The organism is Frigidibacter oleivorans, from assembly GCF_003993775.1.
Lineage (GTDB): Bacteria > Pseudomonadota > Alphaproteobacteria > Rhodobacterales > Rhodobacteraceae > Frigidibacter > Frigidibacter oleivorans.
In genome coordinates, this window is sequence record NZ_RJRZ01000001.1 from 108,423 (window position 1) to 161,940 (window position 53,518).

Sequence of the window (53,518 nt, forward strand, 5' to 3'; positions counted from 1 at the left end):
CGCGCTGCTGGACCGGCTGCTGGCCGAGGTCCCGCTGGAGATGCTGCAACTGCACGGCCAGGAAAGCCCCGACCGCGTGGCCGAGATCCGCCACCGCTGGAACCTGCCGGTGATGAAGGCGGTGGGCGTGGCCGATGCGGCCGACCTGCCCCGCATCGCCGAATACGAGGCGGTGGCCGACATGATCCTGCTCGATGCCAAGCCGCCCAAGGGCGCGGATCTGCCCGGGGGCAACGGGCTGGCCTTCGACTGGCGGCTGATCGCCGGACGCGGCTGGCAGCGGCCCTGGATGCTGGCGGGGGGTCTGACCCCGCAGACGGTGGCCGAGGCGATCCGCCTGACCGGGGCGCCGGCCGTCGATGTGTCGAGCGGAGTGGAAAGCGCGCCGGGCGTCAAGGATGTCGCCCGGATCGCAGCCTTCGTCGCGGCGGCGCGGGGCTGAACCGGCACCGCAGCGCAGGGACAGGGAAACATGCGGCGGCGGGACGGCACCCCGCCGCCGCGTCACCGTTTACTTACATCGCCGGCAGGACGGTCAGGTCGCGCAGCTCGCCTTCCAGACCCTCGATCTGCCAGGACCCCGTGGTCGCCCCGGTGGCCAGGTCGACCGTGTGCAGCATGCCGCCGCTCGCCAACCAGGCGGTATTGGTGCCGTCCTCGGTCGTCGCCACATCCATCGCCACCGCGCCTTCCAGCGGCTTGTCGAACATGCCGATGGTGGCCAGCGTGCCGTCATTCGGCGCGGTCTGCTGCAGCAGCGCGCCCAGCCCGGTGTCGATGTCGTACATCGCCGTCTTCTCGGGCTTGCCGAAGCTGTTGATATAGGCGACCGCCACGACCATCGGCGTCGCCGAGGCATTTGCATCGGCGGCGTCGAAATGCAGCGCGCCGTCCACCGTCACCTCGCCCGTGTCCATGTTCACGCGGTGATTGGTGGTGCCGGACATGAAGCGCAGCCGGTCGGCCGCCGGGTTCACGTCCACGATCACCGGCATGTCGGCCACGGGCAGCATGGTGTTCATCTGCGACAGTTCGGTGGTGGCGCCGGTCTTCGGGTCGATGGTCACGATCGCCTGACCCTCGGTCACGCCGATCACGGTATTGTTCGACGGGCGCAGGTCGACCCCCAGCAGCCGGTCGACGCCCTCGGCCTCGACCATGCCGGTGACCTGGGCCGTGGCGGTGTCGATCCAGACCAGGGTCTTGTCGCCCACGAGGCCGAGCGCGGTGTCGGCTTGTGCGGCGCCGCCGGCGGCGGCAAGGGTCAGAAGGGCGGTGGCAAGGGTTTTCATGTCGATCTCCTGTCACGTTGGCATGGCCGGCTGCCGTGTTTCGGCCCGATCCGGATGAAGCTACGAAGCCTGCCGGGGAAAGTTGCGGCGCGGCGTCGGAAAGTTGCGGCACGGCGCCGGAAGGCTGCGGCGCGCGCGGCTTTACGCCCCTGCGCGAAGGCGATACATGCGGTCAGACCAGCCCCGGAGGATCGACATGGACGACGGCATCAACAGCTTCATGACCGGACCCGACGAAAACGGCCGCTTCGGCATCTTTGGCGGGCGGTTCGTGTCGGAAACGCTGATGCCGCTGATCCTCGACCTGCAGGCGGAATACGAGCGCGCCAAGACCGACGACAGTTTCTGGGCCGAGATGGACTGGCTGTGGCAGCACTACGTCGGCCGGCCTTCGCCTCTCTATTTCGCGGAACGGCTGACGACCCATCTGGGCGGCGCGAAGATCTATCTGAAGCGCGACGAGCTGAACCACACCGGCGCCCACAAGATCAACAACGTGCTGGGCCAGATCATCCTCGCCCGCCGCATGGGGAAAAGCCGGATCATCGCGGAAACCGGCGCGGGCCAGCATGGCGTGGCCACCGCCACCGTCTGCGCCCGGTTCGGGCTGAAATGCGTGGTCTACATGGGCGCGCATGACGTGGAACGGCAGGCGCCCAACGTCTTCCGGATGCGGCTGCTGGGGGCGGAGGTGATCCCGGTGACCTCGGGCCGCGGCACGCTGAAGGATGCGATGAACGATGCGCTGCGCGACTGGGTTACCAATGTGCGCGACACCTTCTACTGCATCGGCACGGTGGCGGGGCCGCATCCCTATCCGGCGATGGTGCGCGACTTCCAGTCGATCATCGGCAAGGAGGTGCGCTGGCAGCTGGCCGAGCAGGAGGGCGAAGGCCGCCTGCCCGACACGGTGATCGCCGCCATCGGCGGCGGGTCGAACGCGATGGGGCTGTTCTTCCCCTTCCTCGACGATCCTTCCGTGCGGATCATCGGGGTGGAGGCCGGCGGCAAGGGCGTGGACGAGTCGATGCAGCACTGCGCCAGCCTGACCGGCGGCCGGCCGGGCGTGCTGCACGGCAACCGCACCTATCTGCTGCAGGACGAGGACGGGCAGATCCTCGAAGGCCATTCGATCTCGGCCGGGCTCGACTATCCCGGCATCGGGCCGGAACACGCCTGGCTGCACGACACCGGCCGCGCCGAATATGTCAGCATCACCGATGCCGAGGCGCTGGAGGCGTTCCAGCTGTGCTGCGCGCTGGAGGGCATCATCCCGGCGCTGGAACCCAGCCATGCGCTGGCCCATGTGATGAAGATCGCCCCCACCCTGCCTGCCGACCACATCATCGTGTCGAACATGTGCGGGCGCGGCGACAAGGACATCTTCACGGTGGCCAAGCACCTCGGCTTCGACATGAAGATCTGAGCCCGCCGGGCCGGCGCAGGTTGGCGCGCCGGCGGCAGGCACATCCCCCGCAGAGATCGCGGCAGGACGGCCCCCGGGCCGCCCGTCTGCCTGCGCGGCGGTGCGCCGGCGGCGGAAAAGCGGCGTTCCGGACGCATAAACCCTGGTTTATGCGCATCCGCCGCCCGGCCGAACCGGCGGCATCTAGTCTTCGCGGCCAATGGCCGGCGCGGACCGGTCGCGCCAGCCTTGGTGCACCGGAGGCACGCCGCCTCCGCAGCACACAGGAGACGACCATGCACAAGACGCTGCTTCTCGCCCCCGCGCTGGCCCTGATTGCCATGCCCCTGTCCGCCCAGTCCCTGACCCGCGACCTGATCGAGCGGCTGCGGTCCGAGGGCTTCACCCGCATCGAGATCGACCGCAACGCCAGCACCACCGAGGTCGAGGCGATCCGCGGCAGCCAGAAGGTCGAGCTGCTGGTCGACAACGCAACGCGCGAGATCCTGCGCCGCGAAACGGGTCCCGTCGATGACGATGACGACACCCGCCCCGGCGTAGAGATCGACGACCGGAACGATGACCGGAATGACGACCGGGACGATGACCGCGGGGATGATCGGGATGACGACCGGGACGATGACCGCGGGGATCGGGACGATGACGACCGGAACGATGACGACCGGGACAATGACCGCGGGGATCGCGGCGACGATGACGATGACGGCGACGATGACGGCGACGACTGATCGCGGCGCGCGCATCTTCGGCCGGGCGGATGTCCGGCCGGCCCCGGCACCCGGCCCCGCGCGCAGGTTCGCGCGGGGTTCGCGCATGGGCCACCGACCCTTGCGGGCCGCCGTCGATCCGGCAGATAGTCGGATCCACGTAATCCTGCCGCCGTCATGGAACCGCCTTTGACCCGCCGCACCCTCGCCGCCGCGCTGACCGCCCTGTCGCTGGCCGTCCTGCCCCTGACCGGCACGGCGGCCTCGGCCCAGTCCCTGTCCGACCGTTTCGTCCGGCAGCTGCGCAGCGAAGGCTTCACCGAGGTCAGCACCGAACGCACCCTGCTGGGCCGGATGCGCATCTATGCGCGCGGCCCCGAAGGCTCGCGCGAGATCATCCTCGACCCCCGCACCGGCGAGGTCCTGCGCGACCTGTGGCGCGCGCCGAGCGGCCGGCCGACCCTGCCCTTCGCGCTCGACGACGATGACGAACCGGCGCGGGCCGGCGGCGGATCGGGCGGTGGCGGCTCGTCGGGCGGAGGGTCGTCGGGCGAAGGGTCGTCGGGCGGAGGGTCGTCGGGGGGCGGATCCTCCGGCGGTGGATCGGTCGACGACGATGATGATGATGACGACGACGATGATGACGACGACGATGACGACGACGACGATGACGACTGAGGCGCCGGGGGGATGAACAGGCATCCGCAGCGGCGGGATCGGCGGCGATGAAGGGGCTGGTCGCGGCCCTGGTCATCATGGCGGTGCAGGCGGTCTGCGCCGTCTTCTTCGTGTCCGACATCGTGCTGTCCGTGCTGGGGCTCTATGCAGCGCCGATCAGCTGGCAGACCCGCGAACTGCTCGAGATCGGCGCGGCGGTGGGACTGATCCTGGGGCTGGTGCTCGGGGCGCTGACGCTGACCCGCAGCATCCGCGGCCGCCGGCAGGCCGAAGAAAAGCTGCGCCGCGCCTCGGGCGCGTTCATGGACCTGCTGGAGGAACGCTTCACCGGCTGGGGGCTGACCCCGGCGGAACGCGATGTGGCGCTGTTCGCGGTCAAGGGCCTGTCGACCGCCGAAATCGCCGCGCTGCGCCAGACCTCGGAAGGGACGGTCAAGGCGCAGACCGCCGCGATCTATCGCAAGGCCGGGGTCAGCGGCCGGCCGCAATTGCTGTCGCTGTTCATCGAGGATCTGATCGACGGGGACCTGCCCGCCCGGCTGGCCCTGCCGACCCCGACGCAACCGGCCGAGATCCCCTCGCCGCCCGCCAGCATCCCGCCGCCGCGCCCGCAGGCCGGTCCGGAGCGGGGCTAGTCAGGCATACTGCCGCAGCACCCCGAGCGGCACGATCTCCAGCGCGCGGGCATGGGTGGCGGCAAGGTTGACGCGCGGCGCGCAGCCTTCGTCATGCGCCTGCAGGAACCGCCCGGCGCAAAGGCACCAGCGGTCGCCGGGCTTGAGCCCCGGAAAGCGGTATTCCGGCCGCGGCGTGGACAGGTCGTTGCCCACATATTTCGAGAAGGCGAGGAACTCCGCCGTCAGCGTCACGCAGACGGTATGGCTGCCCGCATCCTCGGCGCAGGTGTTGCAATGGCCGTCGCGGAAGAAGCCGGTCATCGGCGCGGTCGAACAGGGTTCGAGCGTCCCGCCCAGCACATTGACGGGGGTATCGGGGATCATGCCGCCTCCTCGGGTTGCCAGTCGATCCAGCGGCCGTGGAAATCGGCCCGGCCCATGCGCAGGTCGCGCCCGGTCCCGTCGCCCGGCCACAGCGTCAGCCGCAGCGCCGCGCCCGGCCCCTGCCCGTCCGCCTCCATCGAAAAGCGCGCCAGCGGCGCATCGGGCCGGGCGGCGCCTCCGGCGGCCTGCAGCGCCGCCAGCGCCTGCTGCTGCGCGGCGGCGGGGAAATACTGCCACGCCACCGTGTGGTAGATCAGGTGCAGCCGCCCCGGCATCGGGGCGGCGAGCCGCCCGGCCAGCCAGCCCGCCGCATCGCCGCGTTCGACCGCCGGCGGATGGCGGGCCGCCTCGTCCAGCGCCGCCGCGATCCGCGACAGCCGCGCCGCCTGATCCGCCCAGACGAAGGACAGCAGCCGCAGCCTGTCGCGCGCCGGGTCGATGGGGGCGAGGTCCACGCCCGCCCGCGCCGCGATCTGCAGGGGGCCGGCGACCGGCGCCTGCCCCCGCCAGTCCGGCGCCAGCGTCAGCACCGGATCGCCGGGCCCCAGCGTCGCCCCACCCGCCTGCAGCGCATAGCGGTCGAAGTTCAGGTTCAGCCCCGCACTCGCGCCCAGTTCCGACAGCACCAGCGGCAGCCGGAACCGGCGCGCCAGCCAATGCGCGGCCGGGATCACCGCCGCCGACCGCGCCACCTCGTTCGTCTGCGGGGCCGAGTCGAGCCGGGCCATCACCCGGTCCTCATGCGCCGTCAGCGCCGCGTCCACGGCCCCGGCCAGCACCGCACCGGCAGGCGCCGCCGGCGGATAGACGGCGGCAAGATCCGGGGCGCGCCCCTCCAGCACCAGCCCGTGCAACGCGCCGGCCAGCCGCAGCGGCACCGAGGCGCCCGAGGGACCGATATCGCCCTGCCATCCCGCGATCCGCGCCGCGATCGCCCCCTCGGGCAGGCCACGCTCCGCGATCCCGGCCAGCAGCCGGGCGGTGAAGGGCGAACCCAGATCCTCGCAAGAGCGGGCCTGCTGCAGGAAGGCCGCGCGCCAGGTCACCGGAACCGCTCCACCAGCCGCTGCAGCGGCGATTTCGGCTCGGCTGCCGGTTCGGGTGCAGGAGCGGAGGCCGGCGCGGCCTCGGCGGCGGGTGCGGTCTTTCGCGGCGGGGCCTCGCCCGCCGTCCCCGTGCCGGACCGCGGCGGGGCAGTACGCAGCGCCACCGCGTTCTGGAACCGCGCGCCATCGCCTTCGGCCAGCGCCGCCGCCCCGTCGGAAATGCCGCGCAACAGGTCGTCCAGCCAGTCGGCATCGGCCTTGGCGAAATCCGCCAACACATAACCCGCCACCCGGTCCTTGTGCCCCGGATGCCCGATGCCGAGCCGCACCCGGCCGTAAGCCTCGCCGATATGCTGGTGGATCGACCGCAGGCCGTTGTGCCCCGCATGGCCGCCGCCCTGCTTCACCCGGCACTTGCCGGGCGCGAGGTCCAGCTCGTCATGGAAGACCGTGACATCGGCGGGGTCGAGCTTGTGAAAGCGCATCGCCTCGCCCACCGCCTGTCCCGACAGGTTCATGAATGTCTGCGGCTTCAGCAGCAGCACCTTTTCCGGCCCCAGCCGGCCTTCGGCGATCTCGGCCTGGAACTTCGCCCGCCACGGGCCGAAGCCGTGGTCGGCGGCGATGCGGTCCACGGCCATGAAGCCGATATTGTGGCGGTTGCCCGCATATTTCGCGCCCGGATTGCCCAAGCCCACGAACAGCCGCATCGCCTGCCTCCGCCGTTCCGCCTGCACGGGCCCGCCTTGACCCGCGCCGCGCTTTGCCCTGTTCTGCTCCCGTCCGCGAGCCGGCCCGGCATCCGCCGGCCGCCCGCATCTGCCGCGCCGCCGCTTCTGGGGCCGCCGAGAGGGATCACGCCATGTATCTGACCATGAACCGTTTCCGCATCAAGCCCGGATCGGAGCAAACCTTCGAACAGGTCTGGGCCAGCCGCGACAGCCGGCTGGGCGAGGTGCCGGGCTTCCTCGGCTTTCACCTGATGAAGGGACCGGAGAAAGAGGGATACCGGCTCTATGCCTCGCACACGATGTGGGACAGCGAGCAATCCTTCCTGAACTGGACAAAGTCCGAGGCCTTTCGCGCCGCCCCTGCCGGGGCGGGCGGCCACCGGGACATCTACATGGGCCATCCGGAACTGGAGGTCTTCGAAAGCGTGCAGCAGCTGCAGCCCTGACGGATGCGCCCCACTTGACCCGGCCGGATGGCGGGCCGATGGTCCGGCCAGCAATCCGGAAGGGGAAGCGCCATGACAGAGGCACCGGCCAGCGGCCACCCGCAACAGACGTCCGACCGCAGCGCCGCGCGCATCCTCGTGGACCAGCTGCTGGTGCAGGGGGTGGAGCGGGTGTTCTGCGTGCCGGGCGAGAGCTTCCTCGCCGTGCTCGACGCGCTGCACGACTCGCCCCGGATCGAGGTCGTCACCTGCCGGCATGAGGGCGGGGCCGCGATGATGGCCGAGGCCTGGGGCAAGCTGACCGGGCGGCCCGGCGTGCTGTTCTGTTCGCGCGGTCCGGGGGCGACGAATGCCTCCGCGGGCCTGCATGTGGCCTGCCAGGATTCCACGCCGCTGATCATGTTCATCGGCCAGAACCCCCGCGACGTGCTGACCCGCGAGGCCTTTCAGGAGGTGGAGTATCGCCGGGTCTTCGCCAGCCAGGCGAAGGCGGTGATCCAGATCGAGGACGCGGCCCGCATGGCCGAACATGTCACCCGCGCCTTCCAGCTGGCGCAGTCGGGCCGGCCCGGGCCGGTGGTGATCCCCCTGCCCGAGGACATGCTGCACGACCGGGCCGCGGTGGCGGATGGCCGGCCGGCGGTGCCGCAGGCCAATGGCGTGGCGCCCGCCACGGTGGCCGCGGTGCGCGCGGCCCTGGCGGGGGCGGCGCGGCCCCTGGTGCTGCTCGGCGGGTCGACCTGGACCGGTGCGGCGGTGGACCGGTTCCGCACCTTCGCCGAGGATAGCGGCCTGCCCGTCGCGGCCTCGTTCCGGCGGCAGCATCTGCTGGACAACGAGAGCCCCTGCTACATGGGCGAAATCGGGCTGGGGGCCAATCCCGCCCTGCTGAAGCGGGTGGACGAGGCGGACGTGCTCTTGGTCATCGGCGCCCGGCTGGGCGAGATCGGCACCAACGGCTACACGATCATGTCCGCCCCCGTGCCCCGGCAGCGGCTGATCCATGTCTTCACCTCGGGCGACGCCATCGGGCAGGTCTGGCAGCCCGAGATGGGCATCGTCGCCACGGCGGCGGAATTCGTGGCGGCGCTGGTGGCAGAGGGGCCGCTGGCCGGCCCGTGGGAGGAGGAACGCCGCGCCGGCCGCGCCGCCTTCGAGGCCTGGACCGCCCCGCGCACCAGCCCCGGCGCGATCCAGATGTGCGATATCGTGGCATGGCTCGACGCCAATCTGCCCGAGGACACGATCTACACCAACGGCGCGGGCAACTTCGCGACCTGGCTGCACCGGTTCCACCGCTATCGCCGCTTCGGGACGCAGGTGGCACCGGTCTGCGGCTCGATGGGCTATGGCCTGCCTGCGGCGCTGGCGGCGGCCTTCGCCCGGCCGGGGGCGACGGTGGTCTGCGTGGCGGGGGACGGCGATTTCCAGATGACGGGGATGGAACTGGCGACGGCGGCGGCGCATGGGCTGCGCATCCGGGTGCTGATCCTGAACAACGGGATGCTGGGCACGATCCGCATGCATCAGGAACGGCACTATCCCGGCCGCGTCTCGGCCACCGGCCTTGCCGGCAATCCCGATTTCACCGCGCTGGCCCGGGCCTTCGGCGCCCATGCCGAACGGGTGGAGCGGACCGAGGACTTCGCCGCGGCCTTCACCCGCGCCGATGCGCATGACGGGCCGGCGGTGCTGGAGATCATGATCGACCCCGAGGCGCTGACCCCCGCGATGACGCTGAGCCAGATCCGCGACGCCGCACGGGGCTAGGGCCTATCCCGCCGCCATCAGCCCCGGTTGCGGGCAGGCGGCCGCCGTCTTCGGCACCCGGACCAGCACGATGGCCGGGTTGCCGATGCCCGATGCCTCGACATCCGCCAGAAGCCGGCCCAGCGTCGTCTCCAGCCGCCGTTCGGCCGGGGTGGAGATGCGCGAGACGATCTCGATCCCCGTGTCCGGCCCCAGACCCGCCGCCGCCATGTCGGCCGCGACCGCCGCCAGCCGGTGCATCGCCATGTAGAGCGCGAGCGTGGTGCCGGGGCGCAGGTCGCAGTCCTGCCACGGCTCGCCGGGGCGGCAGGTGGCGGTGGCCAGCACCAGCCGGTCGGTCTGCCCGCGTTCGGTCAGGGGCCGCGTGGTGCTGGCGGCCAGGGCGCTGGCGGCGGTGATGCCCGGCACGATCTCGACCTCGATCCCGTGGGCGCGGACCGCGGCGATTTCCTCGGCGGCGCGGCCAAAGATCGAGGGGTCGCCGGATTTCAGCCGCACCACCCGCTGCCCCGCCAGCGCGAAGGCGACGATGGCGGCGTCGATCCGCTCCTGCGGCCAGGCACAGGCGCCGACCTCCTTGCCGACGAACAACCGGGCGGCGCGGTCGGGGATCAGCGCCAGCACCTCGGGCTCCACCAGCCGGTCGAACAGCACCACATCGGCGCGGCGGATGCGGTCCAGCGCGCGCAGCGTCAGCAGGTCGGCAGCGCCCGGCCCCGCGCCCACCAGCGCGACATGGCCGCGGGCCGGCGGGGCGGGGGTCAGCGTCTCGGGCAGGGGCAGGAAACTCATTCGGCGGCCTCCTTCGGGCGATGGCGGTCGATCAGGGCGCGGATCTCGGGGCGGCAGGACCCGCAATTGGTGCCGGCGCGCAGGGCGGCGCCGATGGCCTCGACCGTCATCAGCCGGCGGCCGGCGATGGCGCGGGCAAGGTCCGCCGCCCCGACCGAGAAGCAGGCGCAGACGGTCGGGCCGGGATCGGGCCGGTCCGCCCCCGCCCGCCCGGCCAGCGCCGCCGCCCCCGGCTGGCCGAGCGCTCCGGCCACCAGCGCGCGGGACAGCGCGACGGGCGTGCGCGCCACGAACAGCGCCGCCACCAGCCGCCCGTCCGCCAGGAAGGCCAGCCGGTGCAGGCCCCGGGCCGGGTCGGACAGGCTGACATCGGCGGCGGGCAGGCCGAACAGGCGCGCGGCCCATGCCCCCCAGTCGGCGGGATGGTCCTCGCCCGCCAGTTCCATCTGCGCGCCCCCGGGCAGCACGGCGCCCGCCCAATAGGCGCAATCGGGCCGCATCGGCCCGGCCGAGACGGCATAGCCGTACCAGGCCGCGCGGAAGGGCCGGATCGCGACGGGCGCGGATTTCAGTGCCGGCTGGCCCGAGACGGGATCGACCTGCCCCGGCACCAGCGTGCCGATCCGCGCGGCCGAGGCGTGGCCGTCGGTCCAGTGGATCGGCGCGAAGGGATGGCCGGGGGCGACCGCGTCCGACACCAGCACCCGCAGGATGCGCCGCCCCTCGCCGTCGCCCAGTTCGGCCAGCATGTCGGGCTCCAGCCCCAGCCGCGCCGCATCGGCGGGGTGAACCTCCAGGAACGGCTCGCCCCGGTGCAGCGCCAGACGGGGCGCCAGCCCGGTGCGGGTCATCGTGTGCCACTGGTCGCGCACCCGGCCGGTGTTCAGCCGGAAGGGCCGGTCCTGCGGCAGCGGGGCGGGCAGCCGGGGCGCGACCGCAACCGCCCGGGCCCGGCCGTCCGGCGTGTGATAGCGCCCGTCGCCGAAGAAGCGTTCGGGCGCCGTCGCTTCGCCGGCCGGGGCGGGCCACAGGAACGGTTGCAGCGCGTCATAGCCCGCGCGGTCGATCCCGGCATGGCGCGAAATGTCGAAATCCGATCCCAGGCCCGCCGCCATCCCCGACAGCGCCGCATGTTCGCGGAAGATCGCCGCCGGGCCGTCGAAGGCAAAGCCCTCGGCCCAGCCCATGCGCCGCCCCACCTGCGCCAGCGCCCACCAGTCGGGTCGCGCCTCGCCCGGTGCGGGCAGGAAGGCGCGTTGCCGGCTGATCCGGCGTTCGGAATTGGTGACGGTGCCGTCCTTCTCGCCCCAGCCGAGCGCGGGCAGCACCACATCCGCCAGAAGGGTCGTGTCCGTCTCCACGACGTCGCTGACCACCGTGAACTCGCAACCGGCGATGGCACGCGCCACCCGGTCGGCCTCGGGCATCGAGGCCACGGGGTTGGTGCACAGGATCCAGAGCGCGCGGATCCGGCCCGCCCCGACCGCGTCGAACAGGTCCACCGCCTTCAGCCCCGGTCCGGCCGCCATGCGCGGCGCCTGCCAGAAGGTCTGCACGGCGGCGCGGTGCGCGGGGTCCTCGATCTGCAGATGGCAGGCGAGCATGTTGGCAAGCCCCCCGACCTCGCGCCCGCCCATGGCGTTGGGCTGACCGGTGACGCTGAACGGCCCCATGCCGGGGCGGCCGATGCGGCCGGTGGCGATGTGGCAGTTGAGGATCGCGTTCACCTTGTCGGTGCCGCTGTCGGACTGGTTGATACCCTGCGACCAGACGGTGACGACCTTGTCCGTCCGCGCCCAGAGGTCGGTGAAGGCGGCGAGATCTGCCGGGTGCAGGCCGGTCAGCGCCGGATCGCTGGCCCGCGCCGCCGCCAGCGCCGTGTCGAGCCCCGAGACCCGCCCGGCCGCGGCCAGCAGCCCCCGGTCTGCCAGCACCGCCAGCAGATGGTTGAACAGCACCGCATCCGATCCCGGCGCGGGTGCGAGGTGCATGTCGGCGATGTCGCAGGTCGCGGTGCGGCGCGGGTCGATCACGACCACCCGCATCCCGGGCCGCGCCGCCCGTGCCGCGGCCAGCCGCTGATACAGCACCGGATGGCACCAGGCGAGGTTCGAGCCGACCAGCACCACCAGTTCGGCCTGGTCCAGATCCTCGTACTGACCGGGCACGGTGTCGCTGCCGAAGGCGCGGCGATGGCCCGCCACCGCCGAGGCCATGCAGAGCCGCGAATTGGTGTCGATATTGGCCGAGCCGACCAGCCCCTTCATCAGCTTGTTGGCGACGTAGTAATCCTCGGTCAGCAACTGGCCCGAGACATAGAGCGCGACGGAGTCCGGCCCGTGTTCGGCGATGGTGCGGGAAAAGCGGCCCGCCACCTCGTCCAGCGCCGCGTCCCAGCCAACCTCCCTGCCGCCGATGGTCGGATGCAGCAGGCGCCCGGCAAGCCCCAGGGTTTCGCCAAGCGCCGCGCCCTTGACGCAAAGACGGCCCCGGTTGGCGGGATGGTCGGGATCGCCCGCCACCGCCGCGCCGCCCGCGCCGTCGGGCGTCGCCAGAACCCCGCAGCCCACGCCGCAATAGGGGCATGTGGTGCGGGTCGCGGTCATGCCGCGCTCCGCGCCGCAAGGAGCGTGGCGTCAAGGAAGACGCGCCCGCCCTCGGTCCGTGCCGCGAAGGTGCGCACCGCGCCGCTGTCCGCCCCCTGCGCGCGCCCCGTCGCCAGATCGAAGACCCAGCCATGCAGCGGGCAGGTGACCTGGCTGCCATGCACGATGCCTTCGGACAGCGGCCCGGCCTTGTGGGGGCAGCGGTCCTCCATCGCGAAGACCTCGTCTGTGGCGGTGCGGAACAGCGCCACGCAGCCGAGCGGCGTCTTCACCACCCGCGCGCCCTGCCGGGGAATGTCGTCCAGTGCGGCAATGTCGATCATCGCGGTCATTCTGCGGCCCTCAGCGTCAGGTCGGCGATCGGTGCCCAGTCCTGCGGGCGCCGGGCGAGTTCGGCCCAAGGGTCGGCCTGATAGACGGTCTGGCTGTGCAGGAACCGCTCGTACAGCGCGCGGCGGTTGGCCGGGTCGGCCACCTGATCGCGGCACCAGTCCAGCCCCACCTTGGCCACCCATTTGTGGATGCGGTGCAGGTAGCGGGCGTTTTCGCGATAAAGCTGGATGAAGGCCGCGATCACCTCCATCGCCTCGGCCTCGGTCGGCACGGTCAGCAGCAGTTCCGTTTCCTTCACGTCCATGCCCGCCGCACCCGCGACACCGATCTGATAGCCCGACTCGACGCAGACCACGCCCACGTCCTTGCAGGTCGCCTCGGCGCAGTTGCGGGGGCAGCCCGACACGCCCAGCTTCACCTTGGCGGGCGTCCACGAACCCCAGAGCAGCTTTTCCAGCCTGATCCCCAACCCGGTCGAATCCTGCGTGCCGAAGCGGCAGAATTCCGACCCGACGCAGGTCTTCACCGTGCGCAGGCCCTTGGCATAGGCCGCGCCCGACACCATGCCCGCGGCGTTCAGGTCCGACCAGATCGACGGCAGGTCTTCCTTGCGCACGCCCAGAAGGTCGATGCGCTGGCCGCCCGTGACCTTGACCATCGGCACGTTGTAGCGGTCGGCGGCGTCGGCGATGGCGCGCAGTTCGGCGGGCGTGGTGACGCCGCCCCACATTCGCGGGACGACCGAATAGGTGCCGTCCTTCTGGATGTTGGCGTGGTTGCGTTCGTTGACGAAGCGCGATTGCCGGTCGTCGCGATAGTCGTCCGGCCAGTCGGCCAGCAGATAGTAGTTCAGCGCCGGACGGCAGCTGGCGCAGCCCCCCGCCGTCGTCCAGCCAAGTTCCTGCATCACCGCCGGGATGGATTTCAGGCCCATGGACTTGATCAGCCGGCGCACATCCTCATGCGTGTGCTCGGTGCATCGGCACATCGGCGGGTTGGCATTGGCGGTGAAGCCGTCGCCCAGCGTCAGGGCCATCACCTGTTCCACCAGCCCGGTGCAGGTGCCGCAGCTGGCGCTCGCCTTCGTCGTCGCCCGGATCAGGTCGACCGTCGTCGCCCCGCCCTCGATCGCCTGCACGATCCGCCCCTTGCACACGCCGTTGCAGCCGCAGATCTCTGCCTCAGGCGGCAAGGCTGCAACGGCGGCCAGAGGGTCCGCCGGGGCGCCCCCCTGGAAGGCCGGGCCGAAGATCAGCGTGTCGCGCATCGCGGACACGTCGGTCCGGTCCTTGATCAGCCCGTGGAACCATGCGCCGTCGGCGGTGTCGCCATAGAGCACGGCCCCCACCAGCCGGTCGCCGTCCAGCACCAGCCGCTTGTAGATGCCACGGCCCGGATCGCGGAACACGATGTCCTCGCGCCCCGGCGCCTCGGCGAAATCGCCGGCGCTGAACAGGTCGCAGCCCGTCACCTTCAGCTTCGTCGCCACCTCGCGGTTGACGAAGGCGGCGGGGCGGCCCGCCAGCGTGTCGGCCAGCACCTTCGCCTGATCGTAGAGCGGGGCGACGAGGCCGAAGAGCGCGCCCTCATGTTCCACGCATTCGCCGAGCGCGAAGACATCGGCGGCCGAGGTGGCCATCCTGTCATCGACGACGACGCCCCGGTTGACCGCCAGCCCCGCCGCGCGGGCCAGTGCCGTGGCCGGCCGGATGCCCACCGCCATGACCAGCAGGTCGCAGAGCAGGTCGGTGCCGTCCTCCAGCCGCAGCGCCGTCACATGGCCGTCCTCGCCCACAATCTCCTGCGACACGGCCTTGCACAGCACGCGGATGCCCCGCGCCTCCAGCGCCTTCTGCAGCAGATAGCCCGCCGAGGGGTCGAGCTGGCGTTCCATCAGATGGCCCATCAGGTGCACCACGGTCACCTCGACGCCGCGCGCCTGCATGCCCGCCGCGGCCTCCAGCCCCAGCAGCCCGCCGCCGATCACCACCGCCCGTGCGCCCGGCCGGGCCCCGAGCGCGATCATCCGTTCCGTATCCTCCAGATCGCGATAGGCGATGACGCCCTGCAGGTCGCGCCCCGGCAGCGGGATCATGAACGGGTCCGATCCGGTGGCGATGACCAGCTTGTCATAGGGCAGGCTGCCGCGCTCGCCCGTCACGGTCTTCGCGTCGGTGTCGATCGACAGCACCCGTTCGCCGAAGCGGCAGGTGACGCCCTGGGCGCGATACCACGCCTCGTCATGGGTGACGATCTGGGCATAGGTCTTCTCGCCCGACAGGACGGGCGACAGCATCAGCCGGTTGTAGTTGCCGCGCGGTTCTGCGTTGAACAGCGTCACCTCGAAAGCTCCGGGGGATGCCTCGAAGACATGCTCCAGCATCCGGCCGGAGGCCATGCCGGCCCCGACCACCACAAGTCGTTCAGTCATTGCGGATTTACCTTCCGTCAATCATGGCCGCGCCAGGCTGCGGGCATGGATGTCGAGTGGGACGAGGACAAGGACGCCGCCAACCGGGCGAAGCACGGGCTGGCGCTGGCCGAGGCGGCGAACCTCGATTGGGCGCGGGCCGTCTACCGCCGCGACCTGCGCCGGGACTATGGCGAAGAGCGGATAGAGGCGGCAGCACCCTTGAACGGGCGATTGCACATCTGCATCTTCACTATGCGCGGCGCGACACGGCGGATAATCTCGCTGCGCAAGGCCAATGCCCGAGAGGTGAGGCGCCATGAACCAGGATGACGGGGAATACGGCGTTCCCGACGAAGAGAGCCCCGAGATCACCGACGAGGAATGGCTCTGGTTCGTCCGTGCCGAGGATTTCGATGGTTTCGCGGGGGTCCACGCTTTTCTGAGGGAACGCGAGGACTTCCTGCGCGAGGCCGAGGCCGCCGGCATCCCGCGCACGGCCTTCCTGTCGCTGGAGCCGAACAAGCCCGGGTTCATCCGCCGCGCGACCGAGGCGCTGGAAGCCGCGGCGCGGGCGGGGCGGCTGCACGCCGCCGAATAGCCCCCGCCGGTCATTCCGCCGCCTCGACGAAACGGTGACGTTCGTAAAGGAAGCGCAGCACCGCCTCGCGCGCCCGCAGGTAGCCCGGGTCCGAGGCCAAGGCGATACGGTCGCGCGGCCGGTCGAGCGGCACGGACAGCACCTCGCCGATCGTGGCCGAGGGACCGTTCGTCATCATCACGATCCGGTCGGCCAGCAGCACCGCCTCGTCGACATCGTGGGTGATCATCAGCATCGTGTTGCCGAGCCGCGCGTGGATCTGCATCACCGCATCCTGCAGATGCGCCCGGGTCAGCGCGTCCAGCGCGCCGAAGGGTTCGTCCAGCAGCAGGATCTTCGGTTCCATCGCCAGCGCCCGGGCGATGCCCACGCGCTGCTTCATCCCGCCGGAAATCTCGCCGGGGCGCTTGTCCTTCGCATGGGTCATCTGCACCAGGTCGAGGTTGTGCAGGATCCAGTCGTGGCGTTCCCTGCGGGACCGGCTGGCGGCAAAGACCTTGTCCACCGCAAGGCGGATGTTGTCGTAGACGCTGAGCCAGGGCAGCAGCGAATGGTTCTGGAACACCACAGCCCGTTCCGGGCCGGGGGCGTTGACCTCGCGCCCTTCCAGCAGGATGCCGCCCGACGTCACCTCGGTCAGGCCGGCGATCAGGTTCAGGAGCGTGGACTTGCCGCAGCCGGAATGACCGATGATCGAGACGAACTCGCCCTTCTCGATGGTCAGGCGGATGTCGGCCAGCACCTCGACGCTGCGGTTGCCGGTGGCGAAGGTCTTTCCGACCCGGTCGATTTTCAGATAGCTCATGCCCATCTCCTCAGACCGCCGTCCCGCGCGAGACGACGCGGCCCAGCCAGCCCACGAGACGGTCGAGCAGGAAGCCCACGGCCCCGATATAGACAAGCGCCACGATGATGTCGGTCAGGCGCGAGGAATTCCACGCATCCCAGATGAAGAAGCCGATGCCCACGCCGCCGGTCAGCATCTCAGCCGCGACGATGGCGAGCCAGGCCAGGCCGATGCCGATACGCAGGCCCGAGAAGATGTAGGGCGCGGCGGCGGGCAGCATGATCTTCCAGAAGAATTCCAGCTGGTTCAGCCGCAGCACCGCCGCCACGTTGCGATAGTCCTGCGGAATGGCGCGGACGCCTGCGGCGGTGTTGATGATGATCGGCCAGATCGCGGTGATGAAGATCACGAAGATCGCCGAGGGCCGGCTGTCCATGAAGGCGGCGAGGCTGATCGGCAGCCAGGCCAGCGGCGGCACCGTGCGCAGCACCTGGAAGATCGGGTCGAGCCCGCGCATCAGCCAGACCGACTGGCCGATCACCGCGCCGGTGCCGACGCCGATCACCGCGGCGAGCCCGAAGCCCATCGCCACCCGTTCCAGCGAGGTCAGCACCCGCCAGCCCAGGCCGATATCCTGCGTGCCGTAGACGAAGAACGGGTCGAGGATCAGTTCGCGGCTTTCCTGCCAGACGGCGGCGGGGGTGGGCAGGCCGGAGCTGCCGCCCGAAAACGCCGCCTGCCAGGCCAGCAGCAGCGCCGCGAAGACGACGAGCGGCGGCAGCAGCCGTTCCGCCAGCAGCCGCAGCAGCACGGCCAGCGCCGGCGGCCGGGCCGGGCGCGGCAGGGACAGCACCCGTGCCGGCGCGGCGGGGGCCTCGACAGCGGCCGGAACGGGTCCGGGCGCGGCAGAGGGCTTGCGAAGGGTCGATACGCTCATGTCCCCGCCCCTCACGCCATCGCCTTGATCGAGAGGCTTGCCAGATAGGCCTCTGGATCTGCGGGATCGAAGGTCTTGCCGTCGAAGAAGGTCTCGACGCCGCGGCTGTCGCCGAAGCCCGCCGTGTCCAGCCCCAGATTGGCCGCGGCCTGCAGCCACAGATCCGAACGGTTGGTGGCGTCGATCAGCGCCTTGCCGTCCAGATCGCCGGGCAGATAGCCCCAGCGCTTGTTCTCGGTGATGAACCAGCTGTCGAGCGACTTCCACGGATAGGAGGTCTCGCCCCCGGCGCCCCAGAACTTCATGGCGAGGTCGAGGTTCGTCTCCTGCCGGCCGTTGCCATAGTTGATCTCGCCCTTGATGCGGCCGATGATGTCCTTGACCGGCACGTTGTACCACTGGCGGCGGCCGACGATCTCGGCCATCTCCTGCTTGTTCTCCATCTTCTCGCACCACATCTGCGCCTCCATCACCGCGGACATCAGCGCGACGGTGGCGTTGGGGTTGGCATCGACCCAGTCGGCGCGCATGCCCAGCACCTTTTCCGGGTGGCGCATCCACAGCTCGCCGGTGGTGGCGGCGGTGAAGCCGATATTCTGGTGGACCAGCTGTTCGTTCCACGGCTCGCCCACGCAGAAGGCGTCCATGTTGCCGACCTTCATGTTCGCCACCATCTGCGGCGGCGGCACCACGATCACGTCGACATCGGTGTCGGGGTTGATGCCGCCCGCGGCCAGCCAGTAGCGGATCCACAGGTCATGGGTGCCGCCGGGGAAGGTCATCGCCACCTGGGCGGGCGTGCCCGCCGCCTTCTTCGCCGCGAAAGCCTCGGCCAGCTTGCCGGCATCCAGCCGCACGCCGGTATCGGCATAGGCGGCGGCGACCGACAGGCCCTGGCAGTTCTCGTTCAGGTTCAGCAGCGTGTACATCGGCAGCGGCTGGTTGTTCTGCATCACCGCGCCGGTGGAATAGAGATGGATCTTCGGCCGCAGGATATGGGCGCCGTCGATGCCGCCGCTGCCGCCGCCGAGCGCCATGTTGTCGCGCGTGGCACCCCAGCTGGCCTGCTTCTCGACGCTCACATCGGGCAGGCCCCATTTGTCGAACAGGCCCTTTTCCTTGGCGATGATCAGGGGCGCGCTGTCGGTCAGGGCGATATAGCCCAGCCGCGCACCGGTTACCTCGGGGGTGGGGGTGGCGGCCCAGGCACCGCCGGGCAGCAGGGCGCGGGCGGCGGCCATGGTGGCCAGCGCCCCGGTGGCGGACTTGATCAGGCTGCGGCGCGAGATGGGGGTCGCGGTCTCGGTCATGGCGGGTCCTCTTGCGGGCCGGACGGGGAAGGACGGTCCGGCCTGGATGCTTGAAACAGAAAAGCCGCCTGTCGCTGCGACCGGTTCTGGTCGCGGACATGGCGGCATCGTTGCCCTAACGGATCCCGCAGCGTCGCGGGCAGGTCATGCCGCGGCATCGTTGCCGGCGGCGATGTCCCAGTGATGCCGCTGCCCGGGCCACCGATCAAGGTTCTGCCGGTCATCCCCGCCGCCGGGCCGCCCGGACGCGGCACATCGCAGCGCAAATCGTGCCGCGCTGCCGCAGAATTCAGCTGTCCGCGAATGGCGGCTCGAACACCCGGCCGTCGAAGAAGGCGTCGGGCCGCAGAATCATCTCGCCCTTTTCCGAGGCCACGGGGTTCGGCGCCCGCAGCGCGCCCTCGATCTTGGCCGAGGCGCCGGGCAGGTCCGCCCCCGCCGCGCGCAGGTGCTGGCGGTAAAGGTCGGTGCGGAAGCAGGTCATCGCCCGCCGCATCGCCGCCTGCGGGTCGAGCCCGTGCTGCAGCGCCATCCGTTCGGCGAAGAGCGCGGCGACGCTCTTCCACGGGAAGGTCGCGGCGCCTTCGTGGAAGCTGATGAATTCCGGCACCTGCCGCGCCTCGCCCTGGCCCGAGATCAGGAAGCGCCCCTGAAGGCCGCGTTCGGCCACCTCGGGCTGCAGGTTCAGATAGTCCGGCCGGCAGATCAGCTCGGCGGCGGTGCCGCGGTTGTCGGGCTGGTCGAGCCAGCGGCCCGCCCGCCACAGCGCCCGCATCAGCCGGCCGGTGCGGTCGGGATCGGCCTCGGCGATGTCCCGGCGCATCACCAGGCCCTTTTCCGGCGCGCCCGCCCAGATCGCCCGCGCCGGCAGCAACAGCGCCCCCGCCCCGGTTTCCACCGCCATCGAGGCCCAGGGTTCGCCCACGCAATAGGCATCCACCTCGCCCGCGGCCAGCGTCTGCGCCATGCGCGGCGGCGGCACGGTATGCACCTCGACCGCGCCCGACCGGATGTCGAAGCCGCTGGCCGCCAGCCAGTGCCAGACCACCTCGGCCTGGGTCGAGAAGGGGAAGGGCACGCCCACCCGCAGCCGCCCGCCCGAGGCCGCCCGCAGCGCCGCCCCCGCCGCCCCGGCATGGACGAAGTCGAAGCCGAAGCCGTCGGCGCGCATCCGCCGCGCCAGATCGTTGCTGACCGCCACCGCCTGCCCGCCATGCGCGACGATCATCAGCAGGTCGACCTGCGGCAGCGGCGGGCCCAGCCCCAGCGTCTGCGCGATGGGCATCGGCACCAGCTGATGCGCGGCCTCGATACTGCCCGCGCCCAGCAGGTCGCGGCTCTGCGCCCAGGAACTGAGGCGGATCAGGTTCAGATCCAGCCCCTCCTCGGCGGCGAAACCCAGTTCCTGCGCCACGATGAAGGCCGCGGCATCGGTCAGCGGCACATAGCCGATGCTCAGGCGCTCGGCGGTCATGTCAGCAGCCCCGCCGCCATCACCAGCTGCTGCGCGATGTCCGCGACCCGCCGCTTCTGGTCCATCGCCGTCTTGCGCAGCAGCGCATAGGCCGCCTCTTCGTCGATGCCGCGCGCCTTCATCAGGATCGCCTTGGCCCGGTCGATCACCTTGCGCTCTTCCAGCGCGGTCTTCGTCGCCTCCAGTTCCGCCCGCATCCGCTGGAACAGGTTGAACCTGGCGATGGCGGCGTCGAGCACCGGCTTGATCCGGTCGGGGCGCAGCCCGTCCACCACATAGGCCGACACGCCCGCCTCGATCGCCGCGCGGGTCAGCGGCTCGTCCGAGCGGTCCACGAACATCGCCACCGGCCGTTCCAGCGGGCTGGAGGCCAGCGCCAGTTCCTCCAGCACGTCGCGCGAGGGGTCGGCGATGTCGATCAGCACGATGTCCGGGGCGATGGCCGCGATCCGCCGCCGCAGGCCGTTCTCCTCGGCGATGACCTCGATCTGATAGTCGCCCGCCTCGCGCAGCGCATCGACCATGCGCAGGGCACGGTCCTTGTCACGTTCGACGATGAGGATGGAGAGTTGCATCGGGGGTCCAGGTGTTCGACCCTCGGGGTAGCAGGGCAGCCCGAGGGGAACGAGGGCGGGCGGCTGGCGTGGGGACAGCGGGTTGCGATGCGCCGATGAATTGGGCGGAATCGGCAGAGATGCCCAAGAAATGACGCCTCTGCGGACATAACGGCGCCGACGCCGTGCCCATGCGCCGGACTGGCCCTCGTCGGGCTGGACCCAGACCACTCGACAGCGCAGGACGGCGTCCGCGCGAACCGGCTCTGGTTTAAGGGAGGAAATGGCAGCCCGTAGGGGGCGTTAATTCCCCAATAGTGTCAGGCCCTTCCAATTGTCTAACCGGCGCTTCTGCCCCCATTGAAAACATTGGGGAACTCTGCCGGCTGGCTAACCCGGATCGAGCCGCGACAAACGAAAACCCCGGCGCGCTGGCGGGCGCAGCCGAGGCAATTCAGAACGAAGGTCGTTGTCTGCGAGACTACACCGGCGGGACTGCCGCTGTCTATGCCTCGCCGGTCGAAACCCTCTTCCGGTCGTGGCTCGGCCGCTATGAGTGGCTGAACGGCCCCGCCACGAACGGCATGGGTGATGAAGAGTTCAACGCCCAATGCTCTGTCCTTGGTGAGTATGAGCGAGCGTTGATCCAGATCGAGCCGGCCGACGCGCGCGAGCTGGTGATGCAGATCGTCGCCGTGACCGCCTGTGGCCAAAACCTCGGAACCTTCGAACAGGGTCAGGTTCTGGTCGCCCGCGCCCGCCAGATGATCGGGGGTGAGGCATGAGCTACGCCCCCAAGATCGACGCGCCGGTCGAGGCCCGCGTCGAAGAGGTAATTGAGTCGCTGGATACGGTCGAGCTGTGGCGCTTCGCCGTGGCCGTGAGGCAAATCCGCGACGGCCGCGACCTGGAAGAGGCGATGCAGGAGTGCGTGGCCGAAATCCACGACTACCGCCAGCACAACGAGGCGCGGGCGGAGGGCGCGGCATGAGGAACGCGGTCATCACCATCCGCAGCTTTGCGGCGCCGATGCTCGACCTCGCAGATTGTCTGCGCATCTGGGATTTGGTCGTCGCCACCGCCCCGCCGGGCGAGGGACGCGACTTCGCCGAGAAGATCGACCAGATGCGTCAACGGCCGGATTGGGAACCCGGCCCCCAGACGCTCGACCTCATGCGCCGTCTGGCAAAGTGGACGGCTGATCGGCTCGACCTCGGGGAGGCGGCCGAATGACCGCCATCACCCGGCAACGCCGCTGGCGAAACGAGAACCCGGCCCGCTACCGCGCCCATCTGGACGTGCAGAGCGCCCTTCGCCGGGGCCTGATCCAGAAGCAGCCCTGCGAAGTGTGCGGGGCTGCGAAGGTTGATGCCCACCACGACCGCTACGACAGTCTGGCCGTCCGCTGGCTCTGCCGCCGTCATCACGCCCGCCTTCATAGCCGGGAGCGGCGCGCGTGAACGTAGTTTTTCCGGCAGGCCGTAAAACCTCGCGACCGCGCGGTTACATCGAGAACTACAGCCCCCAGGCCAAGACGCGCGAGCTGCTGGATCAGGCGCAAGCCGTGCTGGAGGAATACCGCGAGTATTGGCCGCTGACCTGCCGCCAGATTTTCTATCGGCTGGTCGGGGCGCATGGCTATGCCAAGACGGAGGCGGCCTATGGTCGGCTCTGCCACCACCTCGCCAATGCCCGGCGCGGCGGCCTGATCCCCTTCTATGCGATCCGCGACGACGGCGTGACTACGTATCGCCTCGGGCACTTCGACGGCAAAGACGACTTCCTGCGTCACCTGCGCGGACTTGGTCAGAACTACACCCGCAACAAGCTCGCGGATCAGGAATACCACATCGAAGTCTGGTGCGAGGCCGCAGGTATGCTGCCGCAGCTCGACGAGGTGGCGCGCGCCTATTCGGTGCCCGTCTACTCCTCCGGCGGCTTCGACAGCCTGACCGCCAAGAAGGACTTGGCCGACCGCATCTGCGAGATCGGCAAGCCGACCGTGATCCTGCACCTGGGTGACTTCGACCCGAGCGGCGTCTCGATCTTCGACAGCGTGGCCGAGGACGTAGCCGCCTTCGTAGAAGCCGACCGGCGGCACGGGCTTGTCACGGCGCAATTCGAGCGTGTGGCACTGACCGCCGCTCAGGTTAGGCGCTTTGACCTGCCCACCGCTCCACCTAAGGCCACCGACAGCCGGTCCAAGGCATGGACCGGCGGCACCTGCCAGCTAGAAGCCCTGCCACCCGACGTGATCGCGCAAATCCTGCGCAAGGCCATCGAGCAACACCTCGACTTCATGCAGCTCGGCATCGACGAGGAAAAGGAGAAGCACGAACGCGAGGAAGTCACGCGCCTGCTTCTCGCTCCACCTCGCGACTGATGAACCGTGCCCCCGTGCCTCGGGCGCGGTGCGGGGGCTTTCACCCATCGGAGCAGACCGGACACCGAGCCGGGCACATCCCATCACCCGCCCTAGCCTCTGGCCGCTGAGCGACATTAGCGGTGGTTGCCCGGCACCTGAGCCAAGACGGGCCATGACGATCCGGGGACTTCACCCGACCCGAGCGGCACCGGCTCCTGCTAGGCCCGCTCAGAAGCGCGACGACTACATCCCGCCGGCGACGACCCGAGCCAGGAAGGCAAGGGGCGACGACCGGGGACCGCACCGGCGCATGGCTGCAAAGGGCGGGTCTGGTGAAAAGCCAGAGGGAAGGCGGCTGGCCCCCGACATCGGGCATCGCGTGGATACGGATCGAGGCAGCGCAGGGCCTTCCCCAGACGAACAGGCCAGAAGGTCTTGTTCTCTAGATGGGGGGAAGGAGCGGGTGGGGGAAACCATCCAAAGAGACTAGGTAAGGACTGCTGACCTTTTAGGCAGGGAACAGGGACCATGAAGCACGAACAGATCAAGGGCGCCGGCAGCACCCGCCTCACGCCCGAAACCTTCGACGCCACCTTCGGCAGCCGTGATAAAATCTGGGGCCTCGGCGCCATCGCCCGTTCGATGGGGTGCTCGGTGGACAAGGTGCGGCGACTGGCCCGGCTGGAAGGCTCGCCGATCTATCACTCGCCCGCTGGCTACCTCGCCTTCCGCAGCGAACTGAACGCATGGTTGCGGGGGAAGGCATGACACATAGTTAGGCCCGGATCACCTAAGTGTCCGGGCCTGTGTTCAGTCAGCCGCTCTGCCACTGAGCTATGGCCCCTCATGATGGTGGAGCCAGCGGGATTTGAACCCGCGACGCGCTGAGTTGTTTCGCAAGTGGTTAGCGCAAGACGTCATTGCAAGGGGGGTGGTCGCCAACTTTCGTTCTGAGGCGGGGACCGGCGCGGGGAACAACGCGCGAGATTTGCCCGAAATGGGAAATCGCCGGGCCATGAAAACCAATGAAAACCTACCTTTAGCCAGATAACTCAGTCTGCCGCACTGGCCGCTGCGCCGTCAGAATGGTGGCATGAGACTGTGGCCCTTCACCCTGACACGCAAATCCGTGGCCTACCCGACGCCCGACGAGCTGGCGCTGTTCGGGATCGTGCCGACTGCCTCTGGCGTGGCCGTCTCGGCCGACGCCGCGCTGCGGGTGCCGGCAGTGGGCTCGGCGGTGCGGATCATCTCGGAAGCCGCTGCCTCACTCGACGTGACGGTGAAACGGATCGGGACGGACGGACAGGAGACTGCGGCTGCCGGCCATGACGTGCTGCCCTTCCTGCGGGATGCCGCGAACGACTGGACCAGCGGTTTCGAGTTCATCCGCGACTTGGTGATCGACGCGCTCTGCGACGACCGCGGCGGGCTGGCCTTCGTGAACCGCTCGGGCGGCCGGGTGGTCGAGCTGATCCGCTACCGGCCCGGCCTGTTCACGGTCGAATACGATCAGGCGACGAACGAGCCGAGCTATCTGATCAACGGGCGCCCGGTGCCCGCTCGCGACGTGATCCATCTGCGTGCCCCCTTCGGCCGGGCGCCTCTGTCGCTGGCCCGCGAGGTGATCGGTCTGGCGCTGGTGCTGGAAGGCCATGCGGTCAAGCTGTTCAGCCGTGGTGCCCGCCCGTCCGGCGCCCTGTCCTTTCCGAAGGGCATGGGCGAAGAGGCCGTGAAAAAGGCCCGCGCGGCGTGGCGCACGGCCCATGAGGGCGACGACACCGGCGGGCGCACGGCGATCCTCTATGACGGGGCCACGTTCCAGCCGCTGACCTTCAACTCGACCGACGCGCAGTTCCTCGAAAACCGCAAGTTCCAGATCCTCGAGATCGCCCGCGCCTTCCGGGTGCCGCCGTCCATGCTCTTCGAGCTCGACCGCGCCACCTGGTCGAACACGGAACAGATGGGGCGGGAATTCCTGGTCTACTGCCTGGAACCGTGGCTGCGGGCGCTGGAAGGCGCGCTGCGCCGGGCGTTGCTGGGCGATGACGAGCGGGCCGACCATGTGATCCGCTTCGACCGCGACGACCTGACCCGCGCCGACCTCTCGACCCGCGCCACGGTCATCAACAGCCTGATCGCATCCCGCACCATCAACAACAACGAGGGCCGCGACTGGCTCGGCCTGCCGCCGCGCGCGGGCGGCGACGAATACCTCAACCCCAACATCAGCGCCGCCCCGGCGGCTGAGGAGCCTGCCCGTGCAGCTGAATGACATCCTCGCCAATGCCGAAGACCAGGACCGCGGCCGCTGGTTCGACCTGGCCGACCCCTTCACCGGGCAACCGGCCGGTATCCGGCTGCGGATCGCGGGACCGGACAGCGCCACGCAGGGCCGGTCGCGGCTGAAGCTGGTGGACGAGCTGGCCGAGGCGGCCGACACCGATGGCCGCGTCTCGGCCGAGGCGCGCGAGCGGGCACGGATCAACAGCCTCGCCCGCTGCGTGCTGGCTTGGGAGATCGAGGAAGAGGGCCAGCCGGTGCCCTTCAGCCATGCCAACGTGGTGCGGCTCCTGCGCGCCGCCGCCTGGGTGCAGGCGCAGGTCGATGCCTTCGCGGGCGACCGCCGCAACTTCCGGAGCGCGTGACATGGACCGGATCGAACTGAAGGCGGACATCACGGTCAACGAGGCCGGCGCGCTGGAAGGGCTGGCATGGCCCTTCGGCTCCGCCGACCGCGTGGGCGACGTGATCGAGAAGGGCGCCTTTGCTGCCGCCCGGCCCCCGCTGCCGATGCTGGCCTCGCACGACCAGACGGACGTGGTGGGCGTGTGGGATGCCGTCACCGAAACGGCGGATGGGCTGCAGGTGAAGGGGCGGCTGCTGGTGGATGACGTAGCCCGCGCCCGCGAGGTTCGCGCCCTGATCCACGCTGGCGCGCTGCGCGGCCTGTCCATCGGCTTCAAGAGCAACAAGTCGGCGCCTCGTAGGGGCGGCGGCCGGACGATCAGCGGCCTTGAGCTGCTTGAAATCAGCGTCGTGGCGGTGCCTGCGCACCCCGGCGCTCGCATCACCTCGGCAAAGGCCGCGACGGCCGGAAAGGACACCATGACCGAGCAAGGCACCGCGCCCGAGATCGAGGCGCTGGAACAGAAGATGGGCCAGATCGGCGAAAGCGTGAAGGGCCTCGAAAAGCTGGCCGACCGGCTCGACAAGCTGGAGGCCAAGGCCAACCGCCCGCACGGCGATGCCAAGGGCGGCGACGACAAGGAACCCTCGGTCGAGCGCAAGGCCTTCGCCAACTATCTGCGCCTCGGCAACCAGATCGGGGCCGAGGACCAGAAGGCGCTGACCGTCTCGTCCGACACGCAGGGCGGCTATCTCGCGCCCCCGGAAATCTCTTCCGAGGTGGTGCGGGCGCTGGTCGAGTTCTCGCCGATCCGCTCCTACGCCTCGGTGGTGAGCATCACCGCGCCTTCGGTGATCTACCCGACCCGCACGGACCTGACCAACGCGCAGTGGGTGGGGGAGACGCAGGAGCGCGAGGCCTCCGACATCAGCTTCGGGCAGACCGAGATCGAGGCGAAGGAACTGGCGACCTTCGTGGACCTGTCGAACCGCCTCATGCAGGACGCGCCGGCGGCGGAAACCGAGGTGCGGATGGCGCTGGCCGAGGACTTCGGCAAGAAGGAAGCCACCGCCTTCGTCAACGGCACCGGCGGGCTGCAGCCGAAGGGCTTCATGCAGCATCCCGGCATCGCCGAGACGCTGAACGGCCATGCCACCAACCTCTCGGCCGATGCGCTGGTCAAGCTGCTCTATGCCATGCCCGCGATGTATCGCAACCGCGGGGCCTGGGCGATGAACGGCACCACGCTCGGCATCGTGCGGACGATGAAGGACGGCGACGGCCGCTTCCTGTGGCAGCCCGCCTTCCAGGCGGGCCAGCCCGAGACGATCCTCGGCCGGCCGGTGATCGAGATGGTGGACCTGCCCGACGTCGCGAGCGGCACCTTCCCCATCGTCTATGCCGACTGGTCGGCTTACCGGATCGTGGACCGGCTCGCCATGTCGACGCTGGTCGATCCCTACACGCAGGCGACCAAGGGCATGACCCGCATCCACGCCACCCGGCGCGTGGGCGGCGGCGTCCTGCAGGCCGCCCGCTTCCGCAAGCTCAAGATGGCCACCTCGTGAGGAGAACCAGCCATGCGTGACCTCTATTCCAACATCCTGCCCCTCGTGGCCTACACCGCCGCCGTGCAATCGGCCGCGGGACAGGGCGCCGCCATCGACCTGACCGACGCGGCGGGGGCGGTCTTCATCGTCACCACCGGCGCAGTGGCGGGTTCGGGCGACTTCGGCGTGAAGCTGCAGGAGTCCGATGACGGCTCGACCGGCTGGGCCGATGTGGCCGCCGACCAGGTGCAGGGCGATGCCCCGGCGACCCTCGCCGCGGACAGCGCCTATCGCCTCGGCTACCTGGGCTTCAAGAACCACGTCCGCCTCGCCCTGACCAAGGCGGGCGGGACCAGCATCGCGGCCGGCGCCGTGGCGGCCATCGTGCCGCTCGACCGCCCGGCCGCCTGACGGGCACCGCGCGGGTGAACCTCTTTTGAGGGCGCCGCGGCCCGTCCAACAACGGAAAGCCGGCCTCCCTACCCGCGCGGGCAGGACGTTCGGGGGTCAAGGCCGGCGAGGCCGCAGTTTCAGGAGAACAGCAATGAGTGACCCCTTCGCGAACACTGCCCGGACGCTCCAGGACCCCGGGGCGCGGCACGCGATCCTGTCGGCCGATGAAAGCGCCGATCTGGACCCGATGCCGCGCGCCATCTTCTGCCTCGAAGCCGGCACGATCACGCTGCGCGACGAGACCGGTGCAGATGTGGCCTATGCGCTCGACGCCGGGATGCTGCTTCCGTTCCGCCCAACGCGCGTCGTGGCGATCTCTGGCGGCAGCTTCGTGGGGTGGAGCTGACCATGCCGAACAGGGGGCCGAGGATATGCGGATGCGGGCGGGCTGTTGCTGCCGGCGACCGCTGCCCCTGTCAGGCGGAACGCGACCGCGAACGCAAGGCGCGCTTCGACAAGGGGCGCCCCTCTGCCTCGGCCCGCGGCCTCGGCGCCGACTGGCGCAAGCTGCGGGCACGTCACCTTCGATCCCATCCGCTCTGCGCCTTCTGCGGCGCGCCGGCGACCGATGTGGATCATCGCATTCCCCGATCCGTCGCCCCCGAGCGGCGGCTCGACCCGACCAACCTGCAGAGCCTCTGCACGTCCTGTCACTCCGGCGCAAAACAACGAAGCGAGCGCCGCCTCTACGGGAGTAAACCCCAATGACTGTTTTTGCGACGAATGGCGCCAAGCTCTACATCGGCGGCGTCATGGACGATCCCGGCGAAGACCTCGACGCGACCGACTTCAGCGGAGAGACGTGGGTTGAGGTCAAGGAAGTGGAGAACCTCGGCACCTTCGGCGACGAGGCGGCCGAGATCACCTTCGACGGGATCGGCAACCAGCGCACCCGCCGCCTGAAGGGCACGCGCAATGCCGGGGCGATGGAACTCGTCTGCGGCATCGACTCCGGGGATGCGGGTCAGCTGGCTCTGCTCGCTGCCGAGAAGACCGCCCATGACTATGCGTTCCGCGTCGTCTTCAACGATGCACCGGCCGGCGGCACGCCTTCCGAACGGATGTTCTTCGCCAAGGTCGCAAGCGTCTCCGAGGCGCTGGATACCGCCAACTCGGTGATGAAGCTGAACGCGACGCTGTGGATCAACAGCAACGTGGTCCGCGTGAACGCTGCCGAGGCCTGACATGCTGATGCCGGTGGCAGGCTGCAGGCTCTACATCGGCGGCGCAGTCGGTGATGCCATGGCATACCGTCTCGCGATCACCGAGGACCAGGACTGGGCGGAGATCGCCGAGGCCGAAAGCCTTGGCGTCCTTGGCACGACCTGGGCGACCATCACCTATCTGCCGGAAAGCGACGGACCGGAGTTCGCCCGGGCCATCAAGGACCATCAGACCGGCCAGACGATGCAGATCATCCTCGGCGCCGATCCGTCGAACGAGGGACAGCAGCGTCTGTGGCAGGCACATGGCGCATCTGAAGACTATGCCTTCCGGCTCGACTTTCCGGATGGCGTCACTCGCCGCTGCTGGCGGGCCTTGGTCATCGGATTTTCCGAGGTGTTCGATGAGGCCAACAGCATCCTGAAGATGCAGGCCGACCTTCAGATCAATGGCCCGATCACGAGGCTGAGCGCATGAGCATCGCGACCCTTGAACAGCTGAAGGAACAGCTCGCCTTCACCGACGACCTCGGATCGCTGGATGACGCGCTGCTGCAGCGCAAGCTCGACGCGGCGCAGAACCATGTGGAGCGCCTGCTCGGCTATCAGATCGAGGCGACCTTCGGCGGCGTGGATCAGGATCCGATCCCGCCGGCGCTGGTGGAGGCGGTCTGCCAACTGGCGGCGTGGTGGTATGAGACGCGCGAGGCGGCGACCGAGGGCGCGCGGGCCATCCCCTTTGGCGTGACCGAGATCGTCACCGAATATCGGGAGTTCACCTTCTGATGGCGGATGACGGCGGGCTGTCCAGGTTCCAGCGGCGGATGCAGGCGATCCCGCGCGAGGTGCGCGCGGCGGTGAAGCCTGCCCTCGTCTCGGCCGCCGAAGACGTGGCGGACGTGCAGCGCGGCCTCGCGCCCACCGACACGGGCGCCCTGCGGGACAGCATTGCCGTCACCGGCCCCGGCCAGACGACACCCGCCTATTCCCAGCCGGGCGGATCGCGCGTGGTGGGCGAGAACCAGGCGGCCGTCACGGTGGGCAGTTCGGAGGTGCGCTATGCTCACCTGCAGGAATACGGCACCGACAAGATGCAGGCGCAGCCCTACTTCTGGCCCGGCTTCCGGCTCGCCCGCAAGAAGGCCTCGGCCAAGATCAAGCGCGCCATGTCGAAGGCGATCCGGGAGGCGCGGACATGAACGCCGACCTGGAACTGCAGATTGCAATCCGCGCCCGGCTGCTCGCCACCCCGGCGGTGCTGGCACTTGTGCCTGCGGCTAGCATTCTCGACCGCCACGCCCGGCCGGCGCCGTCGCCTTCCATCATCCTGGGGGAAAGCCAGGCGGTTGACGAGGACATCAGCCTGCGCCGTGCCGTCACCCGCATCTACCATACCGCCCATGTCTGGAAGCGCGAACCCTCGCTGGAAGGCGTGAAGGCGATCTGTGGAACGATCCGCGGGGCGATCCATTCCGGGCGCCTCGGCCTCGCTGCCGGGTATCACTGCGCCGATGCCTATGTCTCCGGCATCCGCACCATCCGCGACCCCGATGGAGAAACCTCGCACGGCATCGTCACCATCGAGGCGCTGATCCACGAGGTGCTGCCATGAGGGCCGGCAAGCTGCGGGACATCGTCATCATCGAGCGCGGCACCGACACGATCAACGCCGCGGGCACCCCGGAAACCGTCTGGGCCACGCACGCGACCCTGCGGGCGGAAGTGGTGCAGCGGGGCACGACCGAGTTCATGCGGGTGCAAGGCGCCGTGGACGAGGCGGTGGTGGTCTTCCGCACCCGCTTCCTCGCCGGCATCACCACAGCCGACAGGATCGTCTTCGACGGGCGCGTCTTCGGCATCCGGGAGATTGTCGAGATCGAGCGGCGGCGCGGACTGGAGCTGCGCTGTCAGGAGGGGGCGGCATGAAAGGCACCAAGCCTGCCCTGATGCGCGACCGTGAGGCCATCTTGGTCTTGGACGCGCCCGACTGGCTGCCCGAGGACGCGGCGGTCGAGTGGCGCCGGGTCATGCCGATCCTCGCCGAGCGGCGCATCCTCACCAGTGCCGACCTGGGCGGGCTGGAGAACTACTGCCTCGCCATCGGCACGGTGCGCGAGATGGAAGCGGTCATGCAGGCCGAGGGGCGCATCATCCGCGTGGACGGTCTGCCGAAGCGCCACCCGGCCGTGGGTATCCAATCCGACGCGATGACACGCGCACGGCTGCTGGCGGCAGAGCTGGGCCTGACGCCCGTCTCGCGCTCGCGCCCGTCGATCCGCGAGGACGCTCAGGAGGATGGGGATGACCCGCTCAACCTATCCTGACTGGCTCTATGACGGATCGGCGATCCCCGACCCGCTGGGCTTCGGCGAGCGGGCGGTGAAGTTCCTGCGGATGCTCAAGCACCCGAAGAGTGGCAAGGCGTTCCAGCTGGACCCGTGGCAGGAGCGGATCGTGCGGCGCATCTATGGCCCGCGCCACGAGGACGGCAGCCGGATCGTCAAGACGGTGGTGATCCTCGTTCCGCGCGGCAACCGCAAGACCAGCCTCGCCGCGGCGCTGGAAGCACTGCACACGGTCGGGCCGGAGGCTGTGCCGGGCGGCGAGGTCATCTCGGCCGCCTCGGATCGCAAGCAGGCGCGGATCGCCTACGAGGAACTGCGCGGCCTGATGCAGGCGCATCCCAAGATCGCGCCGCATGTCCGCGCGCTCGATTACCGCAACCGCATCGTCTATCCGAAGCACCGCAGCTTCTGCGAGGCCATCTCGGCCGATGCAGGCACCCAGCACGGGCGCACGCCGGTCTTCGTGCTGGCAGACGAGCTGCACGCCTGGAAGAAGCGCGACCTCTGGGACGTGCTGCGCTCGGGGCTGGTGAAGACGCCCGGATCGCTCCTGGTGGTGGCGACGACCGCCGGCCGGGGGCAGGAGAACATCGCCTGGGACATCGTGGACGATGCCCGAAAGGTGGCGCGCGGCGAGGTGGTCGATCCGTCGATCCTGCCGGTGCTGTTCGAGGCCGACCGGGATTGCGACTGGCAGGACGAGGAAGTCTGGTTCCGGGTGAACCCCGGCCTGCGCCACGGATACCCCGACATCGAGGGCCTGCGGCAGCTGGCACGGGAAGGGAGCCGGCGGATCGGCGACCGCGAGGCCTTCCGGCAGCTGAACCTGAACATCTGGCTCGACCATGCGACCGAGCCCTTTGTGGACATGCCGATCTATGACGAGGGCGCGGGCGCGGTCGATCTGGACGAACTGGAGGCGTCACAGGCGCCGTGCTGGCTCGGGGTGGACCTCTCCAGCAACAGCGACCTCACCGCCGTGGTGGCCTGCTGGCGGGACGGCGCGGACGGCTACCAGGTGCATCCGTGGTTCTTCTGTCCCGAGGACACCCTGCGGTCGCGGCAAGACCTCGCGCAGGTGCCCTATGTGACCTGGGCCGAGGAGGGGCACATCGTTTCGACCGCAGGCAATGTCGTGGACTTCCGGGTGGTGGAGGATCACATCCGCGAGGCCTGCGCCCGGTTCAACGTGCGCGAGATCGCCTTCGACCCGCACCTTGCCCGGAACATGCTCAACGACCTTCTGGAGGACGGCTTCCCGGCGGTGGAGATGCGGCAGGGCTGGGTGACGATGGCGCCGGCGGTGAAGGAACTGGAACGGGCGATCATCGGCCGCCGCTTCCGGCATGGTGGCCATCCGGTGCTGCGCTGGAACGTCTCCAACATCGAAATCCGCACCGACGCCGCCGGCAACCGCGCATTCCACAAGGGCAAGTCGAAGGACAAGATCGACGGCGCCGTGGCGGCAGCAATGGCGGTGGCACGGTGTGCGGCCGACGAGGGCGGGCTGGCGGTCGATCAGCCCTGGTTCTCCGACGAACTCTGGCTGGCATGAGGGGCTGATGGATCAGGAACAACTGGTGGTTCTTCTGGAGGCTCGGGTATCCGACTTCGAGAAGCGGATGAAGCGGGCGGAGCGCACCGGCAGCGAGAGCTTCCGGCGCCTGCGGGGCGACAGCCGAACGGCAACGCGGCAGATGGAACAGGACACGAGCCGGATGGGACGGTCGGTCGAGCAGGCGCTCGCCTCGGCCTCGGCTTCCATCGGCACCTTCGGGAAGGCCTTCGCCGCGGGCCTCGTTGGCGGCGTTGTCACGGCAGCCTTCGCCGGGTTTTCCGCGAACGTGGGGCAGATGGTGCGCGAGATCGCCACCCTCGGGGACGAGGCGCGGCGCTCGGGCCTGGACGCGGAAGAGTTCCAGCAGTGGAAATTCGTGGCCGAGCAGAACCGGATCGGCATCGACAGCCTCGTGGACGGCTTCAAGGAACTGTCGCTGCGCGCGGACGAGTTCATCGTCACCGGGGCGGGGCCGGCGGCCGAGGCGTTCAACCGGATCGGCTTTTCCAGCAGCGAACTGGCGGAGGCCCTCAAGAACCCGTCCGAGTTGATGCTCGAAATCATCGGGCGGATGGAAGACCTCGACCGCGCCGCGCAGATCCGCATCGCCGACGAAATCTTCGGGGGCACCGGCGGCGAACGCTTCGTGGAACTGCTGGGCCAGGGCGAGGCCGGGCTGCGTGCCACCATCGACCGGGCGCACGAGGTGGGCGCCGTTCTCGATGAGGAGATGATCGCCAAGGCTGCGGAACTGGACCGCCGGTTTCAGGAACTCACCACGCGGGTTTCGACCTTCGGCAAAACCCTCGCCGTGGCGATTGGCGATCTGCCGTTCGACATCTTCGAGACCAGGTTGAACGAACTGTTCGCCGATGACGCGCTCGCGCAGGCGGTGCTTGGACCGGAACTCTACAAGGCGCTTTCGGAGGCCCGGTCCCTGACAGAGGACCAGGTGGAGGCGGTCGAGCAGTTGCGCAACAGCTACTCCGGCCTTGAGGAAGACGCACGGGGGGCTGCGGCGCAGATCGCGGCGGCGATGGCCGAAGCCGATGCGCGCGGGCTGGACGATCTCTGGGAAGCCCTGAGGGTGGCGCGCGAGGAAATGCTCGGGCTGGCCGAGGACTTCAGCACTGGCGAGATCGAGGGGCAGGAGTTCGCCGCTCGAATGCAGGAGGTGAAGGAGAAGACCCTCGCCGCCTTCTCCGAACTCGATCGCTCCGACCAGATCGACTTCTCGGGCATCATCAGCCAGGTCACTGCACTTGGCAGCGCCATCGGCGAGGTGATCGGCCTTGCGATGGGAATGAACCAGGCACTTGGTGCGGCGCCGGTGACTGACGACCGTGCGGCTGCCATCGCTGAAAGCCGGGCCGGCGCCTATCAAAGCCCGCTGGCGCCAACCACATCCCCGCGCCCCCAGCTGCCGGGCGTCGATAGCTTCGGCTCACCCAACGCGGCGTCATCGGGCGGTGGCGGTGGTGGAAGCTCGGCGCTCGACTCGCTGATCGAGGAACTGCAGACCGAGCAGGAAATCCTCGCCGCGTGGTATGAGGAAAGCCTCGCCATGCTGAACGGCGCGACCGAGGCGCAACTTGAGGCGCTTGGCGGCCGTCACGAGGCCATCGAGCGCCTGGAACAGGAACATCAGGATCGCCTGCGCGGCATCGAGGAAACGGGCCACGCGGCCAGCCTGCAAGGGTTCCTTGGTGCCGGCTCCGACATTCTCGGGGCCATCGGTTCGATGAACGAAGACGCCTTCAAGATGAGCCAGGCCTTCGCCGCTGCCGAAGCGTGGGTATCGACCCTGCAGGGCGCGGCAAAGGAGCTGGAAAAAGGCACCTTCGGCTTCGCCTCCGCAGCGGCCGTCATCGCCAAGGGTGCCGCGTTCGTGGCGGCGATCAAGAGCACCAGCCCGACCGGATCGAACGCCGGAAGCCTGGGTGGAGAAGGTTCATCGGCGAGCGCATCCGCGCCGGCGCAGCAGTCGAGCGTCTACAACCTGACCCTGCAGGGCGATGTGTATTCCGCCAGCACCATCGAAAGCCTGTTCGACACGATCAACGAAGGCCTGAAGCAGGGCCACCAGATCAACGTGAGACGGGCATGATGGACAGGCTCACCGATCAGCTTTGCGCGGCGCTGACAGCGCACCTTCGAGGGGGCGGGGCCAAGCCGCCGGAGGCCGGCCGGCAGATATGGCAGGCGTTCGGCGAACTGTCGCGGGCAAGAACCTACCACGCCGCCGGACCGAACCCGATCACCTATTCCGACATCAGGGCGTGGTGCGACCTGATGCGCCTTCCGCTGGAGCCGCCGCACGTCCGCGCGATCACGGCGATGGACGCCGCGTGGCTGACGGACTTTCACCAGACCAGACAGAGTGCCGAGGGCGTCAAGCGCCTACCCCAACAGAGCCGGCAGGCACTGACACCGGCCATCTTCGACATGATGACAACGTAGGGGGCCGCATCCGAGGCTGCCTCTTCCCTGACCTGTGGATCACCAATGCTGGTAATGACTCCCGCCGCCGCCAAAATGCAACGAAAGCTGGCTCGGGTCGAGCGAGATGCCGAGCGCGGCAAACTCGGGGAGGGGCGCTATGAACACCTCGTCAAGGAACTGGCCCGGGTTATCCGGCTGGCGTTCGAGGCGGGAGCGACGGGCACGTTGTTCGGGCTTGAAGGCCCCCTGCGCCACGGCATCCGGGCAGACCTTTGCCTGCAGGGCTGGCGCTGGCATTCTGCCGACCGGATGGCGAGTGAACTGCTGGACGACGCATTTCGACGCGTTCGGGCAAAGCGTCCAACTTGGAATGAGGGGCAGCCAGAATGGGCAATAGCGGCCGGGACTCTGATCAAGCGGACCCGCTGCGTTCGCTGCTGCAAGCCGTTACCGGAGGGTCACTTCAAGTTCTGCGGCGATCTGTGTGCGGGGGTGTATCACAACGCCCTTTCGCTCCGGCGGGAGGCGCAAGGGGATCGGGCGGTCGACATGGCGGTCCGCTCGATCTAACCGCGCGCTGTGAACGATGCGGCACTCCGCTCCCCGCGGGCAGTTTCGCGCATCGCATGTATTGCAGCGTGAAATGCAAGAACGATGATCACTACAAGCTGGAAGCCGAAGCCCGGCGGGCGCGACGTGCGGGGCGGCCTTGCGGATACTGCCAAGAGCTCTTGCCGGACGAAGCGCCGTTCAATCGCGGATACTGCAACGCCAAATGCCGCAACGCCATGCGCGCCGTAAGGAGGGCGCGGGCGAAGGAGGGAAGGCGTTGTGTGCAGTGCGGCGGCGAGATCCCGGTGAAGATGATCTCTCAAGCCATCTACTGCGGCCGCACCTGCCAGAACCACGCCGGTCATTTGCGGCGCAAGCAGAGGTCTCGGCCGTGCCTTACCGCGGCGAGGTTCGATGCGCTTTGGCAGGTGACGACTAGGTCAACGGTCTGCCGCTGGCAGTGATAGTCGCAATGCCTTCGGTCTTCGCCAGCTGAATCCCCACCTCAATCTTGCGTCCGCCGCAGTCCAAGATCGCGTGGTTGCCCTTTAGCGCGAACTGGAGGGTATCCGCAGTCCGGATCACGCCCCGGCCTTCGAACGATCCGCGTCGCTGCTGGAAGGTCAGGTCGACCACGACATCTACCGTGGTGCCATCGTCGAACGTTAGCGTCGCCGGCCCTCGCATTGCTTGCATGATGATCTCCCTGTTTGTGCTATCTGCGCACGAACTGCGGATGTCCCCAAGCGGCAAATTTGCCGCTTGATCCGGGCTGACCCGCGCGCGCGATGATGAGCCTGTCCCACAGCGGGACTGGTCCCGGAGCGGAAGTGGTCCCGGATCGGGACACCATGGTTGAACGATCGTTCAACGGCCGTTGCAGCGGCGCGTTGTTTTTCCTGCATTTTTCGGCGCGCAGGGCGGGCGGCGTCAGAAGGGGATATCTAGATCTATGTCCAAATTTCCCCCGGCATAGGGATTTTTGGGATCTGTCGGAACCCATTTTGTGTCTTGCCGCCCATACCCGCTGAGAGTCACAGAAACGCCCCCGTCTTCAAAGACCGTCGCCCGATCCTCATTCTTCAGAGTGAGGCTAACATAAGTCTCGCCAAATGAAATCGTGGTGACGAGAGGATGCCCCGCTAGCACATCCCGTGCCGCTTCAGCGGCAATACGGGTCTGGCCGAGCTTGGCAAGAAGACGGTTGATGATGGTCGTGAGGTTGTCCCGCGACTTCAACGACTCATCCAGCAACCGCCGGACAGCCTCCACTTCAGAAGTCAAGGCTTTTTCCTTCTGGAATTTCGTGATGCGGTCAACCATCTCCGCCGGCAGAGCATATACCCGGCGAATGTTCTCGTGGCCCAGCGGGGCATCATCATCTTGTTCCTTAGCCATACACTCCCCCTGTCACACTCATATGCACGCCTAGAGATACGCTTGCGTGACGTCAATGGCACGTGTATTGTCACCTGTGAGTGACACATAATGGACCCATCAAGACGACGTTAAAGATGACCCAGAACTTCCCCCTCCGACTGCCCCCCGATGTGAAGGCATGGCTCATGGCGCAGGCCAAGCTCAACGGCAGCTCGCAGAACAGCGAGGTGATCCGCGCGATCCGCGCCGCGATGGCAAAGCAGGAGGCCGCTGCCTGATGGCCAACCGCCCCGCCACCGTGACCGAGACCGAAATCAAGCGCACCGTAAGGGGTGCCATGGCTGCGGGGTTTGCCGTCGGCCGGATCGAGGTGGACCACGCGCGGGGAACCGTCACCATCCTGCCGTTGGGTGCTGCGCCAGCTGCGGGAACCGGACCTGACCCCGACGAGCTTCTGAGGCGCAGATGAAGCGACCCCGCAATCCTTTCCCGGGCGTGTCCCGGTTCACCGACAGGCACGGGAAGGTGCGGTGGCGCTTCAGGGTGAAGAGTAAGGCCGACCTCTATCTGCCTGGCGCCTACGGATCGGCCGAGTTTCGCGTGGCCTATGAGGCGGCGGTTGCTGGTGCAGCCCAGCCGGTCGAGCGGACGAACAGCACCTTCGGGACGGTAGCTTGGCTGATCGAGAATTACCTTCGCAGTGCCAAGTATCTGAACCTCTCCGAAATCCGCCGGAAGACGATCCGTCGCGAACTGGATTGGCTCCGGGCTGAGGCAGGCCAGTATCAAGCCGCCCGGATCGAGACGCGCCACGTCGAAGCGATCATGGCGCGCAAGGCGGGGCCTACCGCCGCGAACACCGTGAAGAAGAACATGTCTATGCTCTTCAACTTCGGGATCAAGCACGGGCTGGCCGACCTCAAGCACAACCCCGCCAAATATGCCGACCGCCGCAAGGAAAACCCGGACGGCTACCACACCTGGACGGCAGAAGAGATGGACCAGTTTCTTGCCCATCACGGGACGGGGACGAAGGCTCGGCTGGCGGCGCTGCTAATTATGAACACGGGCGCCGCCCGGCAGGACGTGATCCGGCTCGGCTGGCAGAACGTGAGGGCCGGCCGGATCAGCTACCGCCGGCACAAGAGCGAGATCGGCGGCGACTACGAGATACTGCCCGAGCTTGCTGAGGAGCTTCGCCACGTCCCGGCCGACCGGATGCTGTTCCTCACGCACGGGGCAGGACGCCCCTACAAGCCCGAGACCTTTGGCAACTGGTTCAAGGATCAGTGCAAGGACGCCGGGCTTCCGCATTGCTCATCGCACGGGCTGCGGAAGGGGCAGGCGACCCGAATTGCCGAGGAAGGCGGGACCGAGCTGGAGGTGATGAGCTTCCTCGCCCACGCCACCCCGAAGGAGGGCGCGACATATACGAAGAAGGCTGGCCGCGGGAAGTTGGCCGACCGGGGTTTGTCACGAGTGACTGGAGTGAAATCCGAGCGGGTGTTGTCTAACCTATTCGACGGGTTAGACATCAGCGCACCACAACCACCTGAAAAGAAAGGCAAATCATGACTGAGTGGCAGCCCGTAGGGGAGTCGAACCCCTCTTTTCAGGTTGAAAACCTGACGTCCTAACCGATAGACGAACGGGCCACGCTGGCGTTCCGGGCGGCGTCGCATCGGGGCGTCGCTCGGCGTGGGGCGGTGTTTAGGCCAGCCGGTTGAGACTCGCAAGAGGATTTTGCAGATTTCGCGCAGGATTTTCCGCCGACCTGCGGCCCCGGGAAAAGGCACGTCTTCTCAGGCCCTTGCGGCATCCTCCAGCCGCAGCTGCACGCTGGACCGGCCCTGCCAGTGGTTCAGTTCCAGCTTGCCCGCCAGGTGGAACCGGTGGCCGCCATGCGCCTCGAACAGCGGGCCGAGCGGGCCGTCGAAGGCGCCGAAGGCCACCGCGTCGAGCCGCGGGCCGGTTTCCGCGCCGAAGGTCAGGCGCAGATGCGTCTCGCCCATCCGCCGCGTGCGGACAATCGCCATCGCCCCGAAGGCGAAGCGCGGCGCCGGCGCGCCCTGTCCGTAGGGGCCGGCGCGGTCGAGGTCCTCCAGCAGCGCGGGCGTCGCCGCCCCCGGCATCAGCAGCCCGTCGAGCCGAAGGTCGCGCGGCCCCCCCGCCCCCGCCCCCTGCCGGGCCAGCAGGTCGGCCAGCCGCTCCATCGCCGGGTCCAGCCGCGCCCGGCCCACGGTCAGGCCCGCCGCCATCCGGTGCCCGCCGCCGCGCAGCAGCAGACCCTCGGCCGCGACCCGGTGCACCGCCGCGCCGAGGTCCACGCCCGCGACCGAGCGGCCCGACCCCTTGCCCTCGTCGTCGGCGAAGCCGATCACCACGGCGGGGCGGTTCGTCGCCTCTTTCAGCCGGGCCGCCACGATGCCCACCACGCCCGGGTGCCAGCCATCCGCCGCCGCCCAGACCAGGGGCGCGTCCAGCCCCCGCGCCTCGGCCTGGGCCAGCGCCGCGTCGCGGACCCGCATCTCGATCTCGCGCCGTTCGGTGTTCAGCTGGTCGAGCCGGGCGGCAAGGTCCGCGGCCTCGCGCGGATCGTCGGTCGCCAGCAGCCGCGCGCCCAGATCGGCGGCACCGATGCGGCCGCCGGCATTGACGCGCGGCCCCAGCAGGAAGCCCAGGTGATAGGCGGTCGGCGCTCGGTCCATCCGCGCCGCGTCGGCCAGCGCCACCAGCCCCGGCCGTTCGCGCCGCGCCATGACCTTCAGCCCCTGCCGCACCAGCGCCCGGTTGACGCCGGTCAGCGGGGCGACATCGGCCACCGTCGCCAGCGCCACCAGATCGAGCAGCGCCATCAGGTCCGGCCCCTGCATGTTCTGCGCGCGCAGCTGGCGGTTCGCCTCGACCAGCATCAGGAACACGACCGAGGCAGCGCAGAGATGTCCCAGCTCGCCCGACTCGTCCTGCCGGTTCGGGTTCACCACCGCCAGCGCGGCGGGCAGCGTCTCGCCGCCGAGGTGATGGTCCAGCACGATGACATCGGCGCTGGCCGCCGCCGCGATCGGGTCATGCGACAGGGTCCCGCAATCGACGCAGACGATCAGCCGATGCGCCTCGGCCAGCATCCGCATGGCGGGCACGTTGGGGCCATAGCCTTCGTCGATGCGGTCGGGGATGTAGACCGTGGCATCGCGGCCCATGGACCGCAGCCAGATCTTCAGAAGCGCGGCCGAGGATCCGCCGTCCACATCGTAGTCGGCGAAGATGGCGATGGGTTCGCGGTCCTTGACCGCGCGCAGGAACCGCGCCGCCGCCGCCTGCATGTCGCGCAGGCTGCGCGGATCGGGCAGCAGATCGGTCAGCTTCGGGTCCAGAAAGCGCGTGGCGTCCTCGGGCGCCACGCCCCGCGCCGCCAGCACCCGGGCCAGCGGCAGGGGCAGTCCCGTCGCCTGCACCATCGCCTCGGCCTGGCGCTCGACCTCGGGCGCGGGGCCGACCCAGCGGCGGCCGGTGGCGGATTGCGATACGTTCAGGAAATCGGCCATGCGTTCCTCTGCCCCCGCCGCGCGTCCGGTGCAAGGGGCAGAGCAGCGGGACCGCGCGGCTTACTTCACCGGGTTGCGATAGATCATCCGGCGGACCGAGCCGGTCTTCGACCGCATCAGGATCGTCTCGGTGGTCTGGAAGCCGGGTTCGCGCTTCACGCCCTGCACGATCGAGCCGTTGGTCACGCCGGTCGCCGCGAAGATCACGTCCGAGGTCACCAGTTCGTCGCGCGAATAGATGCGGTCCAGGTCGGTGATCCCGGCCTTGCGGGCGCGGCCGCGTTCGTCGTCGTTGCGGAACAGCAGCTTGCCCCACATCTGCCCGCCCATGCATTTCAGTGCCGAGGCCGCCAGCACGCCTTCCGGCGCCCCGCCCGAGCCCATGTACATGTCGATGCCGGTGGTTTCCTCGGCGCAGTGGATGACGCCGGCCACGTCGCCATCGGTGATCAGCCGGATCGCGGCGCCGGTGGCGCGGATCTCGGCGATCAGGTCCTGATGGCGCGGGCGTTCAAGGATGCAGCAGGTGATGTCGGAGGCGTCGCAGTTCTTCGCCTTCGCCAGCGCCCGCACCCGTTCGGCCGGTTCCATCGCCAGGCTGACCACATCCGTCGGATAGCCCGGCCCGATGGCCAGCTTTTCCATATAGACGTCGGGCGCGTGCAGCAGCGTGCCGCGCGGCGCCATCGCGATCACGGTCAGCGCGTTCGGCATGTCCTTGGCGGTGAGGGTCGTGCCTTCCAGCGGGTCGAGCGCGATGTCCACCTCGGGTCCGGTGCCGGTGCCGACCTCCTCGCCGATATAGAGCATCGGCGCCTCGTCGCGCTCGCCCTCGCCGATCACGACCACGCCCTTGATGTCGAGCATGTTCAGCTGGTCGCGCATGGCGTTCACCGCCGCCTGGTCGGCGGCCTTCTCGTCGCCGCGTCCGATCAGCCGCGCCGAGGCATGGGCGGCCGCCTCGCTGACACGGGCGAGGCCGAGGGACAGCATGCGGTCGTTGAAGTCGACGGGAACGGTCATCGGGAAATTCCTGCGTGATCTGCTTTGGCTCGCAGCTAACCGCAGGAGCATGACAGGGGCAAGTCCCGCAGGCGACCGGCGGGCGACGATTGGCGCGCCGGGCGGCATTTCCGCCGGCGCGGCCCTCGCCGTAGCCCTGTCAGACCTGTTCGATGCGGATCGCGACCGGCGGGCCGGTCAGCACCGCCGTGGCGGCAAAGCCCTCGATGGCCGCGTCGATGGCGTCGCGGGTGGTGCGGTGGGTCACGATCAGGACCGGGGCCACCGTGCTTTCATGCCCGTATTGCCGCATCCGGCTGATCGAGATGCCGGCCTCGCCCAGGACGGCCGCCACCTTGGCCAGCGCGCCCGGCTTGTCCAGCAGTTCCATCCGCAGGTAATAGGGCGCCGCCGCCGCGGCCTTGGCCGCGACCGGATCGGACAGCGTGGTGGCGGGCTGGCCGAAGGTCGGCATCCGGCAGCCGCGCGCGATGTCGATCACGTCGGCCATCACCGCGCTGGCGGTCGGCCCCTCGCCCGCGCCGGGGCCGCGCAACACGATCTGGCCGACGCTGTCGCCTTCCAGCACCACCATGTTGGTGCCGCCCTGCAGCTGGCCCAGCGGGCTGTCCGCCGGCACGAGGCAGGGCGACATCCGCTGTTCCAGCCCGCGCCCCGTCATCTGCGCCACACCCAGCAGCTTGATCTTGAAGCCCATGTCGCCGGCGCGGCGGATATCGTCGATCGAGATGCGCTCGATCCCCTCCAGCTCGATCGCGTCGAAGCTGACCTTGGTGCCGAAGGCGATGGAGGCCAGCAGCGCCAGCTTGTGGCCCGCGTCGATCCCGCCCACATCCAGCGTCGGATCGGCCTCGAGATAGCCCAGGGCGCGGGCCTCCTCGAACACCGTCTCGTAGGGCAGGCCCGCGCTGTCCATCCGGGTCAGGATGTAGTTGCAGGTGCCGTTCATCACCCCCATCACCCGGCGGATGCCGTTGCCGGCCAGACCTTCGGTCAGGGTCTTGATCACCGGGATACCGCCCGCCACCGCCGCCTCGAACCGCACGACGCGGCCCGCGCGTTCGGCCAGTTCGGCGATCTCCTGCCCCGAATGGGCCAGCAGCGCCTTGTTCGCCGTCACCACGTCCTTGCCCGCCGCCAGCGCGGCCAGGGTCGCGTCGCGGGCCGGGCCGTCATGCCCGCCCATCAGTTCCACGAAGACATCGACATCGGCGCGCCGGGCCAGCGCGACGGGATCGTCCTCCCACGCATAGGCGGACAGATCGGCATCGCGGTTCTTCGCCCGGTCGCGGGCGCAGACGGCGGTGATGACCACCTCGCGCCCCGCGCGACCCGCAATCAGCGCCGCGTGTTTCTGCACGATCTTCACGGTGCCGATGCCGACGGTCCCCAGACCGGCAATGCCAAGGCGCAGGGGATCGGACATGGGAGGCTCCTGAAGGTCGTCGGTGAAGGGCTGGCGGTCTGTTAGCCGGTTCGGCGCTGCGGCGCAACGCGCAGCCCGCGGTGCGCCGGTCAGCCGCCCGCGCCGGGGTCGGTCGCGTCCGGATCGCCCGCATCCAGGTCTGTCGCCAGCAGCGCATCGGCCCGGGCGCGCAGGTCGGCGGCGCGGGCCGCCTCGGCGGCGGTGGGATCGGCGGTCGCCGCCGTCGCGCCGGCCTGCGCCAGAACCGGGGCCAGCGGCACCAGCGTCGGCCAGCCCTGCGACACGGGGGCCGCGGCACGGCTTTCGGCATCCGGCCAGGGCGAACAGCCCGCGACCAGCAGCAGGGGAAGAGCGAGGGACAGCAAAAGGCGGTTGGGCATGGGTCCGGCGGAACGGTTTGGCCGGGACCATAGGCGCAGCCGGGGCCGGTGGGCAAGGCGCTTCCGCCCGCGGCAGGGCCGGGACGGCGACGGCGCCGCTTCAAACTGAACGACTGTGCAGTTACACTGCACCCATGGCGCGCAAGACCGGCTCTCATGCGGATATCACCGGCCCCCGGGTGCGGGCGGCGGCACTGCAGCTGTTCGCGCGGCACGGCTATGCGGCGGTGTCGATGCGCCAGATCGCGGCCGAGGTCGGGGTGCAGGCCGGCGCGCTCTACCTCTACACGCCGGACAAGCAGGCGCTGCTCTTCGACCTGATGCGGGCGCATATGCGCGAGGTGCTGGACCGCTGGCGGGACGAGCCGAAGGGCCTGTCGCCCGGCGAAAGGCTGGATGCCTTCACCCGCTATCACATCCGCTTCAGCCTCGACCGGCCCGAGGCCGTGTTCGTGTCGAACATGGAACTGCGCAACCTCACGCCCGAGCACTTCGCCCAGATCGAGGCGATGCGCCGCAGCTATGAGGACGAACTGGAAGCGATCCTCGTCGCCGGGCGGGCGGACGGCACCTTCCGGCTGGAGGATTCGAAGCTGGCCGCGCTGGCGATCATCGCCATGCTGACGGGGGTCACCGGCTGGTTCCGCAGCGGCGGCCGCCTGTCCCGCGACCGGGTGGAACAGGTCTATCGCGGGATGGTGCGCGGCGCGGCGGGGTCGGCCTGAGCCGGGCGGCGCTGCCTCGTCACGGCGGTCAATGGGTGCTGTCGTATTCGACTTTGCTGGCGAAGCGCGGGCGGGTGGGGATGAAGTTGTAGTACCAGCCCGCGTCCAGCCCCACGTTGAAGATCGGCTCGTATTGCATCCCCGTCTCGACCACCACCACCGTCTCGCCCGCCAGCAGGTTGGGCAGGCTGGACTTGCGGTTCTCGATCGTCGCGTCGGTATGCGCGGGATAGGCGCTGTCGGTCGAATAGGACCAGTACCGTTTGTATTTCCGGGTGGCCGAGTCGTAATAGACCGACGTCACGCGCATCCAGGTCGGATGGTTCGACCGGGTGAGGTAGTCGAACACGTCGTGCAGGTCGTCGATGTAGTCCGGCCCGATGGCGTTCAGCTCGCGCGAGATCATGTCGGAGACGGTATAGGCCGCGCGCACGTTCTGCGACTGTTCGCGGAAGGCGTCGAAGAACTGGTAGGACATCGCATAGCCCCAGATCCACAGCGGCAGCACCAGCGCCGCCTCGACGGTGATCGAGCCGCGCGTGTCGCGGGCAAAGCCGCGCAGGCCCCTGCACAGGCGGTGCAGCAGGTTCGGGCGGGGGGCCGGGTCGGGGGCGGGTGCGGGGCGCATCAGCTTGGCTCGATCACGAAGGCCGAGGCCGAGGTCAGCGCATAGGCGCCGGATTCGTCCAGCGTCAGGTCCAGCCCCAGCCCGGCGCCGGGAAACAGCGGGTCGAAGACGGCGCAGGCCCGCAGCAGCATCATCTGGTTGTCGATCCCGGCCTGGAAATCCGGATCGATCTGTTCGGTCGCCGTCCGGTCCACGCAGGGCGCGCGGGTCGAGGGCAGCGCCCCGCCCTTCTCGATCTGGCGCATCTCCAGCAGGATGGTGTTGGTGCAGTCAGGGATCATCAGCGCGCTTTCGCAGACCCGCGCCTTGACCGCCGCATGCAGCGCAACGCGATCGTTGGACGAAACCGGCAGCACCTTCAGCCGCAGGTCGCGGATCGACAGGTCCATCGCGCGGTCCAGCGACACCTGCCGCAGCATCAGGATGCCGGATTCCACCGCCGAACACAGCATGAAGGCGAAGACCGGGAAGACGATGACGAATTCCACCGTGGCCGAGCCGCGCGTGGCCGCGCGAAACCGCCGGCCGCGTCGCCGCAGCGCACCGCCCGCCCGGGCGAGAAGATGACGCATCGCCGGGCCCGGTGTCACTGCGTCAGCCTCAGCATGTTGATGGCGTTGGCGATCCCGGCAAAGGCTTCGGCGATGGTGCTGCCTTGCGCGTCGTAATAATAGCTGTCGGCCGACACGCAGTCCTTCAGCGCATCCTCGCCATTGTCGGTCGCCTCGTAGGCGATGGCGAAAATCAGCACGCCCTTGGCCTTGGCCGCATCGCAGACCGTCTTCAGGCGGGAATCCTTGGTCGTGTTGTTCGCATGGGCAACGGCGATATCCTCGAAATCGGCGCCGCTTTCCACGTTGTCATAGTAGTAGTTGCCCCACCACTTGACGGAATACACATCCCACAGTTCCTGCCAGGTCAGGCGGGTCAGGTTGCCGAGGTCGCGCTCGCGGTACCAGTAGCCCCGGTTGTTGCTGGTGTTCCAGTAGTAGTAGTCATAGTCGGTGCCGCTGCGGTCCTTGTAGTAGAAGTAGTACCGGGTGTTGCCGCTCTTGTACCACCACATCGGCGAGTTGCCGCTGCGATAGGGCGACAGCAGCGCATAGGTGTTGGTGTTCTCGCCGTCGGTCATCAGCACCATGATCTTCATGGTGTCCTCGTAGTCCCAGTCGAAGGGCCGCCCCGACAGGGCGTTGTCCGCCGCGCCGTTCGTGATCATCGAGCTGAGGATCGGCCGCGCCGCCGGGTCGAGCAGCGCCAGGCCCCATTTCGCGCCGATGTCGATGGCGGTGTCGCCTTCGGCCTCCAGCGCGCTGATCTTCGACTTGATCGTGGCCTTGTTGCTCGAGAAGGGCAGCAGCGTCGCGTAGGAATAGGTGAAGCATTCGCGGAAGGACGGCGTCCGCTGCGAACTGGAACTGCGCACATCGGCATGCGCGGTGCGGGGCAGCGCCTGGGTCCTGGTGATCGAGGTGGTGGTGTAGTCGGCCGAGAAGAAGTCGGCGCAATAGCTCTGGCTGTGTTCGCTGGACAGGTTGAAGTAGCCCGCGAAGCCCGAGGTCAGCTGCACCTGCTGGTGATAGGGCACGACCGAGATCGACAGCTTGCCCTGTGCGGTGCCGGCGCCGGTGACGTTGGTGAACATCGTCTCCACGAAATCCGACGCGCCCGAGCGCAGGAGCGAGATCTTGGTGCCGGCCCTCGTGCCATTGGGGTTGTAGGCATAGGAATCCATCGAGCCGGACACGTCGAGCACCATCGAGATCTCGACATTGCCGATCCGTTCTTCCGCGGTGGCGGCCGCGGCGGATTGCAGCGTGTCCACGCCGGTCAGCCGCATGAACATCGTGTCGGTCGAGACCTCGAGCCTGCCTTCGACCTTCTTCCATTCGTTGTAGGTGCCCTGCGTCTGCACCGCCGTCGGATCGAAGCGGGACAGGCCCGCCTTGGCGAAGTAGTCGTCCACCACGTCCTGCGCCGGGGTCGTCTGACTGATGTCGGCCGCCGCAAGAACCGCGCGGTCCAGCGTGTACTGGGCGCGCGTACGCTCGGTCTCGAACCGGATCACGTCCAGCGCGATGCCCACCAGCACCAGGAACAGCGAGAACAGGAGCAGCCCGAAGACCAGGACCGACCCGGTCTCGTCGCGGCCGAACCGACAGGGAAAGGAGGCAGAGGACCATGGCCCCGCGCGGCCTGCAGGCGGGGTCGGGATAACTGGCAAACTGCGAGGCGCACTCTTCGACATCTGATCCTCCGACGCCACCGGACGGACCGGGGCATGTCTGCGGGTGATTGGCTGAACTTGAGGCCCGAGCTTAGGCAGAATTGTGGCGGACAGAGGGAGTTTTGGGCGCGATTGGCGCCCTTGCCGCAACGCAGGAACGGGGGGCGGCATTTCTGTTTCCGCATCGTGCCGAACCGCGCTCCACCGCGGGTCCCGCGACGGCAAAACCGGCCCAAGACCGGGAGGCGACCGCGAATCAGGGGTGCGGTCTTCATGAATTCTTCCTAGGCTCCGCCGCACCCAGAGGCCGCATCGGAGGTGCGGGACGATCCCCGCCCCGCAGCGGCCGACGAGCAGAGGAGCGAAGACCAGATGAGCGTCGCCGGCGAACCCAGCTTCCGCCAATCCGTTGACCTGATGTTCAACCGCGCCGTCCAGGTGATGGACCTGTCGCCCGGGCTTCAGGAAAAGATCCGGGTCTGCAACTCGACCTATACCGTCCGCTTCGGCGTCCGGCTGCGGGGCGAGATCTTCACCTTCACCGGCTACCGGTCGGTCCATTCCGAACACATGGAACCGGTCAAGGGCGGCATCCGCTATGCGCTGTCGGTCAACCAGGACGAGGTCGAGGCGCTGGCGGCGCTGATGACCTACAAATGCGCGCTGGTCGAGGCGCCCTTCGGCGGATCGAAGGGCGGGCTGTGCATCGACCCGCGGCAGTGGGACGAGCGCGAGCTGGAACAGATCACCCGCCGCTTCGCCTATGAACTGGTCAAGCGCGACCTGATCAGCCCCGCCCAGAACGTTCCGGCCCCCGACATGGGCACCGGCGAGCGCGAGATGGCCTGGATCGTCGACCAGTACCGCCGGATGAACACCACCGACATCAACGCCTCGGCCTGCGTCACCGGCAAGCCGCTGAACGCGGGCGGTATCCATGGCCGGGTCGAGGCGACGGGCCGCGGCATCCAGTACGCGTTGCGCGAATTCTTCCGCCACCCCGAGGACGTGGCCGCCGCCCGGCTGACCGGCGGGCTGGAAGGCAAGCGGATCGTGGTACAGGGGCTGGGGAATGTCGGCAGTCACGCCGCCCGCTTCCTCGCACAAGAGGACGGGGCGAAGATCGTGGGCGTGGTGGAACGCGACGGCGGGCTGTGGTCGGACGAGGGGCTCGACCTCGAGATCGTGCTCGACCACCTGCGCCGCACCGGCGGCGTGAAGGAATGCCCCGTGGGCACCTATCACGCCGACGGTCCGACGCTGATGGAGGCGCCCTGCGACATCCTGATCCCGGCGGCGATGGAGGGCGTGATCCATCTGGGCAATGCAGACCGCATCCGCGCCCCCCTGATCGTCGAGGCGGCCAACGGCCCGGTGACGGCCGGCGCGGACGAGGTGCTGCGCAACAGGGGCTGCATCATCATTCCCGACATGTATGCCAATGCCGGCGGCGTCACCGTGTCCTATTTCGAATGGGTGAAGAACCTCAGCCACATCCGCTTTGGCCGGATGGAGCGGCGGGCCGAGGAAGCCCGGCACCGGCTGCTGGTCGAGGAACTGGAACGGCTGTCGGCCGACCGGGGGCTGGGCTGGACGCTGTCGCCGGGCTTCAAGGACAGCTACCTGCGCGGCGCGGACGAACTGGAACTCGTCCGCTCCGGCCTCGACGACACGATGCGCGGCGCCTATCAGTCGATGCGGCAGGTCTGGCGTACCCGGCCCGAGGTCACGGACCTGCGGATGGCCGCCTATATCGTCGCCATCGAACGGGTGGCGGCCAGCTACCGGTCGAAAGGGCTCTGATCCTGCGCCGCAGTCCTCCGGGGGGCCGTTGCGGGCGGCGGTGCCCCGGGGGGCTGCGGGCGGGTCGGCGCGGCCCGCTCGGGCCGCCCGGCAACTCTGCGGCGGCCGCGGCATCCACCGACCCGTGGGCTGTGGCCCTGCCGTGCCGACGTCCAAGCCGCCGGCCGGAACAGCGTCACCCGCCCCCGGCCCTGCCGCTTCGGGCCGCAGAGCGCGCGGGCGGCCGCGTCGATCAGGTGCCCACGGTCGCCCAGGAGGCCCTTGTTCGCCGAACGGGCCTTCGCTCACCGGCCGAAGCAGCGTGACCCGCTCCTGCCCTGCCGCTTCGAGGCGTAGAGCGCGCGGTCGGCCGCGTCGATCAGGCCCCCGCCCACGATTTGATGCCGAGGCTTCCTCGACCCGCAAGCGGCGGCCCTGCCGTGCCATCGACCGCCCCCACAATGTTCGCGACAGAGCGCCGCCATGGACCGCCCTCATTCCCCGGCGGCGCCGGAGGGTCCGCCGCCCGGCCGGAACAGCGTCACCCGCCCCCGGCCCTGCCGCTTCGAAGCGTAGAGCGCGCGGTCGGCCGCGTCGATCAGGGCCGCGGGATCGCCCCGCAACCCGGTCGACAGCGCGATCCCGAGGCTGCCGCCGACGCGCAGGCTGTGGCCCTGCCAGTCCATCGGCTCGGCAATCCGCGACAGGATCCGCTGGCCGAGCGCGCGGGCCTGCGCAGGATCGGCCGCATCCTCCAGCAGCAGCACGAATTCGTCGCCGCCGAGGCGGGCCACCACATCGCGGGCGCGCGTCGCCTCGCGCAGGATGCGGGCCACGGCGGTCAGGACGGCATCGCCCGCGGCATGGCCCAGCGTGTCGTTCACTCGCTTGAAATGATCGAGGTCGAGATGCGCCAGCGCAAACCGGCTGCCCCGCCGCAGCGCCGCCTCCAGCGCCACGTCGAAGCCCCGGCGATTGCACAGCCCGGTCAGCGGGTCGGTCGCGGCCTCGGCCACCGCGCTTTGCCGGGCCCGGTCGAGCCGCCGGGTCAGCGCCTGCAATTCCCGCATCACCGCGGTCTTCGCCTCGATCAGATACAGCATCTCGACCGCGAGGTCGGTGGCGGCGAAATCGCTGTCGGTCAGGCCGTGGTCGCACACCGCCTCGGCCACGGTCAGGCCGAAGGACAGGTTCATCAGCGCGCCATCGCCGAGCGGCAGGCAGATGCCGCGCAACGGCGTGAAGGGCGGACGCTGCAGGGTCAGGTGCAACCGCTGCCCGCCCGCCGCGCGCAGCTGCGACATCCGCGTCATCTTGCGCGGCCGGCCGACGCGGAACAGGTCGAACACCCCCACACCCCGCAGGCCGCCGCCGCAGATCTTTTCCAGCGTCGGACCGGCGGCGACCGCCCGGCCGGCGGCATCGACATGCAGGTGCATCGGCATCAGCCGGGCGAGGATGGCGGGCAGCAGTGTCAGTCCCCCGGCCGGCCCGCCCCCCGCCGCCGGTGGGCCGGACCCCGCATCGCCCTGACCGCCGGGCCCCATCCGCGTCTTCATCCGCGCCCTGCAGGCTGCGCCAGATCGAAGCGGCGACCCGGCGACCAGCCGCTGGCCAGTATCTGTACGGAAATCCGCCGCCCGCCGCGGCTGCGGTGCAGGTCGATCATCGCAAGCGCGCCATAGTCATCGGCCATCGCCCGGAACAGTCCGGCGAAGAGGGGCGCGAAGACTTCCACCAGCGGGGCCGGCCCCGCGACATGCACCGCCAGCCGGCCGTCGCGCGCGGTCAGCCGCAGGTCGGGCAGCGCAAGGTCCGGCACGGCCAGCCGCGCCCGCCCCGGCAGATCCTCGAGCGATTTCAGGAATTCGGGGTAGTCGACGCCGCCGAAGCGCAGCAGACGGCGCAACGGTTCCTGCGCCGCGAGCCAGCCGCCCATATCCTCCAGCAGGGCATCGCGCGGCTTGTCCAGCCGGTCCGCCGCCGCTTGTGCCAGCGCCAGCGTCAGCGGGTCGGGATAGGTCAGCATCGGCTCGAACCCGTCGGGGCCGATGCCCGCGGCATCCGCCGCCGCCTGCCACAGCGCCGCCCCGTAGCTTTGCCGCAGGAAGGCCTGCAGCGACCGGTTCACCAGACCGTGCATCTTGCCCCCTCTTCGGCCGCGTCGCCGGCGGAGGGTAAGGCGCGCCGTGTTACCGGCGGGCTAACGGCGCCCGGCCGGTCCGAACAGCGGGATCAGGGCAGCAGGATCAGATCGGCCCCGCCCGCCTTCAGCGCCGTCACGTCCGGGGGCGCGAGCGTGAACTGCCCGTCGAGGATGGCGCCGATGACCGCCGGGGCCGAGGGCTCGGGCAGCCCGCCCGTCAGCAGCGGCACGCCGCGTTGCCCCTCGCCCCCCGCCGACAGGAACGCCATGCGGTCGAGCCGCCCGCCGCCGCCATCGGTCAGCAGCATCGCCTCATCGCCGGGCGAGGAGGCCAGGAAGTCGCCGATGACCAGTACGCAGCCGGGCCTGTCTTCGGCATCGCGGCGGTTGCAGGCCTGGGTCCATTGCTCGACTTCCCATGTCCGCAGGCCCGCCGCGACCCAGTCCGGCAGGGCGCGCCCCTCGGGCCTTACGGGCAGCAGGTCCAGCAGGGCCGTCACCGCCGCGCCGTCGGGCGCGATCGCGTCGACCTGCCAGCGATCGGGGGCGGCCCGCAGCGCCGCGATGCGCGCGGCCAGCGCCGCGTCGCCCGACGCCTCCAGCCGGGCAAGCGCGCGGGCGCCGGGGCGGCCCCAGTCCCATTGCATCTCGGCCAGGGGCAGGTCCGCCGCGGGCATCCGGCCGGACCGATAGCGCGCGACCTGATCACGGGCCGCGATGGCCTCGGCGTTCAGCACCGGCGTCAGCCACAGCGCCGCCACCGCCAGAAGGCCCGTCGCCATCAGCACATTGGCCCGCCGCAGCGCCGCCATCCACCGCGTCCCCGCCAGCGCCGCACAGCCGGCATAGGCCAGGCCATAGGCCAGCACCACCCCGGCCAACACCAGCGCCGCGACCCGTTCGGGGGTGAAGCCATAGTCGCCGATCCGCAGCAGCACCGCCCACAGGGCCAGCGCCCCCAGCACCGGCAGGGCCAGCGCCATGCCGCGCGCCGCGCCGCGGGTGAGGGGCGAGCGCGCCTCGTCCTCCGGCCCGCGGTCGGCGGTGACCGAGACCAGCGACACCCCGGCCAGGGCGATGGTCATCAGCGTCGCCGCGGCCGAGAAATCGCCGAACAGCCCCGACAGCCCGCGCAGCGGCAGCGCGGCGAGGAAGATCGCCACCACCGCCAGCAGCGGCGACAGCAGCAGCCGCGCCAGCCGCAGCACGAGGAAGGGCGACACGATATCCGACAGTTCGGCCACGACGGCCAGGCCGAGGCCGAGCGCCGTTCCCGTCACCAGCCAGATCGTGACCGGCTCGCCCGCCAGATCGCCGATCAGGCCGATGCCCACCAGCGACAGCAGCAGGTCCGACAGCCAGACCACCGCCCAGACCACCGCGGCGAACAGCCAGGCCGCGGCATAGCGCATCACCACGTTCCAGGCGGCGAGGAACAGCACGGGGTAGTCGTCCCATCCCCGCCCGACACGCGCGGCGATCAGGAAGGGCAGCGGCAGCATCGTCAGCACCAGCGCCGCCAGCAGCTTGTCGGGGCCGTCGAGGAACTGTCCCACCCTGTCAAAGCGCAGGCTGGCCACGACCGACAGCAGCGCCACGATGACCGCCAGCGGCAGCGCCGCCAGCAGCGCGAGCCGGGGGCGGATCTGCCCGGCCAGACCGAGCGCGGCGGCGAAATAGGACGCGGCGGCGATGCTGGCGAAAAGGTGCCAGCGGCTGCCGAACCTGTCCGACAGCACATCCGTCAGCATCCAGCCCGCAAGGCCGCCGGCAGTGCCGATCAGCGCCAGCGTCGCCCGATGCGCCCCGATCCGCCGCGCCGCCTCGGCCGCGGAGGATGAACCGGCGGGTTCGGCGGGAATGTCCGCGTCCTGCTCCACATCCGCCATCGCAGCCTCCCCTTCACGTCCGGGGCGAGGCTAGCCTCTCTGCCCGCCGGGGGCCAGAGCGGGCGGCGTCAGTCGGCCGGTGTCAGTCGGGCGGCATCAGTCGGGCACTCCGCCCTCGGCCTTGCGCCGGGTGACGAAGGCGGCCAGTTCCTCGCGGATGGCGGGATCCATCGGCGGCGGCCGGTGATCGGCGAGGATCGCCCTGAAGGCCAGATGCGCCCGTTCGGCCGTCCAGATGCCGCCATCGGCCTGCCAGGCCTCGATGCTGCGCCGGTCGCTGACCCCCGCCGCGCCCGGCGTCGCCCCCGAACCGGCCCCCAGGCCCGCCGCCCGCTGCGCCTGCGTGTGCGGATGGGCCAGGAAATGCCCTCCCGGCCCCACCTCGGCGATCGCGTCGAGCGCGATCTCC

At 69.5% G+C, this 53,518-nt stretch carries 63 protein-coding genes and 1 tRNA gene (2 of these 64 only partly in view); 37 read left to right on the forward strand and 27 right to left on the reverse strand.

All coding sequences use genetic code 11. From position 1 onward, the window contains the following. Positions 1-442 carry the 3' portion of a phosphoribosylanthranilate isomerase gene (locus tag EEY80_RS00565; RefSeq protein WP_126974620.1) on the forward strand. Its footprint begins 200 nt before the window's first position, so only the last 442 of its 642 coding nucleotides appear in the window; the start codon falls outside the window, past its left edge; it ends in the stop codon at positions 440-442. Positions 443-515: 73 nt separating this feature from the next. Here the strand turns inward: EEY80_RS00565 and EEY80_RS00570 are convergent, their stop codons facing one another. Further along, positions 516-1,292: a DUF4394 domain-containing protein gene (locus EEY80_RS00570; protein WP_126974621.1), complete on the reverse strand. Its 777-nt coding sequence runs from the start codon at positions 1,290-1,292 to the stop codon at positions 516-518. A gap of 196 nt (positions 1,293-1,488) precedes the next feature. Between EEY80_RS00570 and trpB the strand changes: the two genes are divergently transcribed. The 4 genes from trpB (at position 1,489) to EEY80_RS00590 (ending at position 4,738) form a co-directional block, all read left to right on the forward strand. After that, positions 1,489-2,718: a tryptophan synthase subunit beta gene (gene trpB / locus EEY80_RS00575; protein ID WP_126974622.1), complete on the forward strand. Its 1,230-nt coding sequence runs from the start codon at positions 1,489-1,491 to the stop codon at positions 2,716-2,718. A 275-nt stretch (positions 2,719-2,993) separates the two neighbouring features. Next, on the forward strand, positions 2,994-3,446 hold the full coding sequence (locus EEY80_RS00580) for a PepSY domain-containing protein (protein ID WP_126974623.1): 453 nt from the start codon (positions 2,994-2,996) through the stop codon (positions 3,444-3,446). A gap of 168 nt (positions 3,447-3,614) precedes the next feature. Continuing rightward, positions 3,615-4,103: a hypothetical protein gene (locus EEY80_RS00585; protein WP_235829666.1), complete on the forward strand. Its 489-nt coding sequence runs from the start codon at positions 3,615-3,617 to the stop codon at positions 4,101-4,103. 47 nt (positions 4,104-4,150) lie between these two features. Further along, entirely contained in the window at positions 4,151-4,738 is a 588-nt protein-coding gene (locus EEY80_RS00590) for a helix-turn-helix transcriptional regulator (protein WP_126974624.1), read from the forward strand. On the opposite strand, the gene EEY80_RS00595 is transcribed toward EEY80_RS00590, so the two are convergent. From EEY80_RS00595 to pth, 3 genes are read right to left on the reverse strand one after another with little or no spacing between them, the layout of a single operon-like run. Then, complete coding sequence (locus EEY80_RS00595) at positions 4,739-5,104, reverse strand: DUF2237 family protein (protein ID WP_126974625.1); 366 nt, start codon at positions 5,102-5,104, stop codon at positions 4,739-4,741. Beyond that, on the reverse strand, positions 5,101-6,150 hold the full coding sequence (locus EEY80_RS00600; protein ID WP_126974626.1) for a DUF2332 domain-containing protein: 1,050 nt from the start codon (positions 6,148-6,150) through the stop codon (positions 5,101-5,103). The genes EEY80_RS00595 and EEY80_RS00600 overlap by 4 nt, the downstream gene beginning before the upstream one ends. Next, a complete protein-coding gene (pth, locus tag EEY80_RS00605) occupies positions 6,147-6,860 on the reverse strand; it encodes an aminoacyl-tRNA hydrolase (RefSeq protein WP_126974627.1) in 714 nt (237 codons plus the stop codon). Before pth ends, EEY80_RS00600 begins: the two co-directional genes overlap by 4 nt. 152 nt (positions 6,861-7,012) lie before the next feature. Here pth and EEY80_RS00610 point away from each other — a divergent pair, with 152 nt between their 5' ends. After that, entirely contained in the window at positions 7,013-7,327 is a 315-nt protein-coding gene (locus EEY80_RS00610; protein ID WP_126974628.1) for an antibiotic biosynthesis monooxygenase family protein, read from the forward strand. Between the two features lie 72 nt (positions 7,328-7,399). Beyond that, positions 7,400-9,097, forward strand: a complete 1,698-nt coding sequence (locus tag EEY80_RS00615; RefSeq protein WP_126974629.1) for a thiamine pyrophosphate-binding protein — start codon at positions 7,400-7,402, stop codon at positions 9,095-9,097. A 3-nt stretch (positions 9,098-9,100) separates the two neighbouring features. Here EEY80_RS00615 and cobA read toward each other — a convergent pair whose 3' ends face one another. Genes cobA through nirB form a run of 4 tightly spaced genes read right to left on the reverse strand, consistent with a single transcriptional unit; the run spans position 9,101 to position 15,259 of the window. After that, positions 9,101-9,889, reverse strand: a complete 789-nt coding sequence (gene cobA, locus EEY80_RS00620; protein WP_126974630.1) for a uroporphyrinogen-III C-methyltransferase — start codon at positions 9,887-9,889, stop codon at positions 9,101-9,103. Next, entirely contained in the window at positions 9,886-12,495 is a 2,610-nt protein-coding gene (locus tag EEY80_RS00625) for a nitrate reductase (RefSeq protein ID WP_126974631.1), read from the reverse strand. The genes cobA and EEY80_RS00625 overlap by 4 nt, the downstream gene beginning before the upstream one ends. Further along, positions 12,492-12,827 (reverse strand): nitrite reductase small subunit NirD, encoded by a 336-nt coding sequence (gene nirD / locus EEY80_RS00630; protein ID WP_126974632.1) that lies wholly within the window; start codon positions 12,825-12,827, stop codon positions 12,492-12,494. Before nirD ends, EEY80_RS00625 begins: the two co-directional genes overlap by 4 nt. Next, complete coding sequence (gene nirB / locus EEY80_RS00635) at positions 12,824-15,259, reverse strand: nitrite reductase large subunit NirB (RefSeq protein ID WP_126974633.1); 2,436 nt, start codon at positions 15,257-15,259, stop codon at positions 12,824-12,826. Before nirB ends, nirD begins: the two co-directional genes overlap by 4 nt. 45 nt (positions 15,260-15,304) lie before the next feature. Here nirB and EEY80_RS00640 point away from each other — a divergent pair, with 45 nt between their 5' ends. Then, complete coding sequence (locus EEY80_RS00640; RefSeq protein WP_126974634.1) at positions 15,305-15,571, forward strand: BrnT family toxin; 267 nt, start codon at positions 15,305-15,307, stop codon at positions 15,569-15,571. After that, on the forward strand, positions 15,558-15,839 hold the full coding sequence (locus EEY80_RS00645; RefSeq protein ID WP_126974635.1) for a hypothetical protein: 282 nt from the start codon (positions 15,558-15,560) through the stop codon (positions 15,837-15,839). Before EEY80_RS00640 ends, EEY80_RS00645 begins: the two co-directional genes overlap by 14 nt. Before the next feature lie 10 nt (positions 15,840-15,849). Here EEY80_RS00645 and EEY80_RS00650 read toward each other — a convergent pair whose 3' ends face one another. The 5 genes from EEY80_RS00650 to EEY80_RS00670 form a co-directional block, all read right to left on the reverse strand. Then, on the reverse strand, positions 15,850-16,644 hold the full coding sequence (locus tag EEY80_RS00650; RefSeq protein ID WP_126974636.1) for an ABC transporter ATP-binding protein: 795 nt from the start codon (positions 16,642-16,644) through the stop codon (positions 15,850-15,852). A 10-nt stretch (positions 16,645-16,654) separates the two neighbouring features. Continuing rightward, complete coding sequence (ntrB, locus tag EEY80_RS00655) at positions 16,655-17,563, reverse strand: nitrate ABC transporter permease (protein WP_126974637.1); 909 nt, start codon at positions 17,561-17,563, stop codon at positions 16,655-16,657. 11 nt (positions 17,564-17,574) lie between these two features. Beyond that, positions 17,575-18,873 carry a CmpA/NrtA family ABC transporter substrate-binding protein gene (locus tag EEY80_RS00660; protein ID WP_126974638.1) on the reverse strand — a complete coding sequence of 433 codons (1,299 nt, stop codon included), beginning with the start codon at positions 18,871-18,873 and terminating at the stop codon, positions 17,575-17,577. A gap of 289 nt (positions 18,874-19,162) precedes the next feature. Then, positions 19,163-20,347 carry an ABC transporter substrate-binding protein gene (locus EEY80_RS00665; RefSeq protein ID WP_126974639.1) on the reverse strand — a complete coding sequence of 395 codons (1,185 nt, stop codon included), beginning with the start codon at positions 20,345-20,347 and terminating at the stop codon, positions 19,163-19,165. Continuing rightward, positions 20,344-20,922: an ANTAR domain-containing response regulator gene (locus tag EEY80_RS00670; protein WP_126974640.1), complete on the reverse strand. Its 579-nt coding sequence runs from the start codon at positions 20,920-20,922 to the stop codon at positions 20,344-20,346. Before EEY80_RS00670 ends, EEY80_RS00665 begins: the two co-directional genes overlap by 4 nt. 620 nt (positions 20,923-21,542) lie before the next feature. Between EEY80_RS00670 and EEY80_RS19935 the strand changes: the two genes are divergently transcribed. The 23 genes from EEY80_RS19935 to EEY80_RS00780 all read left to right on the forward strand — a co-directional run bounded on the left by EEY80_RS19935 (position 21,543) and on the right by EEY80_RS00780 (position 35,976). Beyond that, a complete protein-coding gene (locus EEY80_RS19935) occupies positions 21,543-21,686 on the forward strand; it encodes a hypothetical protein (protein WP_164738089.1) in 144 nt (47 codons plus the stop codon). Next, positions 21,683-21,892, forward strand: a complete 210-nt coding sequence (locus tag EEY80_RS00675; RefSeq protein ID WP_126974641.1) for a hypothetical protein — start codon at positions 21,683-21,685, stop codon at positions 21,890-21,892. Before EEY80_RS19935 ends, EEY80_RS00675 begins: the two co-directional genes overlap by 4 nt. Continuing rightward, the gene (locus EEY80_RS00680; protein ID WP_126974642.1) at positions 21,889-22,134 is read left to right on the forward strand and encodes a hypothetical protein; all 246 of its coding nucleotides are present in this window, start codon (positions 21,889-21,891) and stop codon (positions 22,132-22,134) included. Before EEY80_RS00675 ends, EEY80_RS00680 begins: the two co-directional genes overlap by 4 nt. Then, positions 22,131-22,361: a hypothetical protein gene (locus tag EEY80_RS00685; RefSeq protein WP_126974643.1), complete on the forward strand. Its 231-nt coding sequence runs from the start codon at positions 22,131-22,133 to the stop codon at positions 22,359-22,361. The genes EEY80_RS00680 and EEY80_RS00685 overlap by 4 nt, the downstream gene beginning before the upstream one ends. Continuing rightward, positions 22,358-23,284 (forward strand): MBL fold metallo-hydrolase, encoded by a 927-nt coding sequence (locus EEY80_RS00690; protein WP_235829667.1) that lies wholly within the window; start codon positions 22,358-22,360, stop codon positions 23,282-23,284. The genes EEY80_RS00685 and EEY80_RS00690 overlap by 4 nt, the downstream gene beginning before the upstream one ends. A 510-nt stretch (positions 23,285-23,794) precedes the next feature. Beyond that, complete coding sequence (locus EEY80_RS00695; protein ID WP_205749003.1) at positions 23,795-24,034, forward strand: DNA-binding protein; 240 nt, start codon at positions 23,795-23,797, stop codon at positions 24,032-24,034. Positions 24,035-24,359: 325 nt separating this feature from the next. Then, entirely contained in the window at positions 24,360-25,541 is a 1,182-nt protein-coding gene (locus tag EEY80_RS00700; protein WP_126974644.1) for a phage portal protein, read from the forward strand. Further along, on the forward strand, positions 25,528-25,914 hold the full coding sequence (locus tag EEY80_RS00705; RefSeq protein ID WP_126974645.1) for a hypothetical protein: 387 nt from the start codon (positions 25,528-25,530) through the stop codon (positions 25,912-25,914). The genes EEY80_RS00700 and EEY80_RS00705 overlap by 14 nt, the downstream gene beginning before the upstream one ends. A 1-nt stretch (position 25,915) precedes the next feature. After that, positions 25,916-27,463, forward strand: coding sequence for a phage major capsid protein (locus EEY80_RS00710; protein ID WP_126974646.1), 1,548 nt, complete (start codon positions 25,916-25,918; stop codon positions 27,461-27,463). Between the two features lie 12 nt (positions 27,464-27,475). Further along, positions 27,476-27,856, forward strand: coding sequence for a hypothetical protein (locus EEY80_RS00715; protein ID WP_126974647.1), 381 nt, complete (start codon positions 27,476-27,478; stop codon positions 27,854-27,856). A 133-nt stretch (positions 27,857-27,989) separates the two neighbouring features. After that, positions 27,990-28,244 carry a spike base protein, RCAP_Rcc01079 family gene (locus EEY80_RS00720; RefSeq protein ID WP_126974648.1) on the forward strand — a complete coding sequence of 85 codons (255 nt, stop codon included), beginning with the start codon at positions 27,990-27,992 and terminating at the stop codon, positions 28,242-28,244. Positions 28,245-28,246: 2 nt separating this feature from the next. After that, positions 28,247-28,606: an HNH endonuclease gene (locus EEY80_RS00725; RefSeq protein WP_126974649.1), complete on the forward strand. Its 360-nt coding sequence runs from the start codon at positions 28,247-28,249 to the stop codon at positions 28,604-28,606. Continuing rightward, positions 28,603-29,082, forward strand: a complete 480-nt coding sequence (locus EEY80_RS00730) for a hypothetical protein (RefSeq protein WP_126974650.1) — start codon at positions 28,603-28,605, stop codon at positions 29,080-29,082. Before EEY80_RS00725 ends, EEY80_RS00730 begins: the two co-directional genes overlap by 4 nt. Position 29,083: 1 nt before the next feature. Beyond that, positions 29,084-29,539 carry a hypothetical protein gene (locus tag EEY80_RS00735; RefSeq protein WP_126974651.1) on the forward strand — a complete coding sequence of 152 codons (456 nt, stop codon included), beginning with the start codon at positions 29,084-29,086 and terminating at the stop codon, positions 29,537-29,539. Next, the gene (locus EEY80_RS00740) at positions 29,536-29,847 is read left to right on the forward strand and encodes a head-tail connector protein (RefSeq protein ID WP_126974652.1); all 312 of its coding nucleotides are present in this window, start codon (positions 29,536-29,538) and stop codon (positions 29,845-29,847) included. Before EEY80_RS00735 ends, EEY80_RS00740 begins: the two co-directional genes overlap by 4 nt. Next, positions 29,847-30,260 (forward strand): HK97-gp10 family putative phage morphogenesis protein, encoded by a 414-nt coding sequence (locus EEY80_RS00745; RefSeq protein WP_126974653.1) that lies wholly within the window; start codon positions 29,847-29,849, stop codon positions 30,258-30,260. The genes EEY80_RS00740 and EEY80_RS00745 overlap by 1 nt, the downstream gene beginning before the upstream one ends. Beyond that, positions 30,257-30,673: a DUF3168 domain-containing protein gene (locus tag EEY80_RS00750; RefSeq protein ID WP_126974654.1), complete on the forward strand. Its 417-nt coding sequence runs from the start codon at positions 30,257-30,259 to the stop codon at positions 30,671-30,673. Before EEY80_RS00745 ends, EEY80_RS00750 begins: the two co-directional genes overlap by 4 nt. After that, a complete protein-coding gene (locus tag EEY80_RS00755) occupies positions 30,670-30,987 on the forward strand; it encodes a phage head closure protein (protein ID WP_126974655.1) in 318 nt (105 codons plus the stop codon). Before EEY80_RS00750 ends, EEY80_RS00755 begins: the two co-directional genes overlap by 4 nt. Then, on the forward strand, positions 30,984-31,385 hold the full coding sequence (locus EEY80_RS00760; protein WP_126974656.1) for a phage terminase small subunit P27 family: 402 nt from the start codon (positions 30,984-30,986) through the stop codon (positions 31,383-31,385). Before EEY80_RS00755 ends, EEY80_RS00760 begins: the two co-directional genes overlap by 4 nt. Next, entirely contained in the window at positions 31,363-32,961 is a 1,599-nt protein-coding gene (locus tag EEY80_RS00765; RefSeq protein ID WP_126974657.1) for a terminase large subunit, read from the forward strand. The genes EEY80_RS00760 and EEY80_RS00765 overlap by 23 nt, the downstream gene beginning before the upstream one ends. A gap of 7 nt (positions 32,962-32,968) precedes the next feature. Continuing rightward, the gene (locus tag EEY80_RS00770) at positions 32,969-35,071 is read left to right on the forward strand and encodes a phage tail tape measure protein (protein WP_126974658.1); all 2,103 of its coding nucleotides are present in this window, start codon (positions 32,969-32,971) and stop codon (positions 35,069-35,071) included. Continuing rightward, positions 35,068-35,424: a phage tail assembly chaperone gene (locus EEY80_RS00775; RefSeq protein ID WP_235829668.1), complete on the forward strand. Its 357-nt coding sequence runs from the start codon at positions 35,068-35,070 to the stop codon at positions 35,422-35,424. The genes EEY80_RS00770 and EEY80_RS00775 overlap by 4 nt, the downstream gene beginning before the upstream one ends. A gap of 45 nt (positions 35,425-35,469) precedes the next feature. Beyond that, a complete protein-coding gene (locus EEY80_RS00780) occupies positions 35,470-35,976 on the forward strand; it encodes a hypothetical protein (RefSeq protein WP_126974659.1) in 507 nt (168 codons plus the stop codon). A 417-nt stretch (positions 35,977-36,393) separates the two neighbouring features. Here the strand turns inward: EEY80_RS00780 and EEY80_RS00785 are convergent, their stop codons facing one another. Then, positions 36,394-36,654, reverse strand: a complete 261-nt coding sequence (locus EEY80_RS00785) for a hypothetical protein (RefSeq protein WP_126974660.1) — start codon at positions 36,652-36,654, stop codon at positions 36,394-36,396. Between the two features lie 234 nt (positions 36,655-36,888). Then, positions 36,889-37,356: a hypothetical protein gene (locus tag EEY80_RS00790; RefSeq protein WP_126974661.1), complete on the reverse strand. Its 468-nt coding sequence runs from the start codon at positions 37,354-37,356 to the stop codon at positions 36,889-36,891. 116 nt (positions 37,357-37,472) lie between these two features. Between EEY80_RS00790 and EEY80_RS00795 the strand changes: the two genes are divergently transcribed. From EEY80_RS00795 to EEY80_RS00805, 3 genes are read left to right on the forward strand one after another with little or no spacing between them, the layout of a single operon-like run. Next, positions 37,473-37,616: an Arc family DNA-binding protein gene (locus EEY80_RS00795; RefSeq protein ID WP_126974662.1), complete on the forward strand. Its 144-nt coding sequence runs from the start codon at positions 37,473-37,475 to the stop codon at positions 37,614-37,616. Further along, a complete protein-coding gene (locus EEY80_RS00800) occupies positions 37,616-37,807 on the forward strand; it encodes a hypothetical protein (RefSeq protein ID WP_126974663.1) in 192 nt (63 codons plus the stop codon). Before EEY80_RS00795 ends, EEY80_RS00800 begins: the two co-directional genes overlap by 1 nt. Next, positions 37,804-38,913, forward strand: coding sequence for a tyrosine-type recombinase/integrase (locus EEY80_RS00805; protein ID WP_126974664.1), 1,110 nt, complete (start codon positions 37,804-37,806; stop codon positions 38,911-38,913). The genes EEY80_RS00800 and EEY80_RS00805 overlap by 4 nt, the downstream gene beginning before the upstream one ends. 5 nt (positions 38,914-38,918) lie before the next feature. Here the strand turns inward: EEY80_RS00805 and EEY80_RS00810 are convergent. From EEY80_RS00810 to EEY80_RS00830, 5 genes are all read right to left on the reverse strand, one after another. Beyond that, positions 38,919-38,993 (reverse strand) — tRNA-Glu (locus EEY80_RS00810). A 147-nt stretch (positions 38,994-39,140) separates the two neighbouring features. Beyond that, complete coding sequence (gene recJ, locus EEY80_RS00815) at positions 39,141-40,883, reverse strand: single-stranded-DNA-specific exonuclease RecJ (RefSeq protein ID WP_126974665.1); 1,743 nt, start codon at positions 40,881-40,883, stop codon at positions 39,141-39,143. A gap of 60 nt (positions 40,884-40,943) precedes the next feature. After that, complete coding sequence (gene glpX, locus EEY80_RS00820) at positions 40,944-41,906, reverse strand: class II fructose-bisphosphatase (RefSeq protein ID WP_126974666.1); 963 nt, start codon at positions 41,904-41,906, stop codon at positions 40,944-40,946. A 139-nt stretch (positions 41,907-42,045) separates the two neighbouring features. Further along, entirely contained in the window at positions 42,046-43,332 is a 1,287-nt protein-coding gene (locus EEY80_RS00825; protein WP_126974667.1) for a homoserine dehydrogenase, read from the reverse strand. Between the two features lie 89 nt (positions 43,333-43,421). After that, complete coding sequence (locus EEY80_RS00830; RefSeq protein ID WP_126974668.1) at positions 43,422-43,712, reverse strand: hypothetical protein; 291 nt, start codon at positions 43,710-43,712, stop codon at positions 43,422-43,424. A gap of 134 nt (positions 43,713-43,846) precedes the next feature. Here EEY80_RS00830 and EEY80_RS00835 point away from each other — a divergent pair, with 134 nt between their 5' ends. After that, a complete protein-coding gene (locus EEY80_RS00835) occupies positions 43,847-44,437 on the forward strand; it encodes a TetR/AcrR family transcriptional regulator (RefSeq protein ID WP_126974669.1) in 591 nt (196 codons plus the stop codon). Between the two features lie 28 nt (positions 44,438-44,465). Here EEY80_RS00835 and EEY80_RS00840 read toward each other — a convergent pair whose 3' ends face one another. The 3 genes from EEY80_RS00840 to EEY80_RS00850 are packed head-to-tail and all read right to left on the reverse strand — an operon-like array spanning position 44,466 to position 47,289. Continuing rightward, positions 44,466-45,065 carry a TadE/TadG family type IV pilus assembly protein gene (locus tag EEY80_RS00840; RefSeq protein ID WP_126974670.1) on the reverse strand — a complete coding sequence of 200 codons (600 nt, stop codon included), beginning with the start codon at positions 45,063-45,065 and terminating at the stop codon, positions 44,466-44,468. Beyond that, a complete protein-coding gene (locus tag EEY80_RS00845) occupies positions 45,065-45,637 on the reverse strand; it encodes a TadE/TadG family type IV pilus assembly protein (RefSeq protein WP_126974671.1) in 573 nt (190 codons plus the stop codon). Before EEY80_RS00845 ends, EEY80_RS00840 begins: the two co-directional genes overlap by 1 nt. A gap of 14 nt (positions 45,638-45,651) precedes the next feature. Next, positions 45,652-47,289 carry a Tad domain-containing protein gene (locus EEY80_RS00850; protein ID WP_205749004.1) on the reverse strand — a complete coding sequence of 546 codons (1,638 nt, stop codon included), beginning with the start codon at positions 47,287-47,289 and terminating at the stop codon, positions 45,652-45,654. A 375-nt stretch (positions 47,290-47,664) separates the two neighbouring features. Between EEY80_RS00850 and EEY80_RS00855 the strand changes: the two genes are divergently transcribed. After that, entirely contained in the window at positions 47,665-49,095 is a 1,431-nt protein-coding gene (locus tag EEY80_RS00855; RefSeq protein WP_126974673.1) for a Glu/Leu/Phe/Val family dehydrogenase, read from the forward strand. A 473-nt stretch (positions 49,096-49,568) separates the two neighbouring features. Here the strand turns inward: EEY80_RS00855 and EEY80_RS00860 are convergent, their stop codons facing one another. The 4 genes from EEY80_RS00860 to EEY80_RS00875 form a co-directional block, all read right to left on the reverse strand. After that, on the reverse strand, positions 49,569-50,633 hold the full coding sequence (locus tag EEY80_RS00860) for a GGDEF domain-containing protein (protein ID WP_235829669.1): 1,065 nt from the start codon (positions 50,631-50,633) through the stop codon (positions 49,569-49,571). Next, complete coding sequence (locus tag EEY80_RS00865) at positions 50,630-51,217, reverse strand: heme NO-binding domain-containing protein (RefSeq protein ID WP_126974674.1); 588 nt, start codon at positions 51,215-51,217, stop codon at positions 50,630-50,632. Before EEY80_RS00865 ends, EEY80_RS00860 begins: the two co-directional genes overlap by 4 nt. Positions 51,218-51,309: 92 nt before the next feature. Further along, positions 51,310-53,109: a DUF4153 domain-containing protein gene (locus tag EEY80_RS00870; RefSeq protein WP_126974675.1), complete on the reverse strand. Its 1,800-nt coding sequence runs from the start codon at positions 53,107-53,109 to the stop codon at positions 51,310-51,312. A gap of 96 nt (positions 53,110-53,205) precedes the next feature. After that, positions 53,206-53,518 carry the final stretch of a trimethylamine methyltransferase family protein gene (locus tag EEY80_RS00875; RefSeq protein WP_126974676.1) on the reverse strand. The gene runs 1,283 nt beyond the window's last position, so the window shows 313 of its 1,596 coding nt (coding positions 1,284-1,596); its start codon lies beyond the right edge, outside the window — the gene reads right to left on this strand; it ends in the stop codon at positions 53,206-53,208.

Coding starts and splice junctions, on each gene's coding strand:
- EEY80_RS00570 (WP_126974621.1), bottom strand. CDS start 1,292: ATGAAAACCCTTGCCACCGCCCTTCTGACCCTTGCCGCCGCCGGCGGC.
- trpB (WP_126974622.1), top strand. CDS start 1,489: ATGGACGACGGCATCAACAGCTTCATGACCGGACCCGACGAAAACGGC.
- EEY80_RS00580 (WP_126974623.1), top strand. CDS start 2,994: ATGCACAAGACGCTGCTTCTCGCCCCCGCGCTGGCCCTGATTGCCATG.
- EEY80_RS00590 (WP_126974624.1), top strand. CDS start 4,151: ATGAAGGGGCTGGTCGCGGCCCTGGTCATCATGGCGGTGCAGGCGGTC.
- EEY80_RS00595 (WP_126974625.1), bottom strand. CDS start 5,104: ATGATCCCCGATACCCCCGTCAATGTGCTGGGCGGGACGCTCGAACCC.
- pth (WP_126974627.1), bottom strand. CDS start 6,860: ATGCGGCTGTTCGTGGGCTTGGGCAATCCGGGCGCGAAATATGCGGGC.
- EEY80_RS00610 (WP_126974628.1), top strand. CDS start 7,013: ATGTATCTGACCATGAACCGTTTCCGCATCAAGCCCGGATCGGAGCAA.
- EEY80_RS00615 (WP_126974629.1), top strand. CDS start 7,400: ATGACAGAGGCACCGGCCAGCGGCCACCCGCAACAGACGTCCGACCGC.
- cobA (WP_126974630.1), bottom strand. CDS start 9,889: ATGAGTTTCCTGCCCCTGCCCGAGACGCTGACCCCCGCCCCGCCGGCC.
- EEY80_RS00625 (WP_126974631.1), bottom strand. CDS start 12,495: ATGACCGCGACCCGCACCACATGCCCCTATTGCGGCGTGGGCTGCGGG.
- nirD (WP_126974632.1), bottom strand. CDS start 12,827: ATGACCGCGATGATCGACATTGCCGCACTGGACGACATTCCCCGGCAG.
- nirB (WP_126974633.1), bottom strand. CDS start 15,259: ATGACTGAACGACTTGTGGTGGTCGGGGCCGGCATGGCCTCCGGCCGG.
- EEY80_RS00640 (WP_126974634.1), top strand. CDS start 15,305: ATGGATGTCGAGTGGGACGAGGACAAGGACGCCGCCAACCGGGCGAAG.
- EEY80_RS00645 (WP_126974635.1), top strand. CDS start 15,558: ATGAACCAGGATGACGGGGAATACGGCGTTCCCGACGAAGAGAGCCCC.
- EEY80_RS00650 (WP_126974636.1), bottom strand. CDS start 16,644: ATGAGCTATCTGAAAATCGACCGGGTCGGAAAGACCTTCGCCACCGGC.
- ntrB (WP_126974637.1), bottom strand. CDS start 17,563: ATGAGCGTATCGACCCTTCGCAAGCCCTCTGCCGCGCCCGGACCCGTT.
- EEY80_RS00660 (WP_126974638.1), bottom strand. CDS start 18,873: ATGACCGAGACCGCGACCCCCATCTCGCGCCGCAGCCTGATCAAGTCC.
- EEY80_RS00665 (WP_126974639.1), bottom strand. CDS start 20,347: ATGACCGCCGAGCGCCTGAGCATCGGCTATGTGCCGCTGACCGATGCC.
- EEY80_RS00670 (WP_126974640.1), bottom strand. CDS start 20,922: ATGCAACTCTCCATCCTCATCGTCGAACGTGACAAGGACCGTGCCCTG.
- EEY80_RS00675 (WP_126974641.1), top strand. CDS start 21,683: ATGAGCTACGCCCCCAAGATCGACGCGCCGGTCGAGGCCCGCGTCGAA.
- EEY80_RS00680 (WP_126974642.1), top strand. CDS start 21,889: ATGAGGAACGCGGTCATCACCATCCGCAGCTTTGCGGCGCCGATGCTC.
- EEY80_RS00685 (WP_126974643.1), top strand. CDS start 22,131: ATGACCGCCATCACCCGGCAACGCCGCTGGCGAAACGAGAACCCGGCC.
- EEY80_RS00695 (WP_205749003.1), top strand. CDS start 23,795: ATGAAGCACGAACAGATCAAGGGCGCCGGCAGCACCCGCCTCACGCCC.
- EEY80_RS00700 (WP_126974644.1), top strand. CDS start 24,360: ATGAGACTGTGGCCCTTCACCCTGACACGCAAATCCGTGGCCTACCCG.
- EEY80_RS00710 (WP_126974646.1), top strand. CDS start 25,916: ATGGACCGGATCGAACTGAAGGCGGACATCACGGTCAACGAGGCCGGC.
- EEY80_RS00715 (WP_126974647.1), top strand. CDS start 27,476: ATGCGTGACCTCTATTCCAACATCCTGCCCCTCGTGGCCTACACCGCC.
- EEY80_RS00720 (WP_126974648.1), top strand. CDS start 27,990: ATGAGTGACCCCTTCGCGAACACTGCCCGGACGCTCCAGGACCCCGGG.
- EEY80_RS00725 (WP_126974649.1), top strand. CDS start 28,247: ATGCCGAACAGGGGGCCGAGGATATGCGGATGCGGGCGGGCTGTTGCT.
- EEY80_RS00730 (WP_126974650.1), top strand. CDS start 28,603: ATGACTGTTTTTGCGACGAATGGCGCCAAGCTCTACATCGGCGGCGTC.
- EEY80_RS00735 (WP_126974651.1), top strand. CDS start 29,084: ATGCTGATGCCGGTGGCAGGCTGCAGGCTCTACATCGGCGGCGCAGTC.
- EEY80_RS00740 (WP_126974652.1), top strand. CDS start 29,536: ATGAGCATCGCGACCCTTGAACAGCTGAAGGAACAGCTCGCCTTCACC.
- EEY80_RS00745 (WP_126974653.1), top strand. CDS start 29,847: ATGGCGGATGACGGCGGGCTGTCCAGGTTCCAGCGGCGGATGCAGGCG.
- EEY80_RS00750 (WP_126974654.1), top strand. CDS start 30,257: ATGAACGCCGACCTGGAACTGCAGATTGCAATCCGCGCCCGGCTGCTC.
- EEY80_RS00755 (WP_126974655.1), top strand. CDS start 30,670: ATGAGGGCCGGCAAGCTGCGGGACATCGTCATCATCGAGCGCGGCACC.
- EEY80_RS00760 (WP_126974656.1), top strand. CDS start 30,984: ATGAAAGGCACCAAGCCTGCCCTGATGCGCGACCGTGAGGCCATCTTG.
- EEY80_RS00765 (WP_126974657.1), top strand. CDS start 31,363: ATGACCCGCTCAACCTATCCTGACTGGCTCTATGACGGATCGGCGATC.
- EEY80_RS00770 (WP_126974658.1), top strand. CDS start 32,969: ATGGATCAGGAACAACTGGTGGTTCTTCTGGAGGCTCGGGTATCCGAC.
- EEY80_RS00775 (WP_235829668.1), top strand. CDS start 35,068: ATGATGGACAGGCTCACCGATCAGCTTTGCGCGGCGCTGACAGCGCAC.
- EEY80_RS00780 (WP_126974659.1), top strand. CDS start 35,470: ATGCTGGTAATGACTCCCGCCGCCGCCAAAATGCAACGAAAGCTGGCT.
- EEY80_RS00785 (WP_126974660.1), bottom strand. CDS start 36,654: ATGCAAGCAATGCGAGGGCCGGCGACGCTAACGTTCGACGATGGCACC.
- EEY80_RS00790 (WP_126974661.1), bottom strand. CDS start 37,356: ATGGCTAAGGAACAAGATGATGATGCCCCGCTGGGCCACGAGAACATT.
- EEY80_RS00795 (WP_126974662.1), top strand. CDS start 37,473: ATGACCCAGAACTTCCCCCTCCGACTGCCCCCCGATGTGAAGGCATGG.
- EEY80_RS00800 (WP_126974663.1), top strand. CDS start 37,616: ATGGCCAACCGCCCCGCCACCGTGACCGAGACCGAAATCAAGCGCACC.
- EEY80_RS00805 (WP_126974664.1), top strand. CDS start 37,804: ATGAAGCGACCCCGCAATCCTTTCCCGGGCGTGTCCCGGTTCACCGAC.
- recJ (WP_126974665.1), bottom strand. CDS start 40,883: ATGGCCGATTTCCTGAACGTATCGCAATCCGCCACCGGCCGCCGCTGG.
- glpX (WP_126974666.1), bottom strand. CDS start 41,906: ATGACCGTTCCCGTCGACTTCAACGACCGCATGCTGTCCCTCGGCCTC.
- EEY80_RS00825 (WP_126974667.1), bottom strand. CDS start 43,332: ATGTCCGATCCCCTGCGCCTTGGCATTGCCGGTCTGGGGACCGTCGGC.
- EEY80_RS00830 (WP_126974668.1), bottom strand. CDS start 43,712: ATGCCCAACCGCCTTTTGCTGTCCCTCGCTCTTCCCCTGCTGCTGGTC.
- EEY80_RS00835 (WP_126974669.1), top strand. CDS start 43,847: ATGGCGCGCAAGACCGGCTCTCATGCGGATATCACCGGCCCCCGGGTG.
- EEY80_RS00840 (WP_126974670.1), bottom strand. CDS start 45,065: ATGCGCCCCGCACCCGCCCCCGACCCGGCCCCCCGCCCGAACCTGCTG.
- EEY80_RS00845 (WP_126974671.1), bottom strand. CDS start 45,637: ATGCGTCATCTTCTCGCCCGGGCGGGCGGTGCGCTGCGGCGACGCGGC.
- EEY80_RS00855 (WP_126974673.1), top strand. CDS start 47,665: ATGAGCGTCGCCGGCGAACCCAGCTTCCGCCAATCCGTTGACCTGATG.
- EEY80_RS00860 (WP_235829669.1), bottom strand. CDS start 50,633: ATGAAGACGCGGATGGGGCCCGGCGGTCAGGGCGATGCGGGGTCCGGC.
- EEY80_RS00865 (WP_126974674.1), bottom strand. CDS start 51,217: ATGCACGGTCTGGTGAACCGGTCGCTGCAGGCCTTCCTGCGGCAAAGC.
- EEY80_RS00870 (WP_126974675.1), bottom strand. CDS start 53,109: ATGGCGGATGTGGAGCAGGACGCGGACATTCCCGCCGAACCCGCCGGT.